General features: G+C 55.3%; 53 protein-coding genes (2 of these 53 cut by a window edge). 23 read left to right on the forward strand and 30 right to left on the reverse strand.

Annotated elements, in window-relative coordinates; translation table 11 throughout:
- A protein-coding gene (locus APA10_RS13475; protein ID WP_035365584.1) for an ATP-dependent helicase crosses the window boundary here: on the reverse strand, window positions 1-502 show its 5' end (the start). It extends 1730 nt beyond the left edge of the window; only the first 502 of its 2232 coding nucleotides appear in the window; the start codon lies at window positions 500-502; its stop codon lies off the left edge, out of view.
- Window positions 503-547: 45 nt separating this feature from the next.
- On the opposite strand from APA10_RS13475, the gene APA10_RS13480 reads away from it, so the two are divergent.
- A complete protein-coding gene (locus APA10_RS13480) occupies window positions 548-1372 on the forward strand; it encodes a JAB domain-containing protein (protein WP_003628658.1) in 825 nt (274 codons plus the stop codon).
- Between the two features lie 11 nt (window positions 1373-1383).
- The gene (locus APA10_RS13485) at window positions 1384-2133 is read left to right on the forward strand and encodes a JAB domain-containing protein (protein WP_003628660.1); all 750 of its coding nucleotides are present in this window, start codon (window positions 1384-1386) and stop codon (window positions 2131-2133) included.
- 33 nt (window positions 2134-2166) lie between these two features.
- Here the strand turns inward: APA10_RS13485 and APA10_RS13490 are convergent, their stop codons facing one another.
- From APA10_RS13490 to APA10_RS13500, 3 genes are read right to left on the reverse strand one after another with little or no spacing between them, the layout of a single operon-like run.
- On the reverse strand, window positions 2167-3336 hold the full coding sequence (locus APA10_RS13490) for a 5-(carboxyamino)imidazole ribonucleotide synthase (RefSeq protein WP_003628662.1): 1170 nt from the start codon (window positions 3334-3336) through the stop codon (window positions 2167-2169).
- Window positions 3333-3881: a 5-(carboxyamino)imidazole ribonucleotide mutase gene (purE, locus tag APA10_RS13495; RefSeq protein WP_003622939.1), complete on the reverse strand. Its 549-nt coding sequence runs from the start codon at window positions 3879-3881 to the stop codon at window positions 3333-3335. Before purE ends, APA10_RS13490 begins: the two co-directional genes overlap by 4 nt.
- A gap of 44 nt (window positions 3882-3925) precedes the next feature.
- Window positions 3926-4132, reverse strand: a complete 207-nt coding sequence (locus tag APA10_RS13500; protein WP_003622940.1) for a YdcH family protein — start codon at window positions 4130-4132, stop codon at window positions 3926-3928.
- Window positions 4133-4371: 239 nt separating this feature from the next.
- Here APA10_RS13500 and APA10_RS13505 point away from each other — a divergent pair, with 239 nt between their 5' ends.
- Window positions 4372-4536: a YdcH family protein gene (locus APA10_RS13505; protein WP_003622942.1), complete on the forward strand. Its 165-nt coding sequence runs from the start codon at window positions 4372-4374 to the stop codon at window positions 4534-4536.
- Window positions 4537-4605: 69 nt separating this feature from the next.
- Here APA10_RS13505 and APA10_RS13510 read toward each other — a convergent pair whose 3' ends face one another.
- The 3 genes from APA10_RS13510 to rpmE all read right to left on the reverse strand — a co-directional run bounded on the left by APA10_RS13510 (window position 4606) and on the right by rpmE (window position 6359).
- On the reverse strand, window positions 4606-5196 hold the full coding sequence (locus APA10_RS13510) for a DUF1013 domain-containing protein (RefSeq protein ID WP_035362084.1): 591 nt from the start codon (window positions 5194-5196) through the stop codon (window positions 4606-4608).
- 243 nt (window positions 5197-5439) lie between these two features.
- A complete protein-coding gene (locus APA10_RS13515) occupies window positions 5440-5946 on the reverse strand; it encodes an Hsp20 family protein (RefSeq protein ID WP_035365587.1) in 507 nt (168 codons plus the stop codon).
- A gap of 182 nt (window positions 5947-6128) precedes the next feature.
- Window positions 6129-6359, reverse strand: a complete 231-nt coding sequence (gene rpmE, locus APA10_RS13520; protein WP_003622947.1) for a 50S ribosomal protein L31 — start codon at window positions 6357-6359, stop codon at window positions 6129-6131.
- Between the two features lie 289 nt (window positions 6360-6648).
- On the opposite strand from rpmE, the gene mscL reads away from it, so the two are divergent.
- Window positions 6649-7128: a large conductance mechanosensitive channel protein MscL gene (gene mscL / locus APA10_RS13525; RefSeq protein WP_035365590.1), complete on the forward strand. Its 480-nt coding sequence runs from the start codon at window positions 6649-6651 to the stop codon at window positions 7126-7128.
- Between the two features lie 67 nt (window positions 7129-7195).
- Window positions 7196-7618: a hypothetical protein gene (locus APA10_RS13530; protein ID WP_003622950.1), complete on the forward strand. Its 423-nt coding sequence runs from the start codon at window positions 7196-7198 to the stop codon at window positions 7616-7618.
- A 72-nt stretch (window positions 7619-7690) separates the two neighbouring features.
- On the opposite strand, the gene secF is transcribed toward APA10_RS13530, so the two are convergent.
- Together secF and secD are read right to left on the reverse strand one after the other, a co-directional pair.
- A complete protein-coding gene (gene secF / locus APA10_RS13535; RefSeq protein ID WP_003628668.1) occupies window positions 7691-8641 on the reverse strand; it encodes a protein translocase subunit SecF in 951 nt (316 codons plus the stop codon).
- A 136-nt stretch (window positions 8642-8777) separates the two neighbouring features.
- Window positions 8778-10343, reverse strand: a complete 1566-nt coding sequence (gene secD / locus APA10_RS13540; protein ID WP_196218997.1) for a protein translocase subunit SecD — start codon at window positions 10341-10343, stop codon at window positions 8778-8780.
- A 235-nt stretch (window positions 10344-10578) separates the two neighbouring features.
- Here secD and APA10_RS13550 point away from each other — a divergent pair, with 235 nt between their 5' ends.
- From APA10_RS13550 to APA10_RS13560, 3 genes are all read left to right on the forward strand, one after another.
- Complete coding sequence (locus APA10_RS13550) at window positions 10579-11559, forward strand: Gfo/Idh/MocA family protein (protein WP_003622954.1); 981 nt, start codon at window positions 10579-10581, stop codon at window positions 11557-11559.
- Window positions 11560-11757: 198 nt separating this feature from the next.
- Window positions 11758-13689 (forward strand): ribonucleoside-diphosphate reductase subunit alpha, encoded by a 1932-nt coding sequence (locus APA10_RS13555; protein WP_003628670.1) that lies wholly within the window; start codon window positions 11758-11760, stop codon window positions 13687-13689.
- Window positions 13690-13762: 73 nt separating this feature from the next.
- A complete protein-coding gene (locus tag APA10_RS13560) occupies window positions 13763-14782 on the forward strand; it encodes a ribonucleotide-diphosphate reductase subunit beta (RefSeq protein WP_003622956.1) in 1020 nt (339 codons plus the stop codon).
- Window positions 14783-14787: 5 nt separating this feature from the next.
- On the opposite strand, the gene APA10_RS13565 is transcribed toward APA10_RS13560, so the two are convergent.
- Window positions 14788-15543, reverse strand: coding sequence for a tRNA1(Val) (adenine(37)-N6)-methyltransferase (locus APA10_RS13565; protein ID WP_003628674.1), 756 nt, complete (start codon window positions 15541-15543; stop codon window positions 14788-14790).
- 117 nt (window positions 15544-15660) lie between these two features.
- Between APA10_RS13565 and APA10_RS13570 the strand changes: the two genes are divergently transcribed.
- Complete coding sequence (locus APA10_RS13570; protein WP_003622958.1) at window positions 15661-16731, forward strand: polyprenyl synthetase family protein; 1071 nt, start codon at window positions 15661-15663, stop codon at window positions 16729-16731.
- Window positions 16732-16744: 13 nt separating this feature from the next.
- Here the strand turns inward: APA10_RS13570 and APA10_RS13575 are convergent, their stop codons facing one another.
- On the reverse strand, window positions 16745-17614 hold the full coding sequence (locus tag APA10_RS13575; protein WP_003628676.1) for a glutamate racemase: 870 nt from the start codon (window positions 17612-17614) through the stop codon (window positions 16745-16747).
- Window positions 17615-17618: 4 nt separating this feature from the next.
- A complete protein-coding gene (locus APA10_RS13580; protein WP_012812827.1) occupies window positions 17619-18374 on the reverse strand; it encodes an orotate phosphoribosyltransferase in 756 nt (251 codons plus the stop codon).
- Between the two features lie 246 nt (window positions 18375-18620).
- On the opposite strand from APA10_RS13580, the gene APA10_RS13585 reads away from it, so the two are divergent.
- On the forward strand, window positions 18621-18860 hold the full coding sequence (locus tag APA10_RS13585; RefSeq protein ID WP_003622965.1) for a hypothetical protein: 240 nt from the start codon (window positions 18621-18623) through the stop codon (window positions 18858-18860).
- 162 nt (window positions 18861-19022) lie between these two features.
- Here APA10_RS13585 and gltA read toward each other — a convergent pair whose 3' ends face one another.
- From gltA to APA10_RS13605, 4 genes are all read right to left on the reverse strand, one after another.
- Window positions 19023-20333 (reverse strand): citrate synthase, encoded by a 1311-nt coding sequence (gene gltA, locus APA10_RS13590; protein WP_012812828.1) that lies wholly within the window; start codon window positions 20331-20333, stop codon window positions 19023-19025.
- A 152-nt stretch (window positions 20334-20485) separates the two neighbouring features.
- Entirely contained in the window at window positions 20486-21010 is a 525-nt protein-coding gene (locus APA10_RS13595) for a SixA phosphatase family protein (RefSeq protein ID WP_003628678.1), read from the reverse strand.
- A 9-nt stretch (window positions 21011-21019) separates the two neighbouring features.
- Window positions 21020-21349, reverse strand: a complete 330-nt coding sequence (locus tag APA10_RS13600) for a chorismate mutase (protein ID WP_003622972.1) — start codon at window positions 21347-21349, stop codon at window positions 21020-21022.
- Window positions 21350-21415: 66 nt separating this feature from the next.
- Complete coding sequence (locus APA10_RS13605) at window positions 21416-22147, reverse strand: metallophosphoesterase (protein WP_003628679.1); 732 nt, start codon at window positions 22145-22147, stop codon at window positions 21416-21418.
- Window positions 22148-22454: 307 nt separating this feature from the next.
- Here APA10_RS13605 and APA10_RS13610 point away from each other — a divergent pair, with 307 nt between their 5' ends.
- Window positions 22455-23972, forward strand: coding sequence for an acetyl-CoA hydrolase/transferase family protein (locus APA10_RS13610; RefSeq protein ID WP_003628680.1), 1518 nt, complete (start codon window positions 22455-22457; stop codon window positions 23970-23972).
- 87 nt (window positions 23973-24059) lie between these two features.
- Here the strand turns inward: APA10_RS13610 and APA10_RS13615 are convergent, their stop codons facing one another.
- From APA10_RS13615 to APA10_RS13650, 8 genes are all read right to left on the reverse strand, one after another.
- A complete protein-coding gene (locus tag APA10_RS13615; RefSeq protein ID WP_003628682.1) occupies window positions 24060-24818 on the reverse strand; it encodes a hypothetical protein in 759 nt (252 codons plus the stop codon).
- Window positions 24805-29352 carry an AAA family ATPase gene (locus tag APA10_RS13620; protein WP_003628683.1) on the reverse strand — a complete coding sequence of 1516 codons (4548 nt, stop codon included), beginning with the start codon at window positions 29350-29352 and terminating at the stop codon, window positions 24805-24807. The genes APA10_RS13615 and APA10_RS13620 overlap by 14 nt, the downstream gene beginning before the upstream one ends.
- Window positions 29353-29391: 39 nt before the next feature.
- Window positions 29392-30012: a thioredoxin domain-containing protein gene (locus APA10_RS13625; protein WP_003628684.1), complete on the reverse strand. Its 621-nt coding sequence runs from the start codon at window positions 30010-30012 to the stop codon at window positions 29392-29394.
- A 72-nt stretch (window positions 30013-30084) separates the two neighbouring features.
- Window positions 30085-31029 carry a hemolysin family protein gene (locus tag APA10_RS13630; protein WP_035365595.1) on the reverse strand — a complete coding sequence of 315 codons (945 nt, stop codon included), beginning with the start codon at window positions 31027-31029 and terminating at the stop codon, window positions 30085-30087.
- Complete coding sequence (ybeY, locus tag APA10_RS13635; protein WP_003622984.1) at window positions 31026-31532, reverse strand: rRNA maturation RNase YbeY; 507 nt, start codon at window positions 31530-31532, stop codon at window positions 31026-31028. The genes APA10_RS13630 and ybeY overlap by 4 nt, the downstream gene beginning before the upstream one ends.
- 16 nt (window positions 31533-31548) lie before the next feature.
- A complete protein-coding gene (locus tag APA10_RS13640) occupies window positions 31549-32646 on the reverse strand; it encodes a PhoH family protein (protein ID WP_174714308.1) in 1098 nt (365 codons plus the stop codon).
- A complete protein-coding gene (gene miaB, locus APA10_RS13645) occupies window positions 32631-34049 on the reverse strand; it encodes a tRNA (N6-isopentenyl adenosine(37)-C2)-methylthiotransferase MiaB (protein WP_050923439.1) in 1419 nt (472 codons plus the stop codon). The genes APA10_RS13640 and miaB overlap by 16 nt, the downstream gene beginning before the upstream one ends.
- 171 nt (window positions 34050-34220) lie before the next feature.
- Entirely contained in the window at window positions 34221-35312 is a 1092-nt protein-coding gene (locus APA10_RS13650) for a lysophospholipid acyltransferase family protein (protein ID WP_003628690.1), read from the reverse strand.
- A 253-nt stretch (window positions 35313-35565) separates the two neighbouring features.
- On the opposite strand from APA10_RS13650, the gene APA10_RS13655 reads away from it, so the two are divergent.
- The gene (locus APA10_RS13655) at window positions 35566-37494 is read left to right on the forward strand and encodes an autotransporter assembly complex protein TamA (protein ID WP_003628692.1); all 1929 of its coding nucleotides are present in this window, start codon (window positions 35566-35568) and stop codon (window positions 37492-37494) included.
- On the forward strand, window positions 37494-41723 hold the full coding sequence (locus APA10_RS13660; RefSeq protein ID WP_035367817.1) for a translocation/assembly module TamB domain-containing protein: 4230 nt from the start codon (window positions 37494-37496) through the stop codon (window positions 41721-41723). The genes APA10_RS13655 and APA10_RS13660 overlap by 1 nt, the downstream gene beginning before the upstream one ends.
- Window positions 41724-41777: 54 nt before the next feature.
- On the opposite strand, the gene APA10_RS13665 is transcribed toward APA10_RS13660, so the two are convergent.
- Entirely contained in the window at window positions 41778-42590 is an 813-nt protein-coding gene (locus tag APA10_RS13665; protein ID WP_035365597.1) for an exodeoxyribonuclease III, read from the reverse strand.
- Window positions 42591-42695: 105 nt separating this feature from the next.
- Here APA10_RS13665 and APA10_RS13670 point away from each other — a divergent pair, with 105 nt between their 5' ends.
- From APA10_RS13670 to APA10_RS13695, 6 genes are all read left to right on the forward strand, one after another.
- A complete protein-coding gene (locus APA10_RS13670; protein ID WP_003628696.1) occupies window positions 42696-43757 on the forward strand; it encodes a dipeptidase in 1062 nt (353 codons plus the stop codon).
- A 257-nt stretch (window positions 43758-44014) separates the two neighbouring features.
- On the forward strand, window positions 44015-45928 hold the full coding sequence (gene uvrC, locus APA10_RS13675) for an excinuclease ABC subunit UvrC (protein WP_003623000.1): 1914 nt from the start codon (window positions 44015-44017) through the stop codon (window positions 45926-45928).
- A 102-nt stretch (window positions 45929-46030) separates the two neighbouring features.
- Window positions 46031-46600 carry a CDP-diacylglycerol--glycerol-3-phosphate 3-phosphatidyltransferase gene (gene pgsA, locus APA10_RS13680; RefSeq protein WP_003623001.1) on the forward strand — a complete coding sequence of 190 codons (570 nt, stop codon included), beginning with the start codon at window positions 46031-46033 and terminating at the stop codon, window positions 46598-46600.
- A gap of 185 nt (window positions 46601-46785) precedes the next feature.
- Window positions 46786-47313 (forward strand): hypothetical protein, encoded by a 528-nt coding sequence (locus APA10_RS13685; RefSeq protein ID WP_003628697.1) that lies wholly within the window; start codon window positions 46786-46788, stop codon window positions 47311-47313.
- Between the two features lie 63 nt (window positions 47314-47376).
- Complete coding sequence (gene moaD / locus APA10_RS13690) at window positions 47377-47640, forward strand: molybdopterin converting factor subunit 1 (RefSeq protein WP_035365619.1); 264 nt, start codon at window positions 47377-47379, stop codon at window positions 47638-47640.
- Window positions 47641-47645: 5 nt separating this feature from the next.
- Complete coding sequence (locus APA10_RS13695) at window positions 47646-48116, forward strand: molybdenum cofactor biosynthesis protein MoaE (protein WP_003628701.1); 471 nt, start codon at window positions 47646-47648, stop codon at window positions 48114-48116.
- Between the two features lie 12 nt (window positions 48117-48128).
- Here the strand turns inward: APA10_RS13695 and APA10_RS13700 are convergent, their stop codons facing one another.
- Window positions 48129-49427 (reverse strand): adenosylmethionine--8-amino-7-oxononanoate transaminase, encoded by a 1299-nt coding sequence (locus APA10_RS13700; protein WP_003628702.1) that lies wholly within the window; start codon window positions 49425-49427, stop codon window positions 48129-48131.
- A gap of 42 nt (window positions 49428-49469) precedes the next feature.
- Here APA10_RS13700 and APA10_RS13705 point away from each other — a divergent pair, with 42 nt between their 5' ends.
- Genes APA10_RS13705 through bioD form a run of 3 tightly spaced genes read left to right on the forward strand, consistent with a single transcriptional unit; the run spans window position 49470 to window position 52737 of the window.
- Window positions 49470-50651 carry an aminotransferase class I/II-fold pyridoxal phosphate-dependent enzyme gene (locus APA10_RS13705; RefSeq protein ID WP_003628703.1) on the forward strand — a complete coding sequence of 394 codons (1182 nt, stop codon included), beginning with the start codon at window positions 49470-49472 and terminating at the stop codon, window positions 50649-50651.
- Window positions 50651-51343, forward strand: coding sequence for an alpha/beta fold hydrolase (locus tag APA10_RS13710; protein WP_003628704.1), 693 nt, complete (start codon window positions 50651-50653; stop codon window positions 51341-51343). The genes APA10_RS13705 and APA10_RS13710 overlap by 1 nt, the downstream gene beginning before the upstream one ends.
- Window positions 51340-52737 (forward strand): dethiobiotin synthase, encoded by a 1398-nt coding sequence (gene bioD, locus APA10_RS13715; protein WP_003628705.1) that lies wholly within the window; start codon window positions 51340-51342, stop codon window positions 52735-52737. Before APA10_RS13710 ends, bioD begins: the two co-directional genes overlap by 4 nt.
- A 48-nt stretch (window positions 52738-52785) precedes the next feature.
- Here bioD and lexA read toward each other — a convergent pair whose 3' ends face one another.
- Both lexA and APA10_RS13725 read right to left on the reverse strand, forming a co-directional pair.
- The gene (lexA, locus tag APA10_RS13720; protein WP_003628706.1) at window positions 52786-53436 is read right to left on the reverse strand and encodes a transcriptional repressor LexA; all 651 of its coding nucleotides are present in this window, start codon (window positions 53434-53436) and stop codon (window positions 52786-52788) included.
- An 86-nt stretch (window positions 53437-53522) separates the two neighbouring features.
- Complete coding sequence (locus APA10_RS13725; protein WP_080587183.1) at window positions 53523-54797, reverse strand: molybdopterin molybdotransferase MoeA; 1275 nt, start codon at window positions 54795-54797, stop codon at window positions 53523-53525.
- A gap of 69 nt (window positions 54798-54866) precedes the next feature.
- On the opposite strand from APA10_RS13725, the gene rpmG reads away from it, so the two are divergent.
- Window positions 54867-55034 carry a 50S ribosomal protein L33 gene (rpmG, locus tag APA10_RS13730; RefSeq protein ID WP_003623017.1) on the forward strand — a complete coding sequence of 56 codons (168 nt, stop codon included), beginning with the start codon at window positions 54867-54869 and terminating at the stop codon, window positions 55032-55034.
- Window positions 55035-55146: 112 nt separating this feature from the next.
- Here rpmG and APA10_RS13735 read toward each other — a convergent pair whose 3' ends face one another.
- Both APA10_RS13735 and eno read right to left on the reverse strand, forming a co-directional pair.
- Window positions 55147-55476 (reverse strand): FtsB family cell division protein, encoded by a 330-nt coding sequence (locus tag APA10_RS13735; protein ID WP_003623018.1) that lies wholly within the window; start codon window positions 55474-55476, stop codon window positions 55147-55149.
- A 170-nt stretch (window positions 55477-55646) separates the two neighbouring features.
- Window positions 55647-56805 carry the 3' portion of a phosphopyruvate hydratase gene (eno, locus tag APA10_RS13740; RefSeq protein ID WP_003628711.1) on the reverse strand. It continues 122 nt past the right edge of the window, so only the last 1159 of its 1281 coding nucleotides appear in the window; its start codon lies beyond the right edge, outside the window; it ends in the stop codon at window positions 55647-55649.

The following is a 56805-nucleotide window of genomic DNA, read 5'->3' on the forward strand; positions in this document are numbered from 1 at the left end:
CTTTCCAGCGCTGGATCACGCCCAAAAGGCCCGGAGCAGGCCAGCGTTTGATATCAATCTGCCACGGCGCCATAACCTGCTTGAGCAGGCGCAACTGGTCATCCGTATCCAGAATGGTAAAGCTTTGTGTCAGCCCCACGTATTCAGCATGGCGGCGGAGCATGCGCGCACACAGGGCATGAAATGTACCTAACCATAACCCTTCTGCCGGACTGCCCAAAAGCAGGCCGATACGCTCACGCATTTCGCGCGCGGCTTTGTTGGTAAAGGTTACTGTCAGGATCTGCCACGGCTTGGCGCGGCCTGTAAGCAGGATATGCGCAAAGCGGGTGGTTAAAACCCGTGTTTTGCCTGTGCCAGCACCAGCCAGTACCAGCAAAGGGCCATCCGTTGTTTCAATAGCCGCACGCTGTTCGGGGTTGAGACGAGCTAGATAACTGTCACCCGAGGCAGACGGAGATGAAAAAAGCGGGGCGGAGGGGTGTTCGGACGTATTCACCATGCCTTTATATAAGCATGTGCGCTTCAGGCCAAACGGAGCAATGGAATGGGGAGACAGTCGGCAGAGCAAAAAAGGCAAAAAAAGCCCGGCAGCTTTGCAGTAAAGGCCGACACAACCCACGGTTGTTTAAATATACAACAAGGTGCCATGCCTGTTTTTGAAAGCACTGGCCCAACAGGGCATCGTAAACGTATGCGCCAACGCGTGCTGGCGCAGGGGGCGGCTTCTCTGGCTGATTATGAATTGCTGGAAATGCTGCTGTATGTCGGCATTCCACGTAAAGATACAAAGCCGCTGGCCAAAAACCTTATCAATGTTTTTGGTTCTTTGCTGGCTGTGCTGGAAGCAGGGGAAGAAAATCTGCGCCAGATCAGCGGTGTTACACGCGCAAGTGCGGCAGTTTTGCAAGATATCGCCTATGTGGCAGACAGGTTGCCAGAAAGTGGTGAGGAAACACGCCAGTTTTTGGGAAACTGGGACAGCATTTTAGAATATGCAGATGTATATCTGGCAAAAGCCCGCAGAGGGCAGGTACGCGCTTTATTTCTGGATAGCCGTAACCAGTTAATTGCCGATGAAGCTGTGCCAGCCTTTTTGCATGAGGGACGCAGCCATGAGGCTATGGCCAGTATCCGGCAAGCGGTTGCGCTGGTTTTACAACGTGCGTTGGCTTTGCATGCCTGTGCGTTGGTAACGGTGGATTTGGTGGCAGAAGATCAAACGCTGGATCAGACCCTTGCGCAAAATGCACCTTTTGTAAGGGAATTACAGCGCAGTGCACCGCTATTGGCCGTAGAGGTGCATGACCATATTGCCATTGGATGTGGCGAATGGCGCAGCTTCAACCACCATACAGGGCCGAAATCTTGAAGAGCCCATCTGTGAAATCCGGAAAAAAGCCCACAAGTCAATTTGCTGATGCCACACATTTTCGGCTGAATGTTTCAGCTGCGGAAGCCATTGCCCTTCCGACTGAAATGTACAGTGGCACAGCGCCGGAACTCTCTGTAGAAGAAGAAACAGACCTCACTCTCTTATGCAGGTTGATAGCACAAGCGCAGCCACGCAATGCCAAAGCACAGGAACAGGCGCGCAATTTATTACATGAGTACGGAAGCCTTTCCGCAGTTATGGCGGCTATTAGCTGGCATGAGCCAAGTAAAAGCATAAAGGCGCTGCCAGAAGCGGTGCGTGTTTTGCTGATGTTGGCCCGTGAGGCAGGGTTGCGCATCCAGCGTGCAAGATTGCGCCGTTCTGGCATATTGGCCGATAGCACACAGCTTTATGCGTATTTGCGCGCTGTTATGGGGCCGGAAAAGCGTGAACAGGTGCGTGTATTGTTTTTGAACGACAAGCACGAACTGCTGGCCGATGATGTTATGGGGCAAGGCACTGTGGACCATACGCCTGTTTACCCGCGGGAGATTGTAGCGCGTGCCTTGCAGCTTAACGCTACTATGCTGGTGTTAGTGCATAATCACCCAAGCGGAGACCCAACGCCTTCAGCCGATGATGTGGTGATGACAACGCAAATCTGTGGTGCGGCAAAAATTATGAACATCCATGTATGGGATCATATTATTGTTGCCGGAGAAAAACTGTTGAGCATGCGTGAAGCGGGGTTTTTATAAGTACCCGGCTTCACGCATGCTTTAACTGGCGGCTTAGTCTTCTTCAGGTTCCGGGGCGGCTGTTTTGGTGGCCAGTGGCCCCAAGGCATCCTGAATACCCAGATTGCCGGGGAGTGCACCGTAGGGGAACAGAATGTTCACGTGCCCCATTTTGCGGCCAACGCGGGCTTCTGCCTTGCCATATAAATGCGGAATAAAGCCCTGAGAGGCCATAATCTGCGGCAACAGAGCCATATCTTCCGGCCCAACCAGATTTTTCATAATCGCATCAGAATGGCGCACTGCATGAGGCAGCGGCAGCCCTGCAACAGCACGAATGTGCATGTCAAACTGATCCTGCGGGCAGGCATTCATGGTCCAGTGGCCAGAATTATGGGGCCGGGGGGCCATTTCGTTCACCAGCAGGTTGCCGGTGCGATCAACAAACATCTCAACGCCCAGAATGCCCACCAATTCCAACTTTTCGGCAATAGTGGTGGCCAGTTTTACAGCCTGCGCAGCAATGTTCGGATCAATAGGGGCAGGAGCCAGTGTAAGGTCCAGAATGCCGTTCCAGTGCCGGTTGAGGGCAGGATCAAAACACCGCACCGTACCATCTGCACTGCGCACCACCATAACGCTGATTTCGCAGGCAAAATCCACCATACCTTCTGCAACCAGAGGGTGTGGTGCAAGAGCGTTAAAGGCCTCTTCCAGATCGTGGATATGATGCACGCGGCGCTGGCCTTTGCCATCATATCCATTGCGGGTGGTTTTGAGAATCAGCGGTAAGCCAACTTTTTCTGCGGCTTCATGCAGAGTTTTTTCATCCGTAACGGCATGCCACGGCGCTAATGGAATACCTGCAGAAGCAAAAAAAGTTTTTTCAGCCAATCTATCCTGGCTGATGCGTAAAATATGGCCCGAAGGATGCACAGGGCAGTGTTTGGCCAAAAGGTCCAACGCATCTGCACTGATGTTTTCAAACTCAAAAGTGACAACATCAACAGCACTGGCAAATGCATCCAGCGCTGCCGGGTCATCATACTTGCCGCATGTTACGGCTTGAGAAACCTGAGCCGCCGGGCCATTGGCCTCGGTTGTCAGAATATGCGTCCGAAACCCAAGGCGCGCAGCAGCAATGGCAGACATGCGGCCAAGCTGGCCACCACCCACAATGCCAATAACAGCATTGGGCTTAAGCGGAGAATGTGAGGAGGTCATTTATCTTCGGTAATGGGGGAGTTGGGAACAGAAGCTGTCTGCAATGCGCGCCATGTTTCAAGGCGTGCGGCAAGGGCCGGGTTATGTAGTGCCAGAATGGAGGCCGCCAGCAAGGCTGCGTTTTTAGCCCCGGAGGCACCAATAGCCAACGTGCCCACAGGAACACCGCCGGGCATCTGCACAATGGAAAGCAGGCTGTCCATGCCTTTAAGCGCGCGGGATTCTACCGGAACACCCAGAACGGGCAGGCGTGTCCATGCTGCACACATACCCGGCAGGTGGGCGGCCCCGCCGGCCCCGGCAATAATAACGTTTAGCCCGCGTTCGGCTGCCGTGCGTGCGTAATCCGCCAGCCGATCTGGCGTACGATGTGCTGAAACAATCAGAGTTTCGTGCGGGATTTCCAGCTCGGTCAGCAGTGCATCTGCATGGCGCATGGTTTCCCAGTCTGACTGGCTGCCCATGATAATCCCCACAACTGGGGCAGAGGCTGCTTTATCTTCTAAAGCATCGGAGGCAGAGGGCAGGGGGGCGGTTTCGCTCACGGTAGGTATCTATCCGGGTTTTCTAAAGTCTGAGACGGAATGGTTTAGGCGATATCATCAGGGATCAGAAGGCTTTCAACCTTGGTGATCTGATCTTTTAACAGGAGTTTACGCTTTTTAAGCCGCTGGAGATACAGTTGGTCAATAAAAGTGGTTTCATGCGCCATTCGGCTGATAACTGTATCCAGATCTCTGTGTTCACTACGCAGTTCATGCAGTTGGGCAAGCAGTAAATCGCGATCTCGCAGCATGATGTCCTGTCTCCTTCACCACTAATGCGGAATCGCGCGCCGGGTCTGGCGGCCCGCAGAGTGAATAGCATGCCCGAAGCAGTGTTTACCATGTAGGGGCCAGACACCAGCCAAGATTACAAAAAAACTTCCATGCTCAGGCTGCATGCCAGCAGGGCGCGATATATGAAATTAACATGAACTTTCTTATCCTCGGTACGCTAGCGTTTATGGGTCATCAATCGAGTGGAGGCACCCAAATGACACGCCTTTCAAGGATCGAGAGTCTTAAATCCCGCCATTTCCGTATTGATCAGAAAATTATGAGCGAAGGCGGACGCCCCAGACCGGACGAGCGCGTGCTGATGTGCCTGAAATTACAAAAGCTACGAATAAAGGAAGAAATAGAGCGCCTTTCGGACTGACGCCGTATCTGGCAACCTGAATGCATCTGAGGCAGAAAGAATGATCTTCTGCCTCAGGGCATAATTCAATCAGTTTTCGGGAGAGCTAAAGCTTTCCATATCTGTAACAGGTGCAGGAATTTCCTGCCCTTCGCGTTCCAGACGCATATTGGCGTCATGTACGGCAGCGTTCAGATCTGTCTGGCTGCACAGCCCCACGGTTACCGGATCACGCGGTTTGATGTTGGGGGTGTTCCAGTGCTGCTTGTTGCGCACTTTGGCAATGGTATCTTTGGTGGTGCCAAGCAGCTTAACAACCTGCTGATCGCTCAGCTGTGGGTAGTTGCGCAGCAGGAATGCAATACCATCCGGACGATCATGACGTTTGGCAACAGGTGTATAACGCGCCCCTTTGGAGCGACGGCGCACCGGGTTGTTGGAGGGTAGAATTTTCAGCCGCGCGTTGGGGTCTTTTTCACAACGCTGGATTTCTTCCTGCTTCAGCTGGTGATTGGCCACCGGGTCATAACCGACAATACCATGTGCCACTTCGCCATCAGCAATGGCCTGCACTTCCAGCGGGTGCATACCGCAAAAAGCGGCAATCTGTTCAAAACTGAGAGCAGTTTTTTCAATCAGCCACACAGCAGTTGCTTTGGGCATTAACGGTAGGGTCGTCATGTTTTTGTATTCCTGTCGTCGGGCGGCGCTTGCGCAGGCACCGGGAACTTGACGGCCCGGAACGTGTTCCGCAGGCCTGCGTGCCTGCCGGCGCGCATCTGTGCCACGATATGGGGGGAGTGGCTGCTTCAGGTCAAGCCGCAATACACATAACGGATCAATATTCTACACAATTAAATAAGGGGAAACCGCAGTTTCCCCTTTGCTAAGCCCATATGGAACGTATTGGTAAAACTTCAGCAATCAGGCTGCCGTGGCAATGGAATGCTGGGGCTGCTGCGGTGCCTGATTTTTCTGCTCGGTTGCTACCGCACGTTCTGCCGGTGTGGTGCTTACCGTTTTAACAGGAATACGTCGCGGCTTGAGTGCTTCGGGAATAATCTGTTGCACTGTAATGCGTAGAAGCCCGTTGTTCATTTCCGCGCCGGTCACTTCAACGTGGTCAGCCAATGCAAAGCGGCGTTCAAACGCACGGCGCGCAATTCCACGATGCAGAATTTCCCCTTCATCTTGCGGGGTATTCACACGGCCAGAAACAACAAGCGTGTTATCCTGCACCACCAGTTCGATATCTTCCGGCCCAAACCCGGCCACAGCCATGGTAAGCGTGTAGCTATCATTCCCTGTTTTGGCGATATCGTAAGGTGGAAAGCTGGAATTGCCCGGTGAACGGGCCGCAGAATCCATCACCTGAGCAAGGCGATCAAAGCCAATTGCGGTGCGGAATAGCGGTGTAAAATCGTAACTCATGTAAGAACCTCCTCGTTCAGCAAGGTTCTGCCGGTTTTGCCAAGACCCCCGAAGGCAATCTGCCCGGCAGCGTTTTTTGGCGGAAACCCCATATGCGGGCATTTCCTTACCCCTGAACGTGGAAAGCCCCGCGCTCTTTTTCAAGAGGCGGGGCTTTTCTGCATACGCAAAGAACTGAAAAATCAGCCTTTTTTGCGGGTGCCAATACCAGCAAAACGCTTGTTGAACTTGGCAACCTGGCCCCCGGTATCCAGCATACGCTGCACGCCTGTCCAAGCCGGGTGAGACTTGGTGTCAACGTCCAGACGGAGCGTGTCACCAGGCTTGCCGTAGCAGGAGTTCGTCTTGAATTCCGTGCCGTCAGTCATGACAACAGTGATTTCGTGATAATCGGGGTGAATGCCGGGTTTCATGAAACTGGTTCTTTCGTTACAGCAGAAAGGGCCCGATACCGACCGGGCCAAGATTGCCGTGCATATAAACGAAATGCGTATGCTGGATCAACCGTTCATTTTGCCTTGGTGGGCTTGATGATGAAGTGAAGCATATAATAGGCAAATAACTGCGGTTGTGCAGCATTTGTGCTACAGAATACCTCAAATATTAAGAAAAATGTGTCAATTCTGATACAAGGGCTTGAGGAAAAAGTGGTAAAACGGCTACCTCTGGGCAGATTTCTCAGTATTTAACAGGAATTTTTGTATGGCTGACCTTAAATCTCACGTCCATGCCCCGGGTTGGGTGGGCGAGTTCCGGGCATTCATCATGCGCGGCAATGTTGTTGATCTGGCTGTTGGTGTTATTATTGGTGCTGCATTTACATCAATTGTAAACAGCCTGGTAAAAGATATCTTCAACCCATTGATTGGTCTGCTTATCGGCGGGATTGATTTCTCCAACCTGTTCATCACGCTCAAGGGACCGCATCTGGCTACTCTGGAAGAAGCCCAGAAAGCAGGTGCTGTTACACTGAATATCGGCCTGTTCCTGAACGCCGTTATCCAGTTCCTGATTGTGGCTATGGCCATTTTCTGGATGGTGAAGGCTCTGACACGCCTGCATGTGCGTGAAGATGAACAGCCCAAGGCACCGCCGCCGCCTTCCAAAACCGAAGTTCTGCTTGAGCAGATTCGTGATGAACTGGCAGCCAATAACAAAGATCAGGCACCGCATCAGGGCTAATACGCTTTGTACCTGCCGCCATTGGTCTAAAATGGCGGCTGTGTGATCTGTTTCCGGAAAGTGGGATATGGGATATGCTTCTTATATGAAGCGCTCCCGATCCGGCTTTCCGGTTTTTTTTCGTTCAGCAGTAGGTGTTCTGGCCATTTTAGGGCTGGCAGGGTGCCAAAGCTCACGCGGGCTGAAGGTGCAGGAAACACCGCGCACGCTGCTGTACAGTTACGTGATAGCCAATGGCATGGCGCGCGGGCGGATGATGACAGAAGATCTGCCACCAGCCCAAGTGTTCAATATTATTACAACAGACAGAAACGCGCTTCTGGCCATTCTGGCGTTTCGGGATAAACCAACCCGGCGCACGCTGCGGCAGGCAGGCCATAAGGTGGAAGATTTTATTGGCGCGGTGGAACAGCCCACGCAGCCTCTTTCTCCCGCTTTGTCTGGCTCCATTCTTTTGCCGCCACCCACAACTCCCGGCTTCATGCGCTAGGTATAAAAAAACGGAGCAAGGTCTAGAACCCGCTCCGTTTTGTGTTGGCTTGATGCCGAAAAGAAAAATGTATTAGCTTTTCTGCTGTGCCGGGGCTGGGCCCGCCTTGGCACCACGTTTCAGCCTGCCTTCTCCCATAAACAGCAACAACGGTGCTGCAATAAAGATGGAGGAGGACGTACCCACCACAATGCCGAACAGCATGGTCCATGCAAAACCGGAAAGCGTAGCACCACCCCACAGTGCCAGTGGAAGAGCCGCCAGAAACACGGTGGAGGATGTGCCCAAAGTTCGGTTTAGCGTTTCGTTAATGGAAAGGTTGATCAGGTCTATCAGCGGCATGGTGCGATATTTGCGCAGGTTTTCACGCACGCGGTCATACACCACCACCTTATCATTGGTGGAATAGCCCAGAATGGTCAGAATGGCGGCCACCATAACAAGGTCAAACTCAAAACCGGTGATCACCAGAAAGCCCATGGTTTTGGTAAGGTCCAAAACCAGCGTAATCACGGCGCTAAGGGCAAATTCCCATTCAAAACGGAACCAGATGTAAACCAGAATCATGGCCAGGCTGAGCCCAAGGGCCAGCATGCCATTGCGGAACAGCTCAGCAGAAACAGAAGCGCCAACGGCATCTGCCCGCAGAATGGTGGTGCCTGGCTGTGCTTCCGTAACGGCGCGGCGCACAGTGTCTACCACGGCATCGGTATTCTGGTCATCACCCGCATCAAGGCGGATCAGCACATCATCGGGGGCCCCAAAAGCCTGAAGCGATGCGTGGGAGATATGCTGTGCCGCCAAAGCCGAACGCAGCTTGGCAAAATCTGCCGGGCCGCTGGTTTTGGCTTCCACCACAATGCCGCCCCTGAAATCCAGCCCCAGCGTGAGGCCGGGGTGGAAGAACAGAATGATAGAGGCAATGGAAAGCACGGCCGAGACAATAAGCCCCATGTACCGGCCACGCATGAAGTTGATCTGCGTGTCTTTGCGCACAAAACGCAGAAGAGGACGTCCGAACATAATGGCCTCGCTTCAGACAGGCAGGCTGGCAGGGCGCGGACGCGCATACCAGCGAGCCATAAGCATGCGGGGAAGCAGGATGCGTGTCTTTGCGCACAAAACGCAGAAGAGGACGTCCGAACATAATGGCCTCGCTTCAGACAGGCAGGCTGGCAGGGCGCGGACGCGCATACCAGCGAGCCATAAGCATGCGGGAAAGCAGCAGGGTGGTGAACAGCGTGGTGGCAATACCAATGGTAATGGTCAGCGCAAAGCCACGTACCGGCCCGGTGCCAAAGACAAACAGCATGACATGGGCCAAAAAGGCCGTGGCATTACTATCTACAATGGTGGAGGTGGCGCGTTCAAACCCGGTTTGCATGGCGGCCAGAGGTGTGCGCCCACGGGCCACTTCTTCGCGTATGCGTTCGTTAATCAGGATATTGGCATCCACCGCCATACCCAAGGTCAGCAGCATACCCGCCATACCCGGCAGCGTAAGTGTGGCTTCAAACAGAGAGAGAATGGCCACCATCAGCACAAGGTTGGCCAGCAGGGCAATATCTGCGTACCAGCCAAAGCGGCCATAAAACAGCACCATAAAGACCACAACCAGCAGGAAGCCAACGCCAAGGCTGAGAATACCGGCCCGAATGGAATCGGCCCCAAGGGATGGCCCAATGCTTCGCTGTTCTACCACACTTAAAGGTGCAGGCAGCGCGCCAGCACGCAGCATAAGCGCCAGATCCGTGGCTTTCTGGGCATCAAACCCACCCGTAATCTGCCCGTTGCCGCCCGTAATGGGGGTACGGATAACGGGGGCTTCAATCACCTTGTTATCCAGAACAATAGCAAAGCGTTTGCCAACATTGGTTTGCGTAACTGATGAGAACGCCCGCGTGCCAACTGAATCGAACGAGAAGCTAACAGCCCATTCGCCTGTTTGCTGGTCAATCACAGCGCCCGCGTTTGTCAGGTCTGTGCCGTCTACATCCACGTGGTCAAAAACGGGCAGGGGGCCACCTTCTGCCGGGTTGGCCATTGGCACAAGGCTGACACCCGGTGGCGGATATGTGGCGTGCAGCGGGTTGGAATCTACCAGCCGGAAGGTCATTTTGGCTGTGGTGCCCAGCAGCGCCTTGATCCGCTCTGGATCACTGATGCCCGGCAGTTCCACCACAATCCGGTCATCACCCTGACGGGTAATTTCGGGGTCAACAGCACCCGTGCCATCAATACGTCGGCGCACAATCTCAATAGACTGTGTTACCGCTTCCCGCGCGCGGGCCTTGATGGCATCAGCAGAAAGCACGAGGGCGATTGTGCCATCATCCTGCTTTTTTACGCTGAATTCATTGGGCACAACGCGGGGCAGTTTGTCCAGCGTAGCAACATCCGTATCAGCCTCAGCCGCATCGCGCGGTTGGAAGGAGACGGTGTTTTTGTCGGCATCCACGTTGATGTTCTGATAACCGAGCTGAGATTTCAGCAGGGTATCACGCGTGTTTTCCGCCAGTGTCTGGAGCCTGTCGTGCGTAAGGCTTTTAAGGTCAACCTGCATCAGCAGGTAAGACCCGCCCCGCAAATCCAACCCCAGATGGATCTGACGCCATGGTATGGAAGGGAAAGGCTTGCGCATACCGTTGGGTAGGCACAGCAGCAGGCCCAACAGGCACACGCCCAGCACCGAGGCCAGTTTGAGGCGGCTGTAATACATTCTCACCTGATCGCTTGCAGTTTTCTTGTCGGGAACATGCCGCCCCGGCAGGCGGGATGCAACCGTTGTGCTGCATTATTCGCGTTTCATACCTGTTGTATGGTCGCCACACCAAGATGTACGTGGTCAAACTGCATCAGTTTGCGGCAAGGCTGCCTGTTGTTGGGGGCGGCTTGCATTCGGCTGCGGGGGTGCTACGCCTGCATGCAGTCTTGTAGGGTACAAAAAGAAGGCGGATTTCATGGCTGAAACACTTAAGGTTGGCGTAATTGGAGCCGGACATTTCGGACGTTTTCATGCCTTGAAAGTGCGCCACGTTGCGCGGGAAACGCTTGTGGGGCTGTTTGACCCCGACAGCAAGCGCGCCGCCTTGGTGGCGAAGGAAGCCGGATGCCCCGTTATGCAGGATGTAGATACTCTGCTGGCTGCGTGCGATGCCGTAGTGGTGGCTGCGCCTGCGGAATTCCATTTTGAACTGGCGGTGCAAGCCCTGCGGGCTGGCAAGCATGTGCTGGTAGAAAAACCGATAGCCGCCACGCTGGAACAGGCCGATTTTTTGGTGACGCTGGCGCAGGAAAGCAGGCTGGTATGTCAGGTAGGGCATTTGCTGCGCTATTCTGCCGAGCACGACGCCATTACCCAGCGCATCACCCGGCCACTTTATATAGAGGCCACACGCATTGCCCCCTACAAGCCGCGTGGCACGGATGTATCTGTTATTCTGGATCTGATGATCCATGATCTGGATCTGGTTCTGGCTATTGTAGATAGCCCCATTGCGCAGGTGGATGCCTTGGGTGCGGCTGTCAGCTCCGCGCATGAAGATATTGCCAATGCGCGCGTGCGGTTTGAAAACGGCTGTGTGGCCACCATTACCGCCAGCCGCATTTCATTAAAAACAGAACGACGCATGCGTCTGTTTTCTGAGGAAGGTTACCTGTCCGCCGATTTCGTAAAGCGGGAGCTCACGATGATTGGCCGTGATCGCGGTTTGCCGTTGCCGGGAACGGGTGGATTCCGGCGCGAGCACATCACATGGAAAGAGCATGATTCGCTGTTGGCTGAGCACGAAGCTTTTGTTGCTGCGTGCCTGGATGGTGCCCCTGTGGTGGTGGACGCAAATGCTGGTCGGCGTGCTCTGGCGGCGGCTCTGGCCGTGGCAGATGGTATTGCCGAATCTCGCCGCCGGATGGAACTTTCCGGACTGATTCGGGCCGAATAAAACCGAACAGGAAACCGCGCCACAGAAGCGGGAGAAAACCGCCAGTTTCAAAATTTCAAGCCCCTTTTTCTGGCTTTGTGTGTAAAATTTCACTAGATATAGGGGGCGAGATAGAGCACAAGCACGAGATATGGTGCGGAGGCATAGCCCCCCATCTGACCCCAAAATTGACGCAGAAAATAGCGGAGTAACCCAGCCATGACCCTGATTGACGTACAGGAAAATGACATTCGTCGTTCCTCGTCCGGGGGCGCAGAAGCTGGGGAGCCCGATCTGTTCAACGCTGGTAAGATGGAAGATATGGTGCAACTGCCCGGCCACCATCAGGTGCGGGTGGATCGCTCACGTGATGCGCTGCTGACACCTTTTGGCAAGGCTACGCTGGATAACCGTTACCTGCTGCCGGATGAAGGGTATCAGGATCTGTTTGGCCGTGTGGCCTCGTACTATGGGGCAGATGCCGCCCATGCCCAGCGTATTTATGATTACATCAGCAAGCACTGGTTCATGCCGGCAACGCCTGTTCTGTCTAACGGCGGAACATCACGCGGCCTGCCTATTTCGTGCTTTCTGAACGAGGCCAGCGATAGCCTGAAGGGCATTGTTGACCTGTGGAACGAGAACGTCTGGCTGGCCAGTAAGGGCGGCGGCATTGGCTCCTATTGGGGCAACCTGCGCTCCATTGGTGAAAATGTTGGCCGTAATGGGAAAACATCGGGCGTTATTCCGTTCATCCGCGTGATGGATAGCCTTACGCTGGCTATTTCTCAGGGTTCTTTGCGCCGTGGGTCTGCTGCGGTGTATCTGCCGGTTTGGCACCCGGAAATTGAAGAATTTATCGAACTGCGTCGCCCCACAGGGGGAGATCCCAACCGTAAGGCGCTGAACCTGCATCATGGCGTGCTGGTGTCAGATGCCTTCATGCGGGCGGTGGAAAGTGATGATGAATGGGCGCTGATTTCCCCCAAGGATGGTAGCGTTATCCGCAAGATTTCTGCCCGTGGGTTGTGGATCCGTATTCTTACGGCCCGCATGGAGCAGGGCGAGCCCTACATTGTGTATTCTGACCACGTGAACAACGCGCGGCCGGAACATCACAAGCTGGCCGGATTGGAAGTGAAAACCTCCAATCTGTGTTCCGAAATTACGCTGCCAACCGGGATCGATCATCACGGCAAGGCGCGTACGGCTGTGTGCTGCCTTTCCTCCCTCAATCTGGAAACGTGGGACCAGTGGAAAGATAATCCGCAGTTTATTGAGGACGTGATGCTGTTCCTCGATAACGTGTTGCAGGATTTTATTGATCGCGCGCCAGAAGACATGCACCGCGCCAAATATGCGGCCATGCGTGAACGTTCTGTTGGGCTAGGTGTTATGGGGTTCCATAGCTTCCTGCAAAGCCGCAACGTACCGTTTGAAAGCGTGGTAGCAAAAGTCTGGAACCGTAAGATTTTCAAGCATATTCGTGAGCAGGCGGATGCTGCATCCTGCAAGTTGGCGGAACTGCGCGGCCCATGCCCGGATGCTGAAGAATACGGTATTATGGAACGCTTTTCTAACAAGATGGCCATTGCGCCCACGGCGTCCATTTCCATTATTGCTGGCAATGCCAGCCCCGGAATTGAGCCCATTGCGGCCAATGTGTTCTTGCAGAAAACGCTTTCCGGCTCCTTCACGGTGCGTAACCGGCATTTGCAGAAGCTGCTGGAAGAAAAAGGGCAGGATACGCCTGAGGTGTGGTCTTCCATCACCACCAGCAAGGGCAGCGTGCAGCATCTGGATTTCCTGACCCAGCAGGAAAAAGACGTGTTTAAAACCGCGTTTGAGCTGGATCAGCGTTGGGTGGTGGAACATGCAGCAGACCGCCAGCCGTTTATCTGCCAGGCACAGTCCGTCAACCTGTTCCTGCCTGCGGATGTGCATAAGCGGGATCTGCACCAGATCCACTACATGGCTTGGAAAAAGGGCCTGAAATCTCTGTATTACTGCCGCAGTCTGTCTATCCAGCGTGCAGATACAGTCAGCAATGTTCTGGCCAAGAATGACGTGATGAATGTGGATTCATCTCAGGCATCGTCAGGTTCCGCATCAAGCGGGAATGACTACGAAGAATGCTTGGCCTGCCAGTAAACATTGGCTGCTAACAAACTGTTTATAAAAGAAAAATGACGGCCTCACGCGTGTTGCCGTCAAGGGAGGCAGCATGAGCGAGCATATGTCTGGTCAGGAGCCGCAGCAGGAACAGAAGTTTGACCTGCTGACAGCCAACCCGGTTTACAAGCCGTTCCGCTATCCGTGGGCGTATGATGCGTGGCTGACGCAGCAGCGCCTGCATTGGCTGCCGGAAGAAGTGCCTCTGGCTGATGACGTGAAAGACTGGCACCGCGTTTTAAACGAAGGTGAGCAGCATCTGGTCACGCAGATTTTCCGCTTCTTTACCCAGTCCGATGTGGAAGTGAACAACTGCTACATGAAGCACTACAGCCGTGTGTTTAAACCCACGGAAGTGCTGATGATGCTTTCAGCGTTCTCTAACATCGAAACTATCCATATTGCAGCGTACAGCTACCTTCTGGATACGCTCGGCATGCCCGAAACCGAGTATTCCGCTTTCCTTAAATATAAGGAAATGAAGGATAAATACGATTACATGCAGACGTTCACTGTGGACAGCAAGCATGAAATCGCCAAAACGCTGGCAGCCTTTGGGGCCTTTACAGAAGGGCTTCAGCTTTTTGCATCCTTCGCCATTCTGCTGAACTTCCCGCGTTTCAACAAGCTCAAGGGTATGGGGCAGATTGTGTCATGGTCTGTGCGTGATGAAACACTGCATTGCCTTTCCATTATCCGCCTGTTCCGCGTGTTCATTCAGGAAAATCCTGAACTGTGGACAGAGCAGCTGCGTACGGAACTGACAGATATCTGCCGTACCATTGTAGAGCATGAAGAGGCCTTTATTGATCTGGCCTTTGAAATGGGTGCTGTAGAAGGGCTGAATGCGGATCAGGTGAAAACCTACATCCACTTTATTGCAGACCGTCGCCTGACCCAGCTTGGGCTGGAGCCGATTTACAACACCACAACCAACCCGCTGCCGTGGCTGGACGATATGTTGAATGCGGTGGAACACACCAACTTCTTCGAAAACCGCGCTACGGAATACAGCCGTGCCTCCACATCCGGCACGTGGGAAGAAGCCTTCGAAAACTCAGTTTTCGAATAAGCAGGTTACAGCCCCGGCAACGGGGCGCCTTCTTCCAGCACTGTGCGGGCAGTAGGGGTAAAAGCTCCGTCTGCCTCGTGCAGCACCAGCCCTGCCAGAACACGGGCAGGGCTTTTTACGCCCTTACGGGCCTGCACCAATACAATGCGCGATTCCCGCCCTGCCTTTGGCCAGAAGGGATACAGCGTAACGCCGCCAAATCCAGCTTTGCTTAGGCAGAAAATGGCTTGGTCAGCCAAAGCAGCGGGCAGGGCAAGTGTAAGGCTGCCTTTATGGCGCAGGATTCGGGCAGCCCCCTCAATCCATGTAGGTAAAGTATCTGCCCCCATACGCCGGGCCAGATCACGCCGCGGGTGTGCCGAAGCCGTACCTAAAGGCGCATGCCACGGCGGATTCGCCATGCAGTGGTCAAAATATTGTTCGGGCTGTGGCGTATCTGCCAGAAAAACATCGGGAAATGTGGCGTTCAGAATCCTGATATTCTGTTGCTGGTTGGCGGCCATGTTTTGCTGGGCCAAGGCTGCCGTATCGCTTTCTTTTTCCACGCCCGTGCCATGAATGGTGGAAATGCGGTGGAGCAGGCAAAGGAGCCCCGCCCCAGCGCCACAGCCAATTTCCAGCACATGCTGGCCTGTGCGGGCCGGTACGGCGGCGGCCATAAGCACGGGCTCCAGCCCTGTGCGGTAGCCTTGCAGAAACTGACTATAGGAGATACGGCCACGCAAAAGCGTTCCGGAAGTAATGGCAAAACGAGCTGGCATGGTTTCCGATGGGAGCTATGTGTCTGGCTGGCTTGAATTCGTAGGCGCTTGACCGTTTTTCAGGTGCCTCGCATATAGAAGAACGTCAACTCATCCCATGGCTGGGGGATAAAACGTTTGGGTGTTGCAATCAGTCTGTCAGAAACAGGCAGAACCACAAGCCAGGATGGATCTGGAGTTTCAGTGAGTAAACCAGGAGAAGCAGGCCTGAAAGCGCTGGCCGATTATCTTGCGTCGGACATGCTTGCCTGCAATCAGGTCATTGTAGACCGTATGCAAAGCCCCGTGGCACTTATACCGCAGCTTGCGGCCCATTTGGTGGCGGCTGGCGGTAAGCGGCTGCGGCCGTTGCTCACTCTGGCTGCGGCCAGAATGTGCGGCTACAACAATCAGGACGGGCGTATGCGGCATGTAGAAATTGCCGCGTGTGTGGAATTTATTCACACAGCTACGCTGCTGCATGATGATGTAGTGGATGACAGCCAGCTCCGGCGTGGGCTGGCCAGTGCCAATGCCATTTTTGGCAACAAGGCTTCCGTGCTGGTGGGGGACTTCCTGTTTGCGCGGTCTTTCCAGATTCTGACGGCCGATGCCTCGCTGGGTGTGATGGCGATTCTGTCTGCGGCTTCTGCCACGCTGGCGGAAGGTGAGGTCATGCAGATGACCACGCAGAACGATCTCTCCACATCGGTGGAACAGTATCTGCAGGTCATCTACGGCAAAACCGCTGCGCTTTTTGCAGCTGCGTGCGAATCTGGCGCTGTTATTGGTGAAGCCACACCAGAACAGCGTGAGGCATTGCGCATGTATGGTGCCAATTTGGGCATGGCTTTCCAGCTTGTGGATGATGCGCTGGACTATGCGGCAGATCAGGCCACGCTGGGCAAGGAAGTAGGGGACGATTTCCGTGAAGGAAAAGTCACTCTGCCTGTTCTGGCGGCTTATGATGCAGGAGATGAGGAAGACCGCATTTTCTGGCGCCGGGTGATTGAGGAATGTGATCAGCACCCCGGAGATCTGGAAGCTGCGCTGGACCGTATTGCAAAAACAAATGCAATTGGGATTACCCTGAAATGTGCGGAAGATTACGCAGCCAAGGCGCGTGAAAATCTTTCCATGTTCCCGGATGACACATTGAAGAACTTGTTGCTGGAAACAGCCAGCTATTCTGCCAGCCGCGAACGTTAAAAGCGGCTGTGTATTAGGGGCTGGCTATTACGGAGGTGTAATAGCTGGCTTCTACCTCATTCATATCTTCCCATAATGTGGCGGCACTGAACCTGTAAGGTTTTAAGTGCGTGAACAGGGCTTGGTCATCCGGCAACGCCGTAAACCATGCGCAGGGATGTGCGTGGGCTTTTTGTGGTAAATGAGCCAGAAGGTTACAGGTATGCCGTGCCACGGCGGGGGCAGGGTCTAGCCATGTTAAACCGGGCGGGGAGAGCGCACGCAGGCGGTCCAGCACAAAGGTATAATGCGTGCAGCCAAGGCCTACGGCATCCAGCTGGTTAGAATCCGGGTGAACAAACAGCCCTTCAATTTCTTGCAAAATCGTAGAATCAGGCACGTCCTGCCCACGGAAGGCCAATTCCGCACAACCGGCCAGACCGGGGGCCGCGTGGGCAATAAGTGTACATTCCGGCGCGTAAAGCGCATGGAGCCGAGAAAGGTAAGGCCGCCGCACAGTTGCACGCGTGGCCAGCAGCCCAATCACCTTTGTTTGGGTTATACGTGCTGCCCAACGTATGGGCGGAACACACCCTACAAAAGGCATATCAGGCCACGCAGCGCGTAAGGCTTCCAGCGCCAATGTGCTGGCAGTGTTGCATGCCACCACCACAGCTTGCGGCTGGAGCCGCCGAATAGCCTGAGAAAGCAGGGAGACGATTCGCTCAATCAGAAAATCGTCGTCCTGTTCGCCATATGGAAAAATGGCGGTGTCGGCCAGATAATCTATGCAGATATCTGGTGCCAGCGCTTGAATGGCCCTGACAATACCCAAGCCCCCAATTCCGGAATCAAATGCCAGAATATGCCGGGGGCCGGAAAGGGCAGGGCCATCTATCTGCACCGTTTTATTTATCCTTGTTGGCTTTAAATGCAGCTGCTTCTTCCAAGGTGCCAACGCCACCGTGGCGGGCAGACCACGCACAAGGATCTTCCAGAAAACGCCGCACTTCAGATGCAGCTTCTTCAGAGAAGTATGGCCGTGTGGAGCATGCTTCCAGCACATCCCACCATGTGCACAGGGCGTGCAGGGAGACGTTCATTTCTGCCAGCGTGTTCTGCGCGCCGGGGAAAACGCCGTAATAAAACACAACAAATGCGTGGTTGATAATGGCGCCAGCATTGCGCAGTGCGTTGGCAAACTGCACTTTGGAGCCACCATCGGTGGTCAGATCTTCCACCAGCAGGGTGCGCATGTTTTCGGGCACATCGCCTTCAATCTGGGCGTTGCGGCCAAAACCTTTTGGCTTTTTGCGCACGTAAGCCATTGGCAGCATCATGCGGTCTGCCATCCATGCGGCAAACGGAATACCTGCGGTTTCACCACCCACAACGGCATCCAGGCTTTCATACCCAACGTGGCGGCCGATTTTTTCCACCCCAAGTTCCATAATTTTGGCACGGGCACGGGGGAAGAAGATAATGCGGCGGCAATCAATATAGACCGGAGATTTCCAGCCAGAAGTCAGGGTATACGGGTCTTCCGGGCGGAAATTTACGGCTTTGATTTCCAGCAGCAGGCGTGCGGTGGTCAGGGCCGCGTCGCGGTCCCAGTCGCTGGTCTCAGCGGGGTGGGCAGAGGCCACGCCTGAGGGTGATGTCATGTGCGCATGTCCTTGAATTTGGCGGTTGTCTATATATGTTTGGAATAACGCCGCGGGCGTGGAAAATCCATGCCTGATATGGCAGTTTTCCTGCATATGCATGCCAGATAAAGATGTGCGCGGCATATGAGTGAAAAACTTGTGATGTTCAAAAGCTCCAGAATTGATTTTTGCACCTTGCTTATATGGCGGATGTAGCGTTTAATCATTCCCAGTTAAGATTGATTATCAGTTAAGGAATATGCCGTGGCCGCCGAAGCTAATCGTATCGCGCGCAAGTGTGAGCGGGCCGTTATAACGGCTTACAAGGAACTGCGCGAAGTTGGGACAGCGGATGTTACGGCATTTAATGCCTGCACCACTTTGTACCGCATTCATCATCCTGAAGCATCAGTGAATGAGGCGCGCCGCCTTGTGTCCGAATGGATTGATCATCACGTTGTCCGTATGGATTCCGGGCCAACCAAAGGGTGTGATTGCAACTAACACACCAAGGGCGTAGCCCAATGTCATCAGGCGCATGTTCCGCAAGGGCATGCGTTTTTTTTATGCCCGAATGTTTGAGTGTATTTTGCGCTGGCTGAAAAGCAGGGCAAACAAAAAGCCGGTCTCCCTTAGGGAAAACCGGCTTTTTGGAGTTAACGGTTTTTACCGTTTGGCAAGCGGCACATAGTCACGCTGCGGTGCGCCAATATAAAGCTGGCGAGGGCGGCTGATACGCTGGCCCGGTTCTTCAATCATTTCCTTCCACTGGCTTACCCAGCCTGTGGTGCGGGCAACGGCAAACAGCACGGTGAACATGCTGGTGGGGATGCCCATAGCCTTGAGAATGATGCCGGAGTAGAAGTCCACATTCGGGTAGAGCTTGCGCTGCACGAAGTAATCATCGCTCAGGGCAATTCTTTCCAGCTCAACAGCAAGATCCAGCAGCGGGTCATCCTTAATGCCAAGTTCTGTCAGCACTTCGTGGCAGGTCTGCTGCATGATCTTCGCACGTGGGTCGAAGTTCTTGTAAACGCGGTGGCCAAAGCCCATCAGCTTCACGCCGCTGTTCTTATCCTTCACCTGCGCAATAAAGGCGGGAATGTTTTCCTTTTTGCCAATATGCGCCAGCATTTTCAGCACGGCTTCATTGGCGCCACCGTGTGCGGGTCCCCACAGGGCGGCAATGCCCGCAGCAATACATGCAAACGGATTGGCGCCCGTAGAACCGGCAAGGCGCACGGTGGAGGTAGAAGCATTCTGTTCATGATCGGCATGCAGGATCAGAATCCGGTTCATGGCGCGGGCCAGAACAGGGTTGACCTTGTAAGGCTCGGACATGCGCGCGAACATCATGGACAGGAAGTTTTCTGCGTAGTTCAGATCATTCCGCGGATAGATAAAGGCTTCGCCCTGCGTGTATTTGTAAGCCCATGCCGCAATGGTTGGAATTTTGGCAATCAGCCGCATGGCTGCCAGATCCCGGTTGGCGGGAATGGCGATATCGTTGGCATCTGGGTAGAAGGCAGACAAAGCCCCAACCGTGCCGCACAGAATGGCCATTGGGTGGGCATCACGCCGGAAGCCGTTAAAGAAGTTACGGATCTGCTCGTGCAGCAGCGTATGGTTTGTAAGGGTGTTGGTGAAGGTGTCGTACTGTGCCTTGTTGGGCAGTTCACCATTTAGAAGCAGATAAATAACTTCCTCATAGGAAGCATTTTCCGCCAGCTGGGCAATGGGGTAACCACGGTGCAGCAGAACGCCCTTGTCGCCATCAATAAAGGTGATTTTGCTGTTGCAGGCGGCTGTTTCCCCGTAACCTGGGTCAAACGTGAAAACGCCCAGTTGCGCAGGAAGTTTGCGGATGTCGACAACATCCGGTCCCAGAGTGCCTGAAAGCACAGGCATTTCGGCGGATTTTCCACCAACCGAAATGGTAGCGGTAGATAGCTTACCTTCTTTCTGCGACGCGCTCATTAGTGTTTCCTTTTGCATGTTTGGGCCACGGTCGCTGCTGCGGCCTGCTCGTTCCACTTTGTCACCTATTCAAAAGGAAACCGGAAGATTGCCGACGATAAACGAAGCGTTATCGGAACGGAGTATGCTTGGAAAACCACAGTTTTTTGGGATTAGGGTCGCGCGAATGTGTGCAAATACATGCTTTGGCCATCGCACATTTGCCAGTGTGTCATATCCGGCAATGTGTCGCTTCCATACATTTCAAAAATGGCAACGGCCCCTGGCGCGAATCCCTGGTCCAGTTCACTGGCCTGCATGTCTAAGTGGTGGGCTAATAAGGAAATACCCGGATTATGCCCTACCATCAGCACGGTAAAAGCTGAATCGGGCATCTGTTGAATACGGGCCAACAAAGCCTCGGGCGTGGCTTCGTAAATATCTGCGCAATAATCTGGAGTGGGGAGCGCAGGAGGCAGAGCGGCTAGCACACCCGCCAAGGTCTGCCGCGTGCGTAAGGCCGGGCTACATATAATACTATCAGGAACAATATGCTGCGCTGCCAGCCAATGCCCGCAGCGCCGTGCCGCCTCTTGCCCTGCAGGTGTAAGGGGGCGGTTCATATCAGCTTCGGCGCTGAAATCTCCTAACAGGGCGGAAGCCGCTTCAGCATGGCGAAGCAGAACAAGGCGACGCATGCGTGGGCCTTACGCCTTTGGGGCTTCGGCTGTTTGCCGTGCAATGGCTTCATGATGCCGGATAACTTCATGGATAATGAAGTTCAGGAACTTTTCAGCAAAGTCCGGGTCCAGATGCGCATCTTCGGCCAGTTTGCGCAGGCGGGCAATCTGCTGGGCCTCACGCGCAGGGTCTGCTGGCGGCATGTTGTAGCGTGCTTTAAGCGCCCCCACGGCCTTGGTGCAGCGGAAGCGTTCCGCCAGCATGGAAACCAAAGCGGAATCGATATTATCAATGCTGCGGCGCAGGTCCTGAAGGGCCTGAGTGGGGGAGATGGACTGGTCGTCTGTCACGGTCATGCTGTTCCGGTTCTGTCAGAATATGCACCAGCGCCTGTAAGATGCGCTGTGGTTGGTAAAGTCTGCTCAGGCTTTTTCCACAAAAGGTGGGGGCAGGTCTAGCCATGCCAGATGCCCCCCTTTGCCAGCACCTGTATCTACAAAAATGGCTTGCCCGCCAGAACGGCCGGGAATGGCCAACGGGCAGCCATTGGTGGAGCGCTGATCATGCCCGCAATAGATGGTGTAACCAGCGGGAATGGTGTTCACCCAGTTCAGTGTGCGTTCGGGGTATCCATCTGGCTGCATGCGGTTTGTGGTTTCCCCAAACAATGCGCGGGAAAGCAGATAGGTGACACGGCCTAACGGCGGAGGCGGAGGCTCCATCAACATGCGTGGGTCAAATGCGCCGTGCACAAAAACCGTCTTGCCCATAACCATCCATGCGGGGGCGTTTTCCAGCACAGGCAAAAGGGCATGCAGCACATCTGTGTTTTCTGGCCGGTAAAGCTGCGCCAGCGTGTCTTCCAGATGAGGGGTAGAGCGCAAACGCTTGCCCATAAGGGCGCGGCCAAGTTTGCGATCATGGTTGCCAATCAGGAACAGGCCGCGTTTTTCATGCATCACCTGCAACATCAGCCGCAAGACACCGGCGCTGTCTGGCCCGTAATCTACCAGATCGCCCAACTGAATCACAAAGCGGTCTGTGGCAACGGCGTGGCGGAAAGCATCCAGATCTCCATGCACGTCCCCCACAATGCGGAGTCCGTTTCGCATTGCATCTTTCACGTTTCCGTCATGGGGAAGCAGTTCAAGCATGGTGTTTTAATCCGTTATTTCCTTACTTCCATGTAGGCTTTTCGAGATCAAACAGGAACTGGAACAGCAAGTTTTTTTTCATTTACCGCCAGATCGTGCACAAGTATGTGACGCGCCAGCACGAACTGTTTGCGCTTACGTTATACGGGCAATCGGGTTTTTGAAAAAACAGCCTGAAACGGAAGGATAACATGCCACAGGTAGAAGAATGTGCTGGAGCGGCTTCAAACAGTTGCAGCCGTGCCTTCTTGGTGGTCTGTGCTTTCGGGAATTCGGAACAGTTTGAAAAAGAACAGGAAGCCCTCTCATGACAGAGCGCATTCGGAACGTCGCGCTGCGCAGTAAAGTATGTCCGGCAGAAACCGCATCCGAGTTGATCAAACACGGTGATGTGGTGGGCACCAGTGGTTTTACTGGTGCAGGCTACCCCAAGGAAGTACCCAAGGCGCTGGCCCGCCGGATGGAGGCTGCGCATGATCGGGGTGAGAAATACCAGATCAGCCTGATTACGGGTGCTTCTACCGGCCCACAGCTGGATGGTGAGCTGGCAAAGGCCAATGGGGTTTATTTCCGTTCACCGTTCAATACGGATGCCACCATGCGCAACCGTATCAATGCGGGTGAAACAGAATATTTTGATAACCACTTGGGGCAGGTGGCTGGCCGTGCCATTCAGGGCAATTACGGCAAGTTCAACATTGCTCTGGTGGAAGCGACGGCCATTACGGAAGATGGCGGCATTGTGCCCACATCTTCTGTTGGTAACTCCCAGACATTCCTCAATCTGGCTGACAAAGTCATTATTGAAGTGAATGAATGGCAGAACCCGGCGCTGGAAGGCATTCATGATATCTGGGATGGCAACGTAAGTGGTGCACCAACGCGTGATATTGTGCCGATTGTACGGGCAGACCAGCGCGTGGGCGGCACGGTTTTACGTGTAAACCCGGATAAAATTGCCGCCATTGTGCGCACGAATGATCGGGACAGAAACGCCCCGTTTGCTGCACCGGATGATACTGCCAAGGCCATTGCGGGCTATCTGCTTGATTTCTTTGGGCATGAAGTCAAACAGAACCGTCTGCCGCCATCACTTCTGCCGCTTCAGTCTGGCGTAGGCAACGTGGCCAACGCCGTGCTGGAAGGGCTCAAGGAAGGCCCATTTGAAAATTTGGTAGGGTATAGCGAGGTCATTCAGGATGGCATGCTGGCCATGCTGGATTCTGGCCGTATGCGCATTGCCTCTGCCACGTCTTTCTCACTCAGCCCGGAAGCCGCGGAAGAAATTAACAACCGTATGGATTTCTTCCGGAGCAAGATCATTCTGCGTCAGCAGGATGTCAGCAACAGTCCCGGTATTATCCGCCGTTTGGGCTGTATTGCCATGAACGGCATGATTGAGGCGGATATTTACGGCAACGTAAACTCCACCCGTGTGATGGGCTCCAAGATGATGAATGGTATTGGGGGTTCGGGTGACTTCGCCCGTAGCTCTTATCTGTCCATCTTCCTGTCGCCCTCCACGGCCAAAGGCGGCAAGATTTCTGCCATTGTGCCTATGGCCGCGCATGTGGACCACATCATGCAGGATGCGCAGATTTTTGTAACCGAGCAGGGTCTGGCAGATTTGCGTGGGCTTTCACCCGTGCAGCGTGCGCGTGAAATTATTTCCAAATGCGCACACCCGGATTACCGGCCAATGCTGCAGGATTACTTTGACCGCGCGCTCAAGAATTCCTTTGGCAAGCATACACCCCACCTGCTGACGGAAGCTCTTTCCTGGCATCAGCGGTTTATTGAAACAGGCTCCATGATGCCTGCTTAAAGTAAAGGGAGGGGCAGGTTTTCTGCCTCTTTTTTCTGGCTTCTTCCTGCATCTTCTAAAGCGAGGTGGGAAGAAGCCTTTTTATGCTCAGCTTTTGTTGGTTGTTGTATCGGCCAGTTGCGTAGGCTGCTGCGTAATCATGATATCTACGGGCCGTTCAGCCAGAAATTCGCTTGTGGAGCCTTTGGGGGCACCCGGATTATCCGTAATAATAGCTTCGGCATCGCGGTGCGTCAGCGCAAACAGATGCGGCGTGGCAGAGGGGGAAAGATACGCTGCATAAGGGTGGCGGCCAGCCAGCTTATGGGCTGCATAGGCATCCCGCTCGGAATTGACGGGAATGGCAACCATAATTTTGGAATCCGCATGTAAAACGGTTTCTGTGTCTTTATGGTCTGAAGGCACCAGAATAACTCTGTCCCGCATCCGGGTTTTGCGCACCAGTTTCACCACATTATCTGCACTGGCGCTGTTGATATCCAGCATGAGCAATGTGTTGGAGTGGTGGGCAGAAGCCAGCACGCCTTCCAGCTCGTTAGAACCGGGTTCCACCATAACGCGCCCATCTGGCCCATTGGCAAGTTCCAGCCGCAGCATGGAGGGCACGCCATCATGGGGGGAGGAGGTGGAAACCGGAGTGGTTACAAGCCCTGTGCCCGGTGTGCAAACAATCAGCCCGTGGTGGATGCGTGCCATAATGCCATAGGCCTTGGAGTGTTGCACAACCAGCGTTGTACCCACTGCCACGCACAGCCCAACAGCCAGAGCGATCTTTTTAAAGCAGCCACGAGAAGACTTGCTGCTCTGTTGCACAGAGATGTCAGCCGCCTTTTCAGGATGCGACATTCGGTTCTTCCTTATCATTCTGGCCAGCCATGGAGGCAGCCCGTGCCAGATCAACTGAAAGCACGCGGCTTACGCCTCGCTCCTGCATGGTAACACCAAACAGGTGGTCCATATGGGCCATAGTTAACTGATGGTGGGTTACCACCAGAAAACGGGTTCCCGCTTCGGTTACCATATCACCAAGTAGGGCGCTAAAGCGGCCCACATTGGCATCATCCAGCGGTGCGTCCACTTCGTCAAGAACGCATACTGGTGCAGGGTTACAGCGGAAAACCGCGAAAATCAATGACAATGCGGTTAAAGCTTGTTCACCCCCCGAAAGAAGGGAGAGTGTAGCAAGCTTTTTGCCCGGCGGCTGGGCGTAAATTTCCAGCCCGGCTTCCAGCGGATCATCACTCCCCACCAGCCCCAGATGCGCCCGCCCGCCACCAAACATACGGGTGAACAAAGACTGGAAGTGGTGGTCCACCTGCGTGAACACAGCCATCAGCCGTTCACGCCCTTCTTTATTTAGTGTGCCGATGGAGCCACGCAAGCGGCTGATGGCCGCTTCAAGGTCAGCAATCTCATCCGCCAGCGTGCGCGCTTGGGTGGAGGCTTCTTCTGCTTCAATTTCTGCACGCAGGTTAACCGGCCCCATATCTTCGCGTTCCCGCGTGAGGCGCGAGATTTTACGGCGCAGGGAGCTTTCGGCAGCTTCTGTCAGATCTCCGGTGGGTTGACGCGGCGGGGTGGGTGTATCAGCCAAAAGCTGATCCAGAATGGCCTGTGCCTGTTCACTTTTGGCATCTGCTTTCAGCAGGTTTTCACGCGCTGTGTTCAGTTCGGCTTCTGTACGGCGGCGCTGTTCATTGGCGGCATTTAAGGCAGATTCGGCTTCAGCGCGTATTTTATCGGCCTGTGCGTAGGCTTCTTCAGCCTCTTCCAATGCTGAAAGGGTTTGCTGCTTCTGGCGTTGCGCTTCGGCCGGAAGCTCTGAAACCTTGGTGTGTTCATTACGTGCCGTTTCCACGCGCTGGGCGGCGTTTTCAGCTTCTGCGTTGGCTGTGGCGGCGCGTTGGCTCCATTCTTCTTCTGCGGCCACCAGAGATGTCAGGCGCGTTTCCAGCGTTGATGCTTCGGCCTGCAGCGTGGCGCGCAGTTCTCGCGTGGCGTCTAGCTGGTTGGTAAGGGCCGCGCGTTGGGTGTGCAGATGGGCAAGCGTTTCCTCGGCATCCTGCGGCAGGGCGGCTGCTGTTTGGGCTTCGGTCTGTGTTGCGGCTATGAGTTTGTCTTGTGCGTCCTGCTGCTCTTGCTGCAATTCTTCCAGCCGAGGGGTTAGGGCGGCAATGCGGCTGCGCAGTGTAAGGGCCTGCTCCTGCATTTTTTGCTGCTGCTGCGTGCTGGCTTGGGCTGACTGTTCAGCTTGAGCAAAGGCGGATGAGGCCGTTTGAAAAGCCTGTTGCGCCTGTTCCAGATTATCTTGCGCGTCTTTCAGGGCCGCGGCTGTAGCATTTTCTGTTTGGGAAGATGTTAGGCGTTGCTCAAGTTCAAGAACATTGGCTTCTTCTGCTTCCAGATTCTGGCGCAGACGCAGGCGTTCTGGCGCAAGTGTTTCCAGCCGTGTTGTGGCGGCTGTGTGCTGGTTTTCTGTTTGGGTCTGTTTTTGCTGGACGCGTTGGAAGGTCTGTTCCGCCAGTTTAAGGGCTGTGCGGCAGTCCTGCTCAGCTTTTTGCGCGGCTGTATGCTGTTCCCTCGCAGTGGCAAGGGCTTGCTGAAAGTTTTGAGCCGGGGGCAAGGCCTGTTGTGCCATTGTGGCGGCTGCCAAGGCAGATTCGGCCTCGGCTTTGGCGGCCAGCGCGCGTTCCTGTTGGGGGCGGAGCGCATCTAACCTTGCCCGGAAAGATGTGTGCTGGCGTTCTAGCTCGGATTCCTGCGTGCGGGCTTTTTGCAGGCTTTGTTCCAGCTTGCTGCGCTCTACGCGCTGTTCCTGAGCCTGTTTTTCTCCAGCCTGCACATTGGTGCGGGCGGCTGCGGCTTTTTCTTCGGCCTGCGGAACATGCTGTTCCATTTCTGCAATACGGGCCGAGGTTTCGCGCAGAATGCGGCGCTGGGCCAACCTGCGGGCCGAGGAATCGGGCTCACCCGCGCGGGTGTAAAAACCATCCCACCGCCACAAATCACCAGCGCGAGAAACCAGACATTGCCCCGGTAGAAGTTGTGCCTGCAAGCTGGCGCCATCTGTGCCATCGGGCACAACGCCAGTATATGCCAGCACTCTGTTTAGTTCTGGCGGTGCGGTAATAACGGATTTAAGGGCAACGGCTTTACCGGGCAGAGGTGCGGCAGAGGCATCTTTCAGCAAATGCCAGCCACGGGGGGCATTGTCTGCTGCGGGAGCATCCAGCCCATCTGTGAGCGCTACAGCTAGCGCAACTTCATATTCCTCGGGAACAGTAACCTGAGCGGATATGGGTTCAGCCGAGGCTTCTTTCTCATTCCCCAGCGCTTCGGCCAAGCCTTCTGCTTGTGCACGCAGGCGGGTGAGTTCGGCTTGCAGGGTAGTAAGCCGCTGCTGGGTTTGTGTTTGTTCCTGCCGATGCTGTTGCAGGTTGCGCTCAGTTGTTTCCAGCGCCTGCACAACTTTTTGCAGAGCTTGTTCTTGGGTGGCACGTTGTTCCCGTGCTTGCTTCAGCGCATCTTCCGGCGGGGCTTGTGCCTGTGTTTTTTCCAGCGCTTGCGTAAGGGTCTGGGCTTCCTGCGTTGCGCGTTTAAGAGAAGATTCGGCTGCTCGCAGGGTGTTTTCTGCATTGCGGCGCTGGGCTTCTGCTTCCTGCGCAGCGCGGCTGGCATCGGTTAGTGCTGTATTGGTGTTCAGCCGTTCTGTTTCGGCTTTTTCCAGTGCCTCACGGGCAGCGTGCACGGCTTGGGCGGCGGCATCGGTTTCCTGCTTGAGTTGAAGCCGGATGCTTTCATCAACCAAAGCGGCAAGTGTATCGGCATGGCGTTTTTCCGCTTGGGCCAGATCAGCCTTGAGGGAAACCAGCCGAGAGCGCGCCTGTTCCAGCGTGCGGCGGAGCTCCGTCAGCGCTTGTTCAGCAGCCTGCGCGTTATTGCGCGCAACCGAAAGTGCTACGTTGCATTCAGAGCGTGTGCGTTCTGCCGCATCCAGTGTGGTTTTGGCGTTCTGGAAAGCGTTTTGGGCGTCTTCTACAGCTTTTTGTGTAGCCTGAATGGCTTCATTATCCGGCAGTTGCTGCTCTAGCGATGCAAGCTCGGCCTGTAATGCTGTGTATGCTGCCGCAATACGGGTATGGTGGTTTTGTGCCGCCGTCAGATTTTCGGCAGCGCGATCATGTGCCGCGCGTGCCGTGTTCAGTTCGGCGGTAAGCTGGGCGAGTTTCTGCTCTGTTTCTGCCAGCTCTTTGGCTAACGTCTGCTGCTTTGTTTCTGCTTCCGCCGTGCGCGTAGGCAGTGAGGCAATAGCGGCTTCTGTTTCTGCCTTTTCGGCCTTTAGGCGTTCAAGCGTTGCTGTGGCATCATCCAGACGAGTTTTGGCTGCGTCTGCATCCGCCTCATGCTGCTTCAGGCGTTCTGCGGCATCATTGGCCTGCGTGGCGGCACGTTCTTCTTCCCGCGCAACGCCTTCGGCCAATACGCGGCACCGTTCCAGCGCAGTGCGGGCCGCATCGGCTTTTTCTCTGGCACCGGGTAAAACCTTGTTGGCTTCAAATTCCGCAACCACAGCACTTTCTGCTGCTTCTTCATGCTCGGTCAGGGCTTTGCGGGCGCGGGCGGCGTTATCAATGGCGCGTTCTACAGCTAGCCGAGCGCGGGCATGTAATACGGCCAGAAGTTCTGTTTCGGCTTCTCGTAATGCAGCGGAAAGTTCACGATAACGGCTGGCATCGCGAGATTGCTCGGCCAGTCCATCCAACCGGTCGGAGAGTTGCTGGCGGCGGTCTTCCGCACGTGTCAGGTTGGATTCTGTAGCACGCAGTTTCAGTTCTGCTTCATGCCTGCGGGCATGCAGGCCGGTAATGCCTGCGGCTTCTTCCAAAATGGTGCGGCGTTCTTCTGGCCGCGCGCCAACCAGCATGGCCACGCGGCCTTGGCTGACCATGGCAGAAGAGCGTGCGCCAGATGCCAGATCGGCAAACAGGGTCTGCACATCTCGCGCACGTACGGGGCGGCCATTTATGCGGTAATCACTGCCAGATCCGCGTTCTGCCCGGCGGGTAATCTGCAGTTCGTCCATATCTGCAAAGGCAGCGGGACCAAAGCCCTTGGTGCCTTCCAGCGTAACAGTAACTTCGGCTAAAGACCGGGCAGGGCGGCCTGTGGTGCCTGCAAAAATAAGATCATCCATTTCCCCCCCACGGAGGGAACGCGCGGATGATTCACCCATCACCCAGCGCAGGGCTTCCACCACATTGGATTTGCCACACCCGTTGGGGCCGACAATGCCTGTCAGCCCGGGCAGAATTTCCACCGTTACCGGATCCGCAAAACTTTTGAATCCGACAATGCGCAGACGAACGAAACGAACTGTCATGCAGGTATAGGGCGCGGGCTCAGGACAACATGCGTAGGCTTAGCTGGCTTTCGCCAAGTATTTGGTGAAGTCCTCATAAGTCAGCGCGCTGGACACCTGCTCCTTGTTATTGAAGCGGAAGGTGGGGGTGGAATCAAAATGGAATTTGTCCTGCGCTTCCGTCTGCTGGTTCAGAATGAACTGCATGAGCTGCTGATCAGCAATGGCTTTTTCAAACGTATCGCCCGGCATGCCGGCAAAGGCCGCCATTTTCTTCAGTTCATCCTTCGGGCTGCCTTCCTTGATGTAGGCCCAGCGGTCCAGGCTGGAAAGCAGGGAGGAGCAGAAGGGCTCATACCGTTCTGGCGGCAGGGTGCGGGCCACCATGGCGGCAACTGTTGCAAGCTGATCTGTGGGGAAATCATGAAAAATGTAACGGATTTTCCCGGTATCAATCAGTTCTTTCTGCACCTGTGGGAAGGTGTTTTCTGCAAAGTGCGCGCAATGAATGCAGGTAAGGGAGAACCATTCTTCCACAACAACCTTGGCGTTCGGGTTGCCCAGTTCACGCGGGGTAAAGCGTGTATCCGTGGCATCTGCTGCCAGAGAAATACCGCGCAGGGCGGTGGAGGCAACGGCCAGACTTCCGGCAGCGAGAATGGAACGGCGGGTGAAAGACATGGAAATCCGGTCTCCCTTGGTGGGTGCAAATCAGTAAGCGGTTAAAGGCATGACGGCAGATTTGCTCTGCCGTCAACCCACAGATTTATCCGTGGCAGCAGATGTTTCGGCCTGAGCAGGCGTTGCAGACTGTTCGGCCAGCTTGCGCACGCGCACGCGGCGGATGTGCCGGGCATCTGCATCCAACACGCGGAAGAGATAGCCATTTTCATGCGTCAGCACTTCACCACGGGTGGGTACATGCCCAGCCATGCGGAACACAAGGCCGCCCACGGTTTCAATTTCGGCCTCTCTCTCACTGTCCGTCAGAATGGGGCCGATGGCTTTTTCAAATTCTTCAATCGGGCAGCGGGCATCTATATCGAAAGATCCATCCGGGCGTGGGGTGATCATGACGATAGCAGGCTCATCATGCTCATCCGAAATGTCACCCACAATGGTTTCAATCAGATCTTCAATGGTCACCAAACCATCAATGCCGCCGTATTCATCAATCACAAGCGCCATGTGGGTCTGACGCTGGCGCATTTGCAACAGCAGGTCCAGCACCGGAATTTGCGGCGCAATCATCAGCGGTTGGCGCAAAAGCACTTCCAGATTAAACGCCTCGCTGGTGCCAACATAGGCAATCAGATCCTTCACATGGATCATGCCTACAATATCATCCAACTGATCGCGATACACCGGCATGCGGGAATGGTTTTCCCGCCGCATCATGGCCAGCGCTTCATCCAGACTGATAGAAACCGGCATGGCCACAATATCGGCGCGGGGCACCATCACATCATCGGCGGAGATGTTGCGCAGACGTAGCACGTTGGCAATAAGTGCGCGTTCCTGCCTGTCTAGCTCCGGTTTTTCGCCCGTTGCAGATTCTTCGGGTTCATCCGCAGCTTGCTGCACAAGTGCGGCGATGGAACTGCGCAGATCGGTCTGATGTTTTTTGCGGTGGAAAAAGGAAAACAGGCCGCGACTGCTGGCTTCCTGCTTGTCTGACGAGGAATCGTGTTCGCTCATGATCGGGGCTTCCAAGGGTTGGGAACCCTGAGCCGCGAAAGCAGGCGGGATTCCAGCATTTCCATTTCGCGCGCTTCACCAGGGTGGTGGTGGTCATACCCAGCCAGATGGAGGCTGCCGTGAATGACCAGATGCGCAAGATGGTCTGCAACAGGTTTGCCGGCTTTGCGCGCTTCGCGCACTACGGTTTCCAGTGCCAGAATAATGTCTCCACCGGTAATGCCGGGCGGAGGTTCAAACGTCAGCACATTGGTGGGGCGGTGCTTGCCACGGTGGCGGCCGTTCAGTTCGCGCACCTCCCGATCTGTTGCAAGCACAACAGTATCGGGCAGGCCGCCATATTCTGAACAGGCGGCCAGAGCGCGCCAAACCAGCTGTTCCGGGTTGTGCACATAAGAGCGCCAGCGCCTATCCCGGATAAGGATTTCAGGGCCTTCGTTCTGCTCATCGGAAAAAACAGCCTGGAAAGGCAGGCTTTTTTCTGGGGCATCCATATCCTGCATAGGGATATGGGCGGGGCTACTTGGCGGTTCCATTTTTCTCCTGACGGCCCTTGCTACGGGAGGGTTCCCTTACAGCCGTCGCCTTTGCATCATAGGCTTCAATAATGCGGGCGACTAGCTTATGCCGCACCACATCTGTCGAATCAAAGCGGGAAATGGTAATTCCCTTGACGTTTTCAAGCGTTTCCACCGCATCACGCAGGCCGGAGGTGGTGCCTGCGGGCAGGTCGATCTGTGTGAGATCCCCCGTCACCACCATGCGGGAGCCGGGGCCAAGGCGGGTCAGAAACATCTTCATCTGCGCAATAGTGGTGTTCTGGGCTTCATCCAGAATAACAAAGGCATGAGAGAGCGTGCGCCCGCGCATAAAGGCCAGCGGAGCCACCTCAATATCCCCCGATGCCATGCGCCGCACGACCTGATCCCCCGGCAGCATATCATAAAGGGCATCGTATAGCGGGCGCAGGTAGGGGTCGATCTTGTCTTTCATATCTCCGGGCAAAAAGCCCAAGCGCTCACCAGCTTCCACTGCCGGGCGGGAGAGAATGATCCGATCAATGGAGCCAGCCTGCATCATGGCCACGGCCTGTGCCACGGCCAGATAGGTTTTGCCTGTGCCTGCGGGGCCAATACCAAACACCAGCTCCTTTTTGGCCAGCGCTTTCATATATGCAGCCTGACCGGGGGAGCGGGGCTCAATATTGCCATGCCGCATACGGATAACGGGCAGATCGCCTTCCATTTCCGGGGCAGCCTGCGGGGTGTTGGGGAGAATGCTGGTGGTGTTCTGGGGCGGTCGGGACATGCGTATGGCGGCCTCTATGCTGCTGATATCCACGTTTTCGCCTGCTGCCAGTTTTTGGTACAGCACGCTTAGTACCGCACGTGTGCGGGCCGTTTGTTCAGGAACACCTTGGATGGAAATGCGGTTGCCGCGCCGGGCAACCTCCACTTCCAAACCTTCTTCCAAGCAGCGCAGGTGCTTGTCGTGGTCTCCCACAAGGCGCGCCAGAAGGGTGTTATCTTCAAACTGCAGGGTAGCAGAGGCATGGGGCATTTCTGCAGCCATGCGGGGTGAGGCGGAAATACGCGTGCTACTCAAGCGGACACACACTCCTCTTCTAAAACGCCGGACAGGGAGTTGGTCAGGCGTTCAACAATACGCACGGGCAGTTCCTTGCCAATCAGATGCTTGGGCCCAGAAACATGCACAGGCTGCAACCACGGAGAACGTCCGGCAATCTGCCCCGGTTTCCGTCCTTCTGAGGTAAACAGAACAGGAATGGTTTTACCCACAAGTGTTGCATTAAAGGCATCCTGCTGTTCACGCAGCAGGGCCTGCAAGGCTTGTAAGCGGGTATCCTTCACATCCTCTGGCACCTGCATGCCAGCGCCTGCGGCTGGGGTGCCGGGGCGTGGGGAGTATTTGAAGGAATAAGCCAGAGCAAAGCCAACATCACGCACAAGCTGCATGGTGGCTTCAAAGTCCTCATCCGTTTCACCGGGGTGGCCCACAATGAAATCGGATGAAAGCGCAAGATCTGGCCGGGCTTCACGCAGGCGGCGCACGATATCCCGATATTCATCTGCCGTGTGGCCACGGTTCATGGCACGCAGGATACGGTCAGACCCCGCCTGAACTGGTAGATGCAGGAAGGGCATAAGCTGCGGCAGATCACGGTGGGCGGCTATCAGCGCATCATTCATGTCCCGCGGGTGGGATGTCATGTAACGGATGCGCGAAAGGCCGGGCAGCTTGGCAAGTTCATATGCCAGTTTTGGCAAATCCCACGTTGAGCCATCCGGCCCTTCACCATGATAAGCGTTTACGTTCTGCCCCAGCAGGCAGATATCCTTTACGCCGCTTTCCACCATCCGGCGTGCTTCTGCCAGTACGGAAAGCACGGACCGGCTGCTTTCTGCCCCACGTGTGTAAGGCACCACGCAGAAGGAGCAGAATTTATCACACCCTTCCTGAATGGTCAGGAAAGCCGTGTAATTGCCTGCGGTTTGAGGGGCTTCCGCTTCTGGCAGAAAATCGAATTTCTGTTCTGCGGGAAAATCCGTTTCAATAACGGCACCGCCGGCACGGGCTGCACGGGCCACCATTTCTGGCAGGCGGTGATAGGTTTGCGGGCCCAGCACAATATCTACATACGGTGCGCGGGCCAGAATTTCCTGCCCCTCGGCCTGCGCCACGCACCCGGCTACGGCAATAATGGTGTGCTGCCCGGATGTTTCCCGCGCTTCCTTGATTTTGCGCAGGCGGCCGAGTTCTGAAAACACCTTTTCTGCCGCTTTATCCCGAATGTGGCAGGTGTTCAGGATGATCATGTCTGCTGTATCTGGCGTGGCAACTGGCTGATAGCCAAGTGGCCGCAGAACATCCCCCATGCGTGCACTATCATACACATTCATCTGGCAACCCCACGTAATAACGTGCAGGCCACGGGCAGGGGATGTGTTGGCTGGGGTTCCGGTCATGATGGCAGGCGCTCCGCTATGCCGCTGGCCCATTCCATGCGGCAGGTGGAGGAAATCGGGCCAGAGCGCGTGCAGGTCAAGCCTCTTTTCTCACCAAGGCGAGAATAGTGGAGATGTCAGAACGGCCAAAAAGTATTCTGACGCTTAACAGACCGAATGTTCCTTATGGGTTTGGTGGCCTGTAACAGCCACCTGTTTTGCTGCCTAAAGTCTTATACGTATTGAAGCAAAAAATGAGGCGGTTCTGTCAAGTATCCTTTTGGCTTTCTTGACAGAAGGCGGCAGAAAATTAGCGGGCAGGGTGGCGGGGTTAAACCGGCCTTTTATAACCGTAGGCTTGCGGTTTTGGCGCAGTTCCGCCGCACCTATGGAAACAGCCTTCCATGCCGCCTGTGCCAGAGCCTTGCGGCTTGGGAACATATCAGGGTCCAGCGGTTCGTGCAGCAACACGGTTGCGCGGGAGCGCTTCCACTTCAGCAAGGACCATACATGGGGGCCAAGGTCCATATCTCCGTACCATGAAAACACAGGGCGGCGGAGGCGGGAAATGGGCAGGTCTTCCAACCGGTCATACACAAGGGATACGGGCTGGATCAGGGGCGTCATGCCCGGTTCGAAGGTGATGGGCAGAAGGCTTTTATCCATGCCTTCCTTCAGCCGAGGCAATTTTGCGATGGCAAAAAAGGCGGACATGAACGGCAGCACGCGGGAGCCATCGGATGAAGTGCCTTCAGGGAACAGGACAAGATTATCCCCTTCCACCATGCGGCGGATCATTTCATCCCGCTCACGCCCGGTGGTGCTGCGCTGGCGGCTGACAAAAATGGTGCGTCCGATTTGGGAGACCAAGCCCATGATGGGCCATTTTTCAATATCGCCCTTGGCCACAAACACGGAAGGCAGAATGGTGCCCAGCACCGGCACATCCAACCAGGACATGTGGTTGCAAATATAGATAACGGGCCGTTCACCCCGCTGGCGGGCCTTTAGGCCACCCACCGTGCCCACGCGTTGCCCCACAACATGGATCTGCAACCCGATAATACGGCACAGCACACCCCAGATCACCCGCGTCCAGCGGATTTTGGGTGTGCCGGGCACAAGCAGCAGGCAGGCTTCAAAACCCACAGACAGCGGCACCCAAACAACCAGCGCACCAAGGCGCAGGGCCGCCCTTAAATCTGCCGTGCGGCGGAAATAGGCTTCCACCCACGCAGGTAAAGGGGAAATGCCATGGGGCTTCTTTTTGGGGGAAGCGTAGGGGGGGCGGGTTTGGTCAGACGGGCGTGGTGTCATCGTTTCATTTCTGCCAGACACAGCTCTGTCGGACAAACGCGCCCGGCAGCGGCGCAGATGGAATGAAAAAGCATGCGCTCTCTTACCGCGATTTTAGCCGGCTGGACAATCCATCTCCCAATTTAAGCGTAACAGAAGCTGTTTTCGGCTTCGGCACCGCATTTTTGTCATGGTATGTGCATAAAAGGGTTTGTAAGCAGAACTTTGACAAATAGGTGGCAGGCAGATTTTAGTGAGGACACGCAAGAACAACATGCTGAACAGGCTTGCTCTCACTGCGAATCGTGTTCTGGCTGGTGCCGCCTTGTGGGGTGCATCGTCCTGTCTGTCATGGTCATGGGCGGCAAACCCGCAGCCGTACACCACCAAGCTGGTGCCTACGGGGGAGGCGGATCTGGATACGGCTATCAAAAGCTCATCCGATCTCCAGTCTCTCCAAGCCACGCATGCGGTGGGGCCGTTTGCATTGGCCGGGCGTGTGCGGAATGAATATGACCGCCTGCGCACCGCGCTGGAAAGCTGCGGGTATTACGCAGGCACGGTGCATATCACCCTCAGCCGGAATGGCGGCAAAGATGCCGTGAAGATGGACGGGATGTCTCCCGCTCTTTCGCAATGGATCGAATCCGTACCATCAGGTGAGAAAATTCAGGCCGAGGTGAAGGTGGATAAAGGCCCACTGTTTCATCTGGGCACCGTCACACTGGTAGATGATAAAACCGGCAAACCACCTGTTTTGACGGATGCCCAGAAAAAAGCCTTTGGCCTTGCGTCGGGCCAGCCTGCGGTTGCCAAAACGGTGCTGGATGGTGGCAGCAATCTGATGGACGCCTTGCGTGAGGATGGGCATGCCCTCGCCACGGTGGAAAAACCCAAAGCCTATCTGGAACCCACCACACATACGCTGAACATTACCTACCCCGTAACGCCGGGCCCGGTGCTGAATATTGGCAAGATAGACACAACCGGCCTGAAGCAGGTGCATGAAAAGTTCGTGCGCCGCCGTATGACGGTGCAGGAAGGGCAGCTTTATCAGCCCTCTAAAATTGAAAATGCACGGCAGGATCTGGCCTCCGTTGGGGTATTTTCCAACGTAACGGTGCAGGATGCCTCCACCTACGCAGTGGATGGCACCATGCCGCTTGATTTCAGCTTTAAGGAAGCCAAGCGCCACTCTGTAGGGGCAGAAGGTGGTTATTCCACAGATTTGGGTGCCCGCGCTGGTGGATCATGGACACATTATAACCTGTTGGGCAATGCAGAACGCCTGCGTCTTACCGCACTGATTACCGGCCTTGGCGGCTCCGCCCAGCAGGGTTTGGGGTATGATGTGTATGCAGATTTTTTCAAACCCGATTTTCTGGAACGCAACCAGAATTTGAGTGCGCGTATTGAAGGGCTGCGGCAGTTGTTCTGGTCCTACCGGCAGACGGCGTTTTTGATCCGTGGCGGTATTACGCGCCCGTTGGCAAAAAACTGGAACGGCAGCTTTGGATTGATGGCCGAGCAGGAAAAGATCGAACAGTTTGATGTAACGCGTGATTACACCATTATTTCTGCCCCGCTTTCCGTCATGTTTGATAACACCGGTGTGGGGAACCCTATTGAACCTGCAACGCACGGCGTGCGCGCCAGTATGAGCATTACGCCCTCTGTTTCCTTGGGGAACAAGGGTAGTGGCACCTCGTTTTTTGCCATCCTGAACGGTACGGCCTCTACCTATTTTGACCTGCACCATCTGGGCATCAGCAAGCCGGGCAACAGTGTTCTGGCTTTCCGCGGCATGGTTGGCAGTATTCAGGGTGCCAGCACGTGGGATATTCCGCCAGATCAGCGCTTGTATGCAGGGGGTAGCTCCACGGTGCGAGGCTTCCGCTGGCAGGGCGTGGGGCCGCAGTATAAAAATACGCGCTATGCCATTGGCGGAACTTCTCTGGATGCAGGGAGCGCCGAATTCCGCCAAAGAATTATCGGTAATGTGGGTATGGCCGGGTTTATAGATGCCGGTCAGGTTGGTAGCAGCAGTTTGCCATTTACCGGCAAGCTGCGCGTGGGTGCTGGCGGGGGCGTGCGTTATTATACGCCCATTGGCCCCATTCGGCTGGATGTTGCCGTACCCCTTAACCGCGCCCCACGGGGCGATAAGTGGGACCTGTATATCGGCCTTGGGGAGACATTCTAATGGCCGATACGCCAGAACCCATTCTGCCGCGCACTCCGGATAAACCTGCCCGCCCGCTCTGGCGGCGTATGGGGCGCATTGCCCTTATAACTGGTGGTTCTCTGGTTGGTATAACCGGCCTTGCTGTGGCTGTTTTGCTGGTGGGGGCCAATACCGGGCCGGGCCGCAAAATGCTTATGCATCAGGCATCCTCCCTTACGGGCGGGATGATCGGGCTTTCGGGTATGTCTGGGCGCTTCCCCGATAACTTCCGGCTGGATACGCTGGAAATTCGCGATAAACAGGGCGCTTGGCTTACGCTGCATAACGTGGCGCTTAATTGGTCACCTTTGGCTATAATTGGGCGGACAGCGCGTATTTACGCCGTTACGGCAGATGAACTGGATATTCCACGCCTGCCTGTGTCTGACCCAGCCAAGCCCGCGACACCTTCCAAAAGTTCGCCTTCCGCGCTGCATCTGGGTGTGGATATTCGCAAGCTTGCGGTGGGGCGTATTAATGTGGGGGCTGCACTTGCGGGTTCTCCCGCCAGTTTTGCTCTGGCTGGGCATGGCAAGATTTCAAACATTGATCCGGTTATCAACGGGCTCAGTCTGCCGTCTCTGCCGGGGGCAGATATTGCCCTGCACCTGAAAAGGCTGGATGCCGCCGGACAGATTGATCTGGCAACTACTACAGGCAAAGGCAAGCTGAGCCTGCATCTGGATGCCAGCGAGGGCACGGATGGTTTTGCCGCCACACGCCTGAAAATGCCGCAACTGGTGCCTTTGGCGCTCAAGCTGGATATCAATGGGCCACCATCTGCCGCTGTACTAGGCTTTGCCGCTTCTGCCGGGGATATAAAAGCCCATGCAGATGGCGTGCTGGATCTGCTGGCCGAAAAGCTGGGCAATTTGAATACCGGGGTAGATGCGCCAGCCATGTCCCTTTCGCCTGATCTGGCATGGGGCGGTATTCATTTAGGGGCGCAGCTTCACGGTAAAATGGCCGCACCGCTGGGCACGGCGCAGGTGCAGGTAGATCAGCTTGCTGCATCTGGCGCTGGCGTGGGTACGCTGAAAGTTCAGTTCTCGGGGGAGAACGGCAGTGCCGATATGGCCAATTTGCTGCATGTGGTGGCAACGGCAGATGGCGTGCGCCTGCCGGGCAAGGCACCTACGCTGCTGGCTTCTGCCCCGTTGCAGCTTGATGCGCAGTTGGAGCCACAAAAACCCGGCAAGCCGCTGGCCTTTACGCTTTCTCACCCTTTACTGAATCTTTCTGGCAATGTGCAATCAGCGGCTCCGCAGCGCGGCACGGTGGCGTTAAAGCTGCCTGATCTGCTACCGTTTGGTGAAATGGCCGGCACGCCTTTGCGCGGCAGTGCTGGTATGAACGCACAGTTTGACCTTCCCGCAAAGCCGGAGGGAGACACACACCTTACAGCAGATGGCACGCTGGCCATTACGGGGGGGCAGCCTCAGGCCGCCGGGTTGATTGGGACGGATGGCAAGTTTGCTCTTACGGCCACCATGCGGCCCTTGGCTGCGCAGGATAAGTTGCCAGCAGCCAAGCAGATTGACCTGCAAAGTCTGACAGTAGATGGCCGTGCCCTGAACCTTAAAGGTGGCGGGCAGGTAAATACAGGCCGGGATATGGATCTGGCGTTTGATCTGGGCCTGACAGATCTGGCGCGGGCATTACCTTCCCTGCGTGGGGCGCTCACGCTGGCCTTGCAGGCCAAAGGCCCGATGCAGGATTTTACTGCCACACTCCATGCGAAGGGAGACCCCGGCACCGCCACCATGCCGCGTGGGCCGATAGAGTTGGATGCCAATGTGCAGCACTTGCCCACTGCGCCAGAAGGTACGGTGCAGGCACATGGCACGCTTAACCGCGCACCATTGTTGCTGGATGTGGCATTGGCCCAAAGCGCACAGGGTGACAGGCAAGTTGATATTCGCAAACTGTCATGGAACAGCGTGGCCGGGCAGGGGCAGCTTTCTCTCCCCACAGGTGAGGTGGTGCCGCTGGGCACGTTGGACCTGAAGGTTGGGCGCTTGGCAGATTTTCGCCCGCTTATTGGGCAGGCTATTTCTGGCGCGCTGGCGGCTTCTGTTAAAACCACGCAGGTGGCGGATAAACCTCAGGTTGCCCTTAAGCTGGATGGCAACGTGGCCATGCCCAGTGTGAAAATTGGCTCTCTGGCTCTGGCTGGCACGGTAAAAGATCCGGCAGCTCACCCCAATGCTGATCTTACACTTAAACTGGGTGGTCTTTCTGCTTCTGGCGTAACCGGGCAGGCGCGCCTGAGTGCCAAAGGGCCGGATAACGCTATGGCGCTCACCGCGCAGGTGGGCCCAGCAAGCTGGTCTGGCAGCCCCTTGATGCTGGATACCGCAGCCCTGTTAAACCTGCCTGCCAAACAGGTGAAAGTGCAGCGGCTGAATGCCACCGCCAAGCAGGAAACACTGCGCCTTTTGGCACCTGCATTGGTCTCGTTCGGGGATACGATGGGGGTTGATCGGCTGCGGGCCACGTTGGTAACCGCAGGCAGCCAACCCGCTACCATTGATGTTGCAGGCAAGATCAAGCCCTCTTTGGCCGTTACGGCGGACATTCGCAATTTAACGCCCGCACTGGCGCATCCGTTTGCGCCAGATTTTAAGGCATCCGGCACGGTTTCCGTTCAGGCCAAGGTGGCGGGAACGTTAAATGCCCCCCAAGGGCAGGTGAAGCTGACCGGGCGAGATTTGCGCATGGCTGGCAGTTCTGCCGCTGCGTCCATTCCGCCATTGCATCTGGATGCCGCAGCCAATCTGGCAGGAAGTTCTGCCAAGGTGCAGGTTGCCGCGGGCGCTGGCCCCAAGTTGAACATGAACGTGGCAGGTACAGCCCCGCTGAACAAAACCGGCCCGATGAATTTGCGCGTAAATGGCAATCTGGATTTAAGCATTGCCAATGGCATTCTGGGTGCGCAGGCGCGGCAGGCGTTGGGGCAGGCCCAGATGGCGCTGCTGGTTGCGGGCACCATGACCTCCCCCCGCGTAACTGGCACGGTTGATCTGCGCGATGCCGATGTGCAGGATTTTGCCCAAGGCTTCCATCTGGCCAATATCAATGGCCGCGTGGTGGGAGAGAACGACAAAATAGTTATTCAGAACCTTACGGCCAAGGCGGGTGATGGCAGCTTGGGCGTAACCGGGTTTGTGGGTATTGGCTCCCCCGGCATGCCGCTGGATATTCACTTGCAGGCCCATGATGCCCGGCCCATTTCCAGTGACCTGCTAACAGCGGTGATGAACGCAGATATTGCCGTAAAAGGGCAGGTGCAAACCCGCATGGATGTTGATGGCACGGTGGATTTGCGGCGTGTGGAAATCAATATTCCCAATTCCTTGCCATCTTCCGTGGCACGGTTGGATGTTGTGCGCCCCGGTGATGAGCAAAAGCAGGCGGAAGCTGCTAAGGCGGAAAGTACAAAGTCTGCTGTTATCGGGTTGAATCTCAATGTCACATCACCGGGCAAATTTTTTGTGCGCGGGCATGGTTTGGATGCCGAAATGGCAGGTAGGCTGAAAGTTGGCGGCACCACACAGGCGCCGTTGATGAGCGGCGGGTTTGATCTCAAGCGCGGCAACTTTGATCTGGCCGGTATTTCGCTCAACTTCACCAAAGGGCGGGTGGCCTTTAATGGCTCCGGCGTTGGCCATAAAATGGACCCCACGCTGGATTTTGAGGCTGACCGCGCCGTGCAGGGCCAAACGGCCATGCTCAAGGTGGGCGGTTATGCCAGCGCGCCTAAAATTACGTTTGAATCCATGCCACCCCTGCCGCAGGATCAGGTTCTGGCCATGCTGCTATTTGGCACAGATGCGCACTCTCTTTCCTCCACGCAGATGGTGGAACTGGGCACGGCACTGGCCACGCTTACAGGGCTTACGCCGTTTGACCCCATGGGTACTATCCGCAAAACCTTGCATCTGGACCGCTTGGCCATTGGCGGCGGCTCTGGCGTGGGGAATGGTGGCACCAGTGTTGAGGCCGGCAAATATGTGATGAAAGGCGTTTACGTAGGCGCCAAGCAGGCCACTTCTGGTTCTGGCACGCAGGCGCAGGTGCAGGTTGACCTGACAAAGCACCTGAAGCTGAACACAACGGTGGGCACAGGCGGCACCGTCACCGGCTTTACCACCCCGGAAAATGATCCGGGGAGCAGCGTGGGGCTGCTGTGGCAGTATCGTTACTAAGCATTCAGGCGGATATTTGAGGCGCTCTTTCTAACAAGCGCCTCAAATCATGCGTTAGTCTGAAAGGCTGAAATCCACCACGACTGGCACATGGTCGGAGGGGCTTTCCCAATCTCGCGCCTCACGTACAACCGTCATGCCGTGTAGGTTTGGCAGAAGGTCGGGCGTCATCCATACGTGGTCCAGACGGCGGCCGCGGTTAGATTTCTTCCAATCCCGGTTGCGGTAAGACCACCACGTATAAAGTTTTTCATCCGCTGGTACAAAATGGCGCATGGCGTCTACAAAGCCTGTTTGCAACCAGCGGTTTAGGCGCTCTGTTTCCGGCGGGGTGTGGCTGACAATTTTAAGAAGTTGTTTGTGGCTCCATACATCGTGCTCAAGTGGCGCAATGTTGAAGTCCCCCACCAGCACCGTGCGGTTGAGCGGGCGAGACTGAAACCACTCGGTTACTTCCTCAACAAACGCCAGTTTGTGAGCAAATTTGGGGTTGGTTTCCGGGTCTGGCTCATCCCCACCTGCGGGAATGTAAAAATCGTGCAGTTCCACTTCGCCTTCTGGCGCGCATACGGTGGCGGCCACGTGGCGGCAATCTTCCTTGCCGTACCATACCGGCGTTTGCGTGACAGGCTTTAACGGATGGCGAGAAAGAATGGCCACGCCGTTATAGCCTTTCATGCCCCGGTAATGCAGGTGCTCAAAACCCAGAGCCTTTACGCCATCTTCGGGAAACAAAGGATCCGGCACCTTGGTTTCCTGTAGGCACACAACATCTGGGGCAAGATGCCGCACCAGCTTTTCAAGCAGAGGCAGGCGCAGGCGGAGGGAATTGATGTTCCATGTTACTAATCGCATGCGCCGTGGCATGACGGATTGCGGTTTGCAGGGCAAGCAAAAACAGGCGCATAAGTGGGGTAGGTGGAACCCGGCTGTTCCCTTGTAATTTCATGTAACAGGGCCATTTTCTAAATCATGACAACCCAACCTTCTTCCGTTTCTCCGGATGCAGTTGCGCTGCATCGTGCCTTGTTCACTCTGGATAGCCATATCGATATTCCGTGGCCCGACCGGAATGATGCGTTTGAGGATACGGCAGACAGGCGGGTGGATCTGCCCAAAATGCAGCAGGGCGGCATGTCTGCCGGGTGCTTTGTGGCATATATCGCCCAAGCCGCCATAGACCGGGAAGGACACACACAGGCGCAGCAGCAGTGTCTGGCTATGCTGGATGCCATAGGCCGCATGCAGGGCACCCATAACGGTATCAGCGCACGTGTATGCTCCACTGTGGCGGATATGCGCGCTGCGTTTGAGGAAGGCGTGCTGGTTGTTGTTCCGGCAGTGGAAAATGGCTACGGCATGGGGGATGATCCCGCATTGCTCAAGCAGTTTCGGGCCAAGGGTGCGCGGTATGTTACCCTAACTCATAATGGCCATAACGCGCTGGCAGATGCGGCCATCCATCGCCCCAGCCTTGGGGATGCACCACAGCGGCACCACGGCCTTTCCGCCCTTGGGCGTGAAGCGATTGCCGAAATGAACCGCCTAGGCATTGTGGTGGATGTGTCTCATTCCTCCAAACAAACCATGCTTCAGGCGGTGCAGGTTTCTGCCACACCTATTGTGGCTAGCCATTCCTGCGTGCGCACGCTTTGTGATCACCCGCGCAATCTGGATGATGAGCAGTTGGATGCGCTGAAGGAAAGTGGTGGTGTTATCCAGATTACGGCCATGCCCGCGTTTTTGAAGCCCAAGCCGGAGGAAGGTAAACGGCAGGGTTTTGTAGCCGATCTGGTGGACCATATTGATTACGTTGTGCGCAGGTTGGGGCCAGAATACGTAGGTATTTCCTCAGATTTCGATGGCGGTGGTGCGCTGGAAGATTGGCAGAACGCCACACAGGGCGTGAACATCACTGCCGAGTTGATGCGCCGTGGATATGATAAAAGTGAAATTGCAGCTTTCTGGGGAGAAAACTTTCTGCGCGTGTTGGAAAAGGCGGAACAGGTGGCAGAACAAAGCAGGATTGCATGAGAACAAAAAACTGCAAAAATTGTCCACTTCCTGTCTTGACATCGCGTATTTTCAACAAAAAGTTCAAAAACCACAGGGTGTCAAAAAACCGCAACACATTAAATCTTTTGAAATCAGTGAGTTGGCGGGAATGACCAAAAACTGTGCAATCTGTTGAAAGGGCTGACTTTCTGCGGTTTATGATGAGTCAGCCCCAGCTGTTCCACAGAGTTATCCACAAAAACGGTGGATGAAATTTCCCTTTTGACCAAGAGCGTATGATGACAGCTGATTCTACCCCTTCAGATACCCTGCCTGTGGCGCAGGAACAGGCAACCCCTGCCGTAAAAGGGGTGGAGGCCATTCGGCATGCGCTTAAAACCATGCCGCTTTCGCCCGGCGTGTATCGTATGCTCGGGGCTAAGGGGGAAGTGCTGTACGTTGGCAAGGCGTTGGCGCTTAAAAAGCGGGTAACATCGTACACCCATATCAACCGCCTGCCCGAACGGCTGCGGCGCATGGTTTCCGAAACGGTGGCAATGGAAATTGTGACCACCCACACGGAAGCCGAAGCGCTGCTGCTGGAGGCCAACTACATCAAGCGCATGAAGCCGCGCTTCAACATCCTGCTGCGGGATGACAAAAGCTACCCGTGGCTGATGCTGACAGATGCACATGCGTTCCCGCAAATTGCCAAGCACCGCGGCAAGGCCGTTAAAGGGTCCAGCCTCTGGGGGCCGTTTGCTTCGGCTTGGGCTGTTAACCAGACGCTCAACCTGATCCAGCGTGTTTTTCTGCTGCGCTCCTGCACAGATGCGGTTTTTAATTCACGCACACGTCCTTGCCTGCTTTATCAAATCAAACGCTGTTCTGGCCCATGTGTGGACCGGATAGATCAGGAATCTTACGGGCAACTGGTAGAACAGGCGCGGGAGTTCCTGTCTGGCAAGGATACGGCGCTGCGCGAAACCTTGGGGCAGGAAATGAATGCTGCCGCGGAAGCGCTGGATTTTGAGCGTGCGGCCGTGCTGCGGGATCGTATTCGTGCGCTGGCACAGATGCAGGAATCCAGCGTAATCAACCCGGCATCCCTACAGGATGCAGATGTGCTGGCACTGTGGCAGGAGGCCGGGCACGCCTGTATTCAGGTCTTTTTCATTCGCGGTGGGCGTAATAATGGCAGCCGCTCGTTCTTCCCGGCCCATACGCAGGATGCCACGCCCGCAGATGTGCTTTCTGCCTTTATTGCGCAGTTTTATGATGACAAACCATGCCCAGCCCAGATTTTGGTGAATTATGAATTGCCGGAATCTTTGCTGCTGACGGAGGCTTTATCTCTCCGGCGAGGCCGCAAGGTAGAAATTCTTGCTCCGCAACGGGGCGAGAAAAAGCAGGTGCTTGATCATGCCGTAACCAACGCGCGGGATGCGTTAAGCCGCAAGTTGGCAGAAACCGCAGGGCAGGCCAAATTGCTGCAAGGCGTGGCAGATGTTCTGGGGCTGGATGCGCCGCCCGAACGCATAGAAGTGTATGATAACAGCCATATTCAGGGCTCACATGCCTATGGTGTGATGATTGTGGGCGGGCCGGAGGGCTTTAACCGCAAGGCGTATCGCAAGTTCAAAATCAAAGGTCCCGTTACGCCGGGAGATGACTTTGGCATGATGCGCGAAGTGCTGGAGCGTCGCTTTGGCCGCGCCTTAAAAGAGGCGGAGGAGGGAGATACCTCCAACTGGCCTGATGTATTGCTGATTGATGGTGGCGCTGGGCAATATTCCGCCGTGCGCAGTGTGCTGGATGATCTGGGCGTAACCGGCGTAAAGCTTGTGGGTATTGCCAAGGGACCAGACCGTGATGCCGGGAAGGAATGGTTTTACACAGAGGACAAGGAACCCTTCCAGCTCGATTTGCGAGATCCCGTACTGTACTATCTGCAACGGCTGCGTGATGAAGCACACCGGTTTGCCATTACCACTCACAGGTCTGGCAGGTCTAAAACACTGGTGAAGTCGGAACTGGATGATGTGCCCGGTATTGGGCCGGCGCGTAAGAAGCTGTTGCTGAACACATTTGGTTCAGCCCGCGCCATCAAGCAGGCCGGTCTGGCAGAGCTGGAAGCCGCCCCCGGCATTAGCCGAGAAACAGCGCGCGCCATTTACGGCCATTTTCACCCGGACTGGACGCCGGGATGACCATAAGCATATGAGCATTGCGCAAGAATTCTGGATATCTGACACCTTTGCGATGGCATAAGCCATTCCAGCAGTGCAGGAAATAGGTTACTATATTCCGTAATGCTGACAGATCTGCCGAATGTCCTGACAATCTCGCGTATTGTAGCCATACCCATTGTGGTCACTCTGGCTGCATGGGGAAGCCCGCGTACAGATGCCCTTGCGTGTCTGCTGTTCATTCTGGCGGGAATAACAGATTATTTTGATGGCAAACTGGCACGCTCACGCCATCAGATGTCAGATTTCGGGCGCATGTTTGATTCCATCGCAGATAAGCTGCTGGTTGGGGCCTGTCTGATGGTGCTGGCTGGTTTTGCGCGTCTGCCTTATCAGGGTTTGTGGCCTGCCATTATTATTCTGTGCCGTGAAATTCTGGTTTCCGGCATGCGGGAATATCTGGCGGAACGTCGTGCACGCTTGCCCGTAACCCGTTTGGCAAAATGGAAAACCGGCTTCCAGATGACAGCTATTGGCTTTTTGCTGGCAGGCGATGGTACGGGCGCTTTGCTGGGTATGCCGTGGCTGCCAGTTGCGCTTATTGGTGCTGTATTACTTTGGATTTCTGCGGTGCTTACATTGATAACCGGCTGGGATTATTTAACAACCGGCCTGCGCCATGTTGAAATGTAAAAAACTTCGTTACTATTTTAGTAATGCGCCGCATCTATTCCAGAAAAATAACTTCATTTTGCGGCATCGCCTTGTGTCTGGTGGATAAACCGTTATTTAGCATGAGGTGCGGTTCTAAAGGGCCGCAATCGCAGGCAGGGAATGATTCGCCTGCTGTTGAAAGATGATGATTGCGGAGTCAAGGCATGCGGAAAGCCGCTCTTCTAGGTTTATGTATGATCGTGAGCGGATGTGCAGGCTTTGACAAGTTTGTATCGGATACAGCAACGCTTCCAGGTGAAAACCCCAATGCCCCATCGGGGGAAGACCTCAACATGCGGCGTATCAGGGGACAGTCTGCTGTAGATGTTCCCATTCTGCCAGAAGGTGGCAATATGTGGCCCGGCCCACCAACGCCATTGCCTACACTGGAAGATGTTGAAAAAGATCGAAGCGGCACTGTATTGGGTGGAGAATCTACATCAGGCCCGCAATTGCCTGATGGTGAGGAAATGAGCATTGGCGAAAAGGAAGATATTCGCCACGGCGTTGTTGGGGGTGGTACAGCGGGTAAACTGCCCGATGCAGAACCGGATGTTTCCAGCAAGTACGGGGCGCATCGGGGTGTAGGTGCTCCCATCGAAATTCCGAATGATGATGGTACCATTACCTTGATCCAGCCAGATGGATCCGTTAGCACCATCAAGGATAACCGTTCCACCGTACATCATTAAGGCTTACGCTGTTTAAGTGTGGCAGATGAATCGGCTGAAAACTCAAACCACGGCAGGCAGGCCATGACAGGCACCGTAAATATTCTTTATTTTGCCGCCCTGCGTGAGCAACTGGGGCGTGAAGGCCAGCAGGTTATTCTGTCATCCAATACTATGCCTGTCGCAACCTTGGTGCAGGAACTGCGCCAGCACGATGCAAAGTTGGATGAGGTGTTTGCCGCCACACCGCGTATTCGGGTTGCTATAAACCAAAAGCTGGGTGGATTTGATACCTGTGTGCAACCGGGTGATGAGCTTGCGTTTTTCCCTCCCATGACAGGCGGCTGAGACGCATGTCTGTCCGTGTTTTGGTGCAGCAGGCAGCTTTTGATACAGGAGCTGAAACCGCACGCCTTTCCAGCCTTTCCGAACAGGTTGGCGGTATGGGCCTGTTTATAGGGCAGGTGCGTGGTGGTGATGGCTTGCTAAGCCTGACGCTAGAACATTATCCGGGCATGACGGAAACTATCCTTCATCAGCTTGCACAGGAAGCTATGCAGCGCTTCAATCTGCTTGGATGTACGCTCATACACAGGGTTGGCAGGCTGGAGGTTGGCGCACCTATTGTGCTGGTGGGCACTGCTGCGGCCCATCGGGGGGCTGCACTTTCGGCCACATCGTTTTTGATCGATCGGCTTAAAACCGGCGCGCCTTTCTGGAAAAAAGAAGAATTCGCCAACGGCCATACTGCATGGGTGGATGCGCGAGAAGAAGATGAACACGCTGCGGCCGCATGGATGCACACAGCGCCTTCATCTTCCTGACCTTACGGTTTTTCAGGGCAATACTTTATAAATGGCGTCTGTTAGTTTGCGTAAATCCTGTTTTTCAATGGTAAAGGCAGGTGTTAGGTAAACAATATTGCGGAAGGGACGTATCCATACGCCTTCGGCAATAAAGCGCTGCCGCAATGCATCCGGGTTATTGATCTTTTTCAGTTCCACAACGCCAATGGCCCCAAGTGTGCGCACATCCTTTACGCCGGGTAGCGTGCGGCAGGGTTCGAGTGCTTCGGTTAGAAACGTGTTGATATCTTGCACTTGCTGAAGGCGGGGCTCGGTTTCAAACAGATCGAGCGAGGCATTGGCGCAGGCGCAGGCCAGTGGGTTTGCCATAAAGGTGGGGCCGTGCATCAGCGCGTGTTCGGGGTTGTCAGAAAGAAAAGCCTCAAACACATGCCGCCGCGCCACTGTGGCAGCCAGGGCCATGGTGCCGCCCGTAAGTGCTTTTGAAAGCGTGATAATGTCGGGCACAATGCCAGCCTGTTGGCAGGCAAACATGGTGCCGGTGCGGCCAAAGCCGGTAAAGATTTCATCTAAAATCAGCAGCACATCGTGGTCATCCGCAGCTTTGCGCAAGGTGCGCAGTGTTTGCGGAGAATGAAACAACATGCCGCCAGCACCCTGCACCAAAGGCTCGGTGATAATGGCGGCAAGTTCGTGCGCGTGTTTGGCCAGCAGATCCAGAAATACAGCGGTGCTGGCTTCATCTACCGGTAGAGGGGAGATCACATGCTCCATCAGGGCAGAGCCATAGAGGTGGTGCATGCCTTCTTCCGGATCACACACAGACATTGTGGCTAGTGTGTCTCCATGATAGCCACCACGGAAGGCCAGCATCTTGGTGCGTTTGGTCTGCCCTTTGTTCAGGCGGTACTGAATGGCCATTTTCATGGCCACTTCCACGGAAACCGAGCCTGAATCCGTAAAAAACACCCGTTCCAGATCTCCCGGCAACATGGCGCATAATCTGCTTGCCAGCCGCAGGGCGGGTTCGTGCACCATGCCGCCAAACATCACATGCGGCATGGTTTCCATCTGCTGGCATACGGTCTGGCGAATGTGGGGGTGATTATAGCCGTGGCAGGCTGTCCACCATGCGGCCACGCCATCTACCAGTTCCCGGCCATCGGTTAGGGTAATGCGCGTGTTGTGTGTGTGTGCTGCGGCAAGTGGCGCAGAGGCCGTTTTCATCTGGCTATAAGGTAGCCAGATATGGGGCAGGCCCTGCGTGTACCATTCCGGCATGGAAGATAGAGATGAGCCGGAAGCTTCTGTCATGGAATGTTTCCCCATAGATGATTGACCCGCCCTTCAGGCTGCGGCACCACATGTTACATGACGCGGTTTGATAATCTTTTCCAGAAGGGGCTGGCGGATCTGTCTGCTCAGGGGCGTTTGCGCACCTGTCAGCAGTGGCAATATGCCGAGGGTGCGCTGCTAAAACGTTCAGATGGCGTTGTGGTCACAGATTTTTCGTCTAACGATTATCTGGGCCTGCGCATGCATCCCTTGTTGCGTGAGCGCGCATGTTCTTGGGCACAGGCAGAAGGCAGCGGCAGCGGTGCTTCTCGGTTGGTTACGGGCACATCTTCCCAAGCCTGCGTGCTGGAAAAGCGTGTGGCGCGGCTAAAGCACATGCAGGCGGCACGTTTGTTTTCTTCCGGCTGGCAGGCCAATGCTTCCTTGGTGCCGGCTTTGGCACGGCTTTCTGCGCAGGTATGTGGGGCACCCGCCGTTATTCTGGCGGATAAGCTTATCCATGCCAGCCTGTATCATGGTTGTGCAGCGGCTGGTATACGCCCGATTCGGTTCCGCCATAATGATGTGGCGCATCTTGAAAGCCTGCTTCAAAAAACTGAAGGCGCAGGCCTGCGTATTGTGCTGACAGAAAGCGTGTTCAGCATGGATGGCGATGTGGCGGATATTGCCGCACTGCATGAGGTCGCCCAAAAACATGACGTTCTGCTGTGTGTGGATGAAGCCCACGCAACCGGCATATTAGGGCCAGAAGGTGCCGGTTTGGCAAACGGGCTGGCCGATGTGGTGATTGGCACATTCAGCAAGGCCTTGGGCAGCATGGGGGCATTTATTGCTGCCTCTGAGGGGCTATGCAGATGGCTGGATAACGCGGCTTCTGGCTTTATCTATTCCACAGCGCCTTCTCCTTTGGTGCTGGGGGCTGTTGATGCTGCACTTGATCTGCTGCCGCAAATGGATGCCCAGCGTGCTCATGTTGCCGCACTTGCCACCAGCTTTCGCCAAAAAATGCACGATGCGGGGCAGGATACCGGGCCATCTAGCACCCAGATTGTGCCTATTCTGGTAGGACAGGAGGCGCAGGCGCGCACTCTGGCCCAGAAGATGCAAGAGGCTGGTTTTCTGGCCGTGGCTATTCGCCCCCCCACGGTGCCACCGGGCGGCTGCCGTTTGCGGGTGGTTTTTCATGCCAACCATACATGGGCGCAAATGGAAGCGCTGGCTGATACGTTTATACGTGCAAGCAAGGGTATGGCGTAATGGCGCGGCTTTTACCTGTGTTTGTACACGGCTGGGCGTTTGGGCCGGAGTTCTGGCAACCCGTGCTTGCGCAACTGAACTGGGCAGATGCAGTAACATTGGACCTCGGTTTTTTAAAGCCAGAGGCTAGCGATGTTACAAAAGCAGTTACGCTGGATGATATATGCCAAAAGCAGCAACCCATACTGGGGATTGGCCATTCCCTCGGGTTCATGTGGCTGATGATGCAACGCAGGCAGGGCATTTTGCCAGCAGGGAGCCAGTTTGCAGGCATCAACACATTTGCCTGCTTTGCCAGCCGAGAGAGTTTTCCTGAAGGTGTGGCGCCGCGCATTGTGCAACGCATGATACGCGGCTTGGGCCGAGAACCTGTTGCGGTGGTAAATGATTTTCGCCAGCGCTGTGGCGCACCGCCTGTTTCTGCCGCACGTTGCCAGCCAGAAGAACTCGCACAGGGGCTTGATCTTCTGCGCACAGAAGATGTGCGGGCAGATTTGCCAACTGGCCTATTGGAAGTATTGGCAGGGCGGCAGGATGAAATTGCCTCACCCAGTATGACCGAAGCCTCTTTTCCTGCTCCGGCACATATCAAATGGGTGGAAAACGGAGCGCATCTGTTGCCTCAAACGCACCCGGTTGAATGTGCCCGGTTTTTGGAGACGTTGCGCAACAGGATGGAACAACAACTATGAGAAACTCCACCCGCGCTGCGCGTATTTGCCAAAGTTTTGATGCTGCCGAAAAGTATGATCAAGCTGCCACGGTGCAGCGTGTGGCAGCGCGTGAACTGTTCCAGCGCATACACACCTGCATGGCAGGCAAAAAGCCCCTGCGTATTTTGGAAATTGGCTGCGGTACAGGGTTGCTAACAGAACATCTGCGCGCTTGCTGGCCAGATGCAGACATTCTGGCAACGGATTTTGCGCCCAATATGCTGGCGCGGGCCAAAAGCCGGTTAGGGGAAAGTGTTTCCTACCATCAGATGGATGCGGCCACGCCAGATGTGAACGGCCCGTTTGATCTGATTTGTGGCAACCTGATTATGCAATGGCTGCCTGAACCCGCAAAGGTTTTGCGCACTCTTGCAGAGCTTCTGGCTCCCGGTGGTGTGCTTGCGGTTTCTACATTGCTGGACGGCACATTTGCTGAATGGCAGCAGGCCTGTGCGCAAGAAGGGCAGCAAGCAGCAACTCCGGTTTATCCAGAGTTAGCCAATGCACAGAATTGGCGCCCGCCTGCGTTTTCTGGTGGTTGGGCAGAGCAGGATATTGTGCAGGCTTTTGCAGATGGGCTGGATTTTGTAAGGCACCTGAAAGCCACAGGCGCATCTACCCCGCGTGAAGGATCTGTGCCGTTATCAGCCGTTCAGTTACGGCACGTTGCATTGCGGTTTCAGCAGGCAGGATGCGCCATTACCTGGCGTGTGGGCTATGCCTGTTTCCGCAAGCCGCCGCGGAAAGGGGTGTTTGTAACGGGGACCGATACCGGTATTGGCAAAACGCTGGTTTCTGCCTGTTTGGTGCGGCGCTGGCAGGGGGCTTACTGGAAGCCCCTGCAAAGTGGTCTGGCGGATGAGGAAGGAGATACCCCTACGGTTAAGCTCCTTGCGGGAGATCCGCCTTGCTTCAAACCCGCGGGGGCTTTTCTTGCACCTCTTTCTCCTGATGCCGCAGCGCGTGCAGAAGGTGTGCAGATTGATCCAGCCCAACTGGTGTTACCACAGGGTGAAGCAGATAAGCCGCTGGTTGTAGAAGGTGCAGGCGGCCTGATGGTGCCTGCAACGCCAGACCTGATGATGATAGATCTGGCCCAACGCTGGGGGTTGCCGGTAGTGCTGGTAGCACGCAGCGGCTTGGGCACGCTTAACCATACCTTGTTGAGTTTGGAAGCCTTACGTGCACGGCAAATTGCTGTAGCTGGCGTGGTGCTGAGTGGCCCGCTGAATGCGGAAAACCGTGAGACGATCGCGCAAAAAGGCAAGGTGCGCATTCTGGCAGAAGTGCCATTTTGTGCGGAAATTACACCAGATGTGGTGTCTGAACTGGCAAAGCTTTTTCCACAGTGGGACGATATGTGTCCAGAATAGAAAAACAGATACCTGCGGGGTAAGTTTTTTACTCCGCAGGCCGTTTACTTAATATTGGCGGATCAACCCGGCTAGGCAGCCCTGAATACGCAGTTTTTCAGCCGGAACAATACGGGTTTCATAGCTGGAATTGGCCGGTTCCAGCGCAATCATATTGCCCTTGCGGCGCAGGCGCTTGAGCGTAACTTCATGCTCATCAATCAGCGCCACCACAATCTGCCCGTTTTCGGCTTGATCCGTGCGGCGGATAATCACGTTGTCACCGTCGAGAATACCGGCATCCACCATGGAATCCCCAGCCACTTCCAGCGCGTAGTAATCACCACTGCCCAGCATTTCAGCAGGAACTGTGAGGACGTGGGAAGTATCAGGCACGGCTTCTATGGGCAGGCCTGCAGCAATGCGCCCATAAAGCGGGATTCTTACAGTTTCGGCTTTGGGGCGTGTAAAGCTGGCACGCACCACGTTGGGGGGAAGTTCCTGCATTTCTGGCAGTTGAATAACTTCCAGCGCCCGTGCCCGATGATGGTGACGGCGCAAGAACCCGCGTTCTTCCAGCCCGGAAATAAGCCGGTGAATGCCAGATTTGGAACGCAGGCCCATGGCCTCACGCATTTCATCAAAGGAAGGTGAGAAACCTGTCTGTTTAAGGTGCGAATCAATGAATAGTAGAAGTTTGTGCTGTTTGCGCGTCAGCATATCGCACCTCAAAAAGCGGCTGTCGTAATGAAAAGAAAATCTTGCGATTGTTCTATATAAGTTCTCTTTTTATGTCAAGGGAGCGATCAGGGCAGGCGGATAATCTGGCAAGGGGTGCCTGCTTTTTGTGCCGGGGCAAAGGGGGCACGAAGCACCAGAACCTGGCTTTGCCTGAGAATGTTCAGCTGTGCTGAATCCTGCCGGGAAAATGGCGTGGCCACAGGTACAGCGCCTTGCGGAGAGGGCGCAAGTGTTGCGCGTAAAAAATCCTGCCGGGCATCGTTTTCTTTCACATCACAACCCAGGATGGCGGCCTCTGTTTGCAGTTCATCGCCAACGGGTAGCCCCATTAGGGCATGCAGGGCAGGTGTTACAAACACAATGGAGCACACCATAGCGGCCACCGGGTTACCGGGTAGGCCAATAATGGGTGTGTTACCCAGCCGGCCAGACATCAGCGGTTTGCCGGGGCGCATGGCAATTTTCCAGAAATCCTGCTGCAGCCCAATTTCAGCCAGAGCAGGGCGCACCAAATCGTAATTCCCCACGCTTGCGCCACCAATGCTTACCAGCATGTCCAGTGATGCAGCTTGGCGGAACTGGGTTGTCAGGCTTTCCATGTTATCGCGCGCAATGGGCAGTATAATGGTTTCTGCGCCCTGCTGTTGTAGTAGGGCAGCCACCATGAAGGTGGCAGAATTGAAAATGCCATCTGCCGGGGCTGGGTCTCCCGGCAGGATAATTTCATCACCCGTGGCCAGAATACCCACACGCGGGCGGCGCGAAACCGTAAGCCAGACATGCCCGCCCGCAGCAGCCAGCCCGATATCTCGTGGGCCGAGTCTGCGCCCTGCGGGCAACAACTCATCGTTTTTCTGAAAATCCTGCCCCTGTTGCCGAATATACTGCCCTTGGCGTGCCGGGGCTGTCAGCTTGGCGTGATCGCCTTCACGCTGCACGTTTTCCTGAATGATGACGGTATCTGCGCCTGCGGGAATTTGCGCGCCGGTAAACAGCCGCACACATTCCCCTTTCTGCACCGTAACAGCGCATGGGTGGCCTGCAGGGGCTTCGCCCACAATGCGCAAAACCGCGCCTTCCAGCGCGTCTTCGGCTTTGGCGGCATATCCATCCATTGCGGAAACAGAAACCGGTGGGTTGGCCGTGCGGGCATGAACGGGCTGGGCCAGTACGCGGCCACAGGCCTGCGAAAGCGGCACAATTTCCTGCCCGCATGTTTTCAGGTTTTCAAGAATTCGGGCGCGCGCAAAAGCCACATCCAGCATGAAAAGTCCTCCTTTTTTGGCCTGTTGCACCGCTTTGATGCAAGAATACTTGACCTTTTGCACTTGTATGCGCATTTTGCCGGCACTTGAACACCGTCGGTGCCGTTTATGCGGCTCCGTACATCATGCTCTGCTGAGGAAGTCATGGCCAAGACCAACGTTATCAAGATCCGTCTCGTCTCCACGGCGGACACCGGTTACTTCTACGTGACCAAGAAAAATGCTCGTGCGCACACCGGTAAAATGGAACTGAAGAAGTACGATCCGGTTGCTCGCAAGCACGTCGTGTTCCGCGAAGCCAAGATCAAATAATCTGCATTCTTCGGAATGTGGATATGAAAAACGGCGCTCTCGGGCGCCGTTTTTTTATGCCTGCATGCGCCGGAAGCATGTGTTGTCCGGCACAGATATTAGGGGATGGCGCTTAAAACAGCGGGTCTCGCCTATCGTAAGGCACAACAATATCGTTACGGTCTGCCATGTTCAGCATGGCGCGGGCGCGTTCATCCAGAATATCTGTATCCAGAGATTGCTCACGCAGGCCGTTTACGCGGCGGTGCCATGCAGCCTGCTCGGCAATGGCATCCTGTTTGGACTGCTTGGCCTGTTCCAGCAGCCCCAATTGCTGCCTGTAGGCCTGAATACCGTGATCACCCTGCGTTGCGTTCCAGCCAAAATAGCCTGCAATGCCAAGAAAAACCAAAGGGGGCACAACCGCCCGCACTGTGCGACGAATGAAACGACCGATCTGCACTCTGGCGCTGCCTTTTTTCTGGTTCTGTGCAGTTTAGCCTGCACCTCTGGGTCTTCCTTTCTGTCTAAACCATGAAGTGTGGCAGCGCCAAGGCATGAGCGCATGAAAAAAGCCGCCTCCGGGTGGGAGAGCGGCTTTTTTGTAACCTGTTGCGCTAAAAGCGCTGTGGCTTAGGCGTTTTTCAGAATGGTGCGGCCTGCATAGCGTGCAGCCGTTGTCAGTTCCTGCTCAATACGGATGAGCTGGTTGTATTTGGCAGTCCGATCGGAACGAGAGAGAGAACCGGTTTTGATCTGCCCACAGTTTGTGGCCACAGCCAGATCAGCAATGGTGGAATCTTCTGTTTCACCAGAACGATGGCTCATGACAGCGGTGTAGCCAGCACGATGCGCCATTTCCACGGCCTGAAGTGTTTCCGTAAGTGTGCCAATCTGGTTGACCTTCACCAGCAGGGAGTTGGCAACACCAGCCTGAATGCCGCGGCGCAGGCGTTCGGGGTTGGTCACAAACAGATCATCCCCAACCAACTGGATTTTCTTGCCCAGTTCCTGTGTCAGCAGGGCCCAGCCTTCCCAGTCATCTTCGGCCATGCCGTCTTCAATGGAAACAATCGGGTAACGGCTTACAAGGTCAGACAGGTAGGACACCATGCCAGCGGAATCGAATACCTTGCCTTCGCCCTTCAGGTTGTATTTGCCGTCCTTGAAGAACTCTGTGCTGGCGCAGTCCAGCGCAAAGGTAACGTCTTCACCCGGGCGGTAGCCTGCGGCTTCTACGGCACGGGTGATAAAGCCCAGCGCTTCATCGGCAGATTTAAGGGCAGGGGCAAAGCCGCCTTCATCCCCAACATTGGTGTTGTAGCCAGCAGCGCTGAGAGCCTTTTTCAGCTGGGCAAAAATTTCCGAACCCCAGCGGATGGCATCGGCCACAGTAGGTGCACCCACCGGCTGCACCATGAATTCCTGAATATCAATGGGGTTATCTGCATGTTCACCACCGTTGACAATGTTCATCATCGGCACGGGCAGAACATGGGCAAACACGCCGCCAATGTAGCGGTAGAGCGGCACATGCAGTTCGGCAGCCGTGGCTTTGGCAATGGCGAGTGACACACCCAGAATGGCGTTGGCACCCATACGGCTTTTGTTGGGTGTGCCATCTAGATCGATCATGGCGTTGTCGATATCGATCTGGTCTGCCGATTCGGCACCCTGTAGCGTGGGTAGAATTTCGTTTTCAATGTTCTCAACAGCTTTGAGAACACCCTTGCCACCAAACCGCTTGGGGTCACCATCGCGCAGTTCTACGGCTTCATGCGCACCTGTTGAG

The sequence above is a fragment of the Acetobacter pasteurianus subsp. pasteurianus LMG 1262 = NBRC 106471 genome, from assembly GCF_000285275.1.
Classification (GTDB): Bacteria; Pseudomonadota; Alphaproteobacteria; order Acetobacterales; family Acetobacteraceae; genus Acetobacter; species Acetobacter pasteurianus.

Bases quoted from the DNA above. Each gene is read 5' to 3' on its own strand.
- rpmG (WP_003623017.1), top strand. From the start codon at position 54,867: ATGGCCAAGACCAACGTTATCAAGATCCGTCTCGTCTCCACGGCGGAC.
- APA10_RS13530 (WP_003622950.1), top strand. From the start codon at position 7,196: ATGGGATATGCTTCTTATATGAAGCGCTCCCGATCCGGCTTTCCGGTT.
- secF (WP_003628668.1), bottom strand. From the start codon at position 8,641: ATGTTCGGACGTCCTCTTCTGCGTTTTGTGCGCAAAGACACGCAGATC.
- APA10_RS13510 (WP_035362084.1), bottom strand. From the start codon at position 5,196: ATGACGACCCTACCGTTAATGCCCAAAGCAACTGCTGTGTGGCTGATT.
- moaD (WP_035365619.1), top strand. From the start codon at position 47,377: ATGACAGGCACCGTAAATATTCTTTATTTTGCCGCCCTGCGTGAGCAA.
- APA10_RS13630 (WP_035365595.1), bottom strand. From the start codon at position 31,029: ATGAGCGAACACGATTCCTCGTCAGACAAGCAGGAAGCCAGCAGTCGC.
- APA10_RS13560 (WP_003622956.1), top strand. From the start codon at position 13,763: ATGAGCGAGCATATGTCTGGTCAGGAGCCGCAGCAGGAACAGAAGTTT.
- APA10_RS13580 (WP_012812827.1), bottom strand. From the start codon at position 18,374: ATGACATCACCCTCAGGCGTGGCCTCTGCCCACCCCGCTGAGACCAGC.
- APA10_RS13705 (WP_003628703.1), top strand. From the start codon at position 49,470: ATGACGCGGTTTGATAATCTTTTCCAGAAGGGGCTGGCGGATCTGTCT.
- APA10_RS13695 (WP_003628701.1), top strand. From the start codon at position 47,646: ATGTCTGTCCGTGTTTTGGTGCAGCAGGCAGCTTTTGATACAGGAGCT.
- APA10_RS13550 (WP_003622954.1), top strand. From the start codon at position 10,579: ATGGCTGAAACACTTAAGGTTGGCGTAATTGGAGCCGGACATTTCGGA.
- APA10_RS13615 (WP_003628682.1), bottom strand. From the start codon at position 24,818: ATGTCGCATCCTGAAAAGGCGGCTGACATCTCTGTGCAACAGAGCAGC.
- APA10_RS13600 (WP_003622972.1), bottom strand. From the start codon at position 21,349: ATGACCGTGACAGACGACCAGTCCATCTCCCCCACTCAGGCCCTTCAG.
- APA10_RS13555 (WP_003628670.1), top strand. From the start codon at position 11,758: ATGACCCTGATTGACGTACAGGAAAATGACATTCGTCGTTCCTCGTCC.
- APA10_RS13595 (WP_003628678.1), bottom strand. From the start codon at position 21,010: ATGCGTCGCCTTGTTCTGCTTCGCCATGCTGAAGCGGCTTCCGCCCTG.
- APA10_RS13565 (WP_003628674.1), bottom strand. From the start codon at position 15,543: ATGCCAGCTCGTTTTGCCATTACTTCCGGAACGCTTTTGCGTGGCCGT.
- uvrC (WP_003623000.1), top strand. From the start codon at position 44,015: ATGATGACAGCTGATTCTACCCCTTCAGATACCCTGCCTGTGGCGCAG.
- bioD (WP_003628705.1), top strand. From the start codon at position 51,340: ATGAGAAACTCCACCCGCGCTGCGCGTATTTGCCAAAGTTTTGATGCT.
- miaB (WP_050923439.1), bottom strand. From the start codon at position 34,049: ATGGGCCAGCGGCATAGCGGAGCGCCTGCCATCATGACCGGAACCCCA.
- pgsA (WP_003623001.1), top strand. From the start codon at position 46,031: ATGCTGACAGATCTGCCGAATGTCCTGACAATCTCGCGTATTGTAGCC.
- APA10_RS13670 (WP_003628696.1), top strand. From the start codon at position 42,696: ATGACAACCCAACCTTCTTCCGTTTCTCCGGATGCAGTTGCGCTGCAT.
- APA10_RS13655 (WP_003628692.1), top strand. From the start codon at position 35,566: ATGCTGAACAGGCTTGCTCTCACTGCGAATCGTGTTCTGGCTGGTGCC.
- mscL (WP_035365590.1), top strand. From the start codon at position 6,649: ATGGCTGACCTTAAATCTCACGTCCATGCCCCGGGTTGGGTGGGCGAG.
- APA10_RS13620 (WP_003628683.1), bottom strand. From the start codon at position 29,352: ATGACAGTTCGTTTCGTTCGTCTGCGCATTGTCGGATTCAAAAGTTTT.
- ybeY (WP_003622984.1), bottom strand. From the start codon at position 31,532: ATGCAGGATATGGATGCCCCAGAAAAAAGCCTGCCTTTCCAGGCTGTT.
- APA10_RS13610 (WP_003628680.1), top strand. From the start codon at position 22,455: ATGACAGAGCGCATTCGGAACGTCGCGCTGCGCAGTAAAGTATGTCCG.
- APA10_RS13665 (WP_035365597.1), bottom strand. From the start codon at position 42,590: ATGCCACGGCGCATGCGATTAGTAACATGGAACATCAATTCCCTCCGC.
- APA10_RS13515 (WP_035365587.1), bottom strand. From the start codon at position 5,946: ATGAGTTACGATTTTACACCGCTATTCCGCACCGCAATTGGCTTTGAT.
- APA10_RS13625 (WP_003628684.1), bottom strand. From the start codon at position 30,012: ATGTCTTTCACCCGCCGTTCCATTCTCGCTGCCGGAAGTCTGGCCGTT.
- APA10_RS13505 (WP_003622942.1), top strand. From the start codon at position 4,372: ATGACACGCCTTTCAAGGATCGAGAGTCTTAAATCCCGCCATTTCCGT.
- APA10_RS13725 (WP_080587183.1), bottom strand. From the start codon at position 54,797: ATGCGCATACAAGTGCAAAAGGTCAAGTATTCTTGCATCAAAGCGGTG.
- APA10_RS13500 (WP_003622940.1), bottom strand. From the start codon at position 4,132: ATGCTGCGAGATCGCGATTTACTGCTTGCCCAACTGCATGAACTGCGT.
- gltA (WP_012812828.1), bottom strand. From the start codon at position 20,333: ATGAGCGCGTCGCAGAAAGAAGGTAAGCTATCTACCGCTACCATTTCG.
- APA10_RS13480 (WP_003628658.1), top strand. From the start codon at position 548: ATGGGGAGACAGTCGGCAGAGCAAAAAAGGCAAAAAAAGCCCGGCAGC.
- rpmE (WP_003622947.1), bottom strand. From the start codon at position 6,359: ATGAAACCCGGCATTCACCCCGATTATCACGAAATCACTGTTGTCATG.
- APA10_RS13605 (WP_003628679.1), bottom strand. From the start codon at position 22,147: ATGCTTGAACTGCTTCCCCATGACGGAAACGTGAAAGATGCAATGCGA.
- APA10_RS13490 (WP_003628662.1), bottom strand. From the start codon at position 3,336: ATGACCTCCTCACATTCTCCGCTTAAGCCCAATGCTGTTATTGGCATT.
- APA10_RS13650 (WP_003628690.1), bottom strand. From the start codon at position 35,312: ATGACACCACGCCCGTCTGACCAAACCCGCCCCCCCTACGCTTCCCCC.
- APA10_RS13685 (WP_003628697.1), top strand. From the start codon at position 46,786: ATGCGGAAAGCCGCTCTTCTAGGTTTATGTATGATCGTGAGCGGATGT.
- lexA (WP_003628706.1), bottom strand. From the start codon at position 53,436: ATGCTGACGCGCAAACAGCACAAACTTCTACTATTCATTGATTCGCAC.
- APA10_RS13710 (WP_003628704.1), top strand. From the start codon at position 50,651: ATGGCGCGGCTTTTACCTGTGTTTGTACACGGCTGGGCGTTTGGGCCG.
- APA10_RS13700 (WP_003628702.1), bottom strand. From the start codon at position 49,427: ATGGGGAAACATTCCATGACAGAAGCTTCCGGCTCATCTCTATCTTCC.
- APA10_RS13660 (WP_035367817.1), top strand. From the start codon at position 37,494: ATGGCCGATACGCCAGAACCCATTCTGCCGCGCACTCCGGATAAACCT.